Genomic DNA, 57,671 nt, shown 5'->3' with positions numbered 1-57,671 from the left:
CCGGGATTGGCGAGTCCGAGGTCGGCGAGTCCGAGGTCGGCGAGCGAGCCGGCCGCCCACCACCCCGCCCCGGGGGGCGCCGAACCCAGACCCCACCCCGGCCCATCCGGGCGCCCGTGCCCCCCACCCCGACCGCGCCCCACCTCAACACCTCAGCCCCGGTGACCGGCCCCGGTCCCGGCCCCAGCGCAGCCCCCACCGCACCCATCCCACCTCAGGAGCCACGGCCGTGAATCCGCCCCCCGTCCCCGGCACGACCACTCGTTTGTCAGTGGAGGGCCGTAGGGTGGTCAGGCTATGACGAAGCCCTCCCTCCCCGAACTCCTGCATGCCTCCGTCGCCGCGGTGGGCGGTACGGAGCGCCCCGGCCAGGTGACCATGGCCGAAGCCGTCGCCGAGGCGATCGACGACGGATCCCACCTGCTGGTCCAGGCCGGCACCGGCACCGGAAAGTCGCTGGGCTATCTCGTGCCCGCGCTCGCGCACGGAGAACGCGTGGTCGTCGCGACGGCCACGCTGGCCCTCCAGCGCCAGCTCGTGGAGCGCGACCTGCCGCGCACGGTCGACGCGCTGCACCCGCTGCTGCGCCGCCGTCCGGAGTTCGCGATGCTCAAGGGCCGGTCGAACTACCTGTGCCTGCACCGCTTGCACGAGGGCATGCCGCAGGACGAGGAGGACGGGCTCTTCGACCAGTTCGAGGCCGCCGCGCCCACCAGCAAGCTGGGCCAGGACCTGCTCAGGCTGCGGGACTGGGCGGACGAGACCGAGAACGGCGACCGGGACGATCTCACCCCGGGTGTCTCGGACCGCGCCTGGGCTCAGGTGTCGGTGTCGTCCCGGGAGTGCCTGGGCGCGTCGAAGTGTGCCTACGGCGCCGAATGCTTCGCGGAGATGGCGCGCGAGCGCGCCAAGCTCGCCGAGGTCGTCGTCACGAACCACGCCCTGCTGGCCATCGACGCCATCGAGGGCGCCCCGGTGCTGCCGCAGCACGAGGTGCTGATCGTGGACGAGGCGCACGAACTCGTCTCCCGGGTCACGGGCGTCGCCACCGGGGAACTCACGCCCGGCCAGGTCAACCGTGCGGTGCGCCGTGCCGCCAAGCTCGTCAACGAGAAGGCCGCCGACCAGCTGCAGACCGCCGCCGAGGGCTTCGAGCGGATCATGGAGCTGGCGCTGCCCGGCCGCCTCGAGGAGATCCCGGAGGACCTCGCCTACGCCCTGATGGCGCTGCGGGACGCCGCCCGCACGGTGATCTCCGCGATCGGCGCGACGCGCGACAAGTCCGTCCAGGACGAGGACGCGGTCCGCAAGCAGGCACTGGCCTCGGTGGAGTCGGTGCACGACGTGGCGGAGCGCGTCGCCAACGGCTCGGAGTGGGACGTCGTCTGGTACGAACGGCACGACCGCTTCGGCGCGTCCCTCCGCGTCGCCCCCATGTCGGTCTCCGGTCTGCTCAGGGAGAAGCTCTTCACCGACCGGTCCGTCGTCCTCGCCTCGGCGACGCTGAAGCTGGGCGGCGACTTCAACGGCGTCGGGGCCTCGCTCGGACTCGGTCCGGAGGGAGTGGAGGGCGACGACCTGCCCACGTGGAAGGGCATCGACGTCGGCTCGCCCTTCGACTACCCCAAGCAGGGCATTCTGTATGTCGCCAAGCATCTCGCGCGCCCCGCGCGCGACGGTGACCGCGGCGACATGCTCGACGAACTGACCGAGCTGATCCAGGCGGCGGGCGGGCGCACGCTCGGCCTGTTCTCGTCCATGCGGGCCGCCCAGCTCGCCGCGGAGGAGCTGCGCTCCCGGATCCCGGAGTTCCCGATCCTGCTCCAGGGCGAGGAGACGCTGGGCGAACTGATCAAGAATTTCGCGGCCGACCCGAAGACCTGTCTTTTCGGCACGCTCTCGCTGTGGCAGGGCGTCGACGTCCCGGGCTCCAGCTGTCAGCTGGTCGTCATGGACAAGATCCCGTTTCCGCGTCCCGACGATCCGCTGATGAGCGCGCGCCAGAAGGCGGTGGAGGACGCCGGCGGCAACGGCTTCATGGCGGTGGCCGCCACCCACGCGGCGTTGCTCATGGCGCAGGGCGCCGGCCGGCTCGTGCGGGCGTCCGGTGACCGGGGCGTGGTCGCCGTTCTGGACCAGCGTCTGGCCACCGCGCGGTACGGCGGTTATCTCAGGACGTCGCTGCCGGACTTCTGGTACACCACGGACCGTAACCAGGTCCGCAAGTCGCTCGCGGCGATCGACGCGTTGGCGCAGCAGGCGGAAGCCGAGTGATCGAGGGGTGACCCGGACCTGCAGCGGTCCAGGTCACCCCTCGACGGGGGCGGCTCCGCGCCGCCCCGGATACACGCAGGGCCCCGGAACCGGCGCAGGGGTTCCGGGGCCCGGTCAGGGAGCGGGCCGGCCGGCCCGCCCGCGGCCGTCAGACGCGCCGCAGCACGGCGACGACCTTGCCGAGGATGGTCGCGTCGTCGCCGGGGATCGGCTCGTAGGCCGCGTTGTGGGGGAGGAGCCATACATGGCCGTCCTCGCGCTTGAAGCGCTTGACCGTGGCCTCGCCGTCGAGCATGGCGGCCACGATGTCGCCGTTCTCGGCCACCGGCTGGCGGCGCACGGTGACCCAGTCGCCGTCGCAGATGGCGGCCTCGATCATGGAGTCGCCGACGACCTTGAGGACGAACAGTTCGCCGTCACCGACGAGCTGGCGGGGGAGAGGGAAGACGTCCTCGACGGACTCCTCGGCGAGGATCGGGCCACCGGCGGCGATGCGGCCGACCAGCGGGACGTACGACGCGGCGGGCTTGCCGGCGGTGTCCGTGGGCTGCACGGTGACGGCCTGGTCCGATCCCCTGACCTCGTACGCGCGCGGGCGGTGCGGGTCGCGGCGCAGGAAGCCCTTGCGCTCCAGTGCCATCAGCTGGTGGGCGACCGAGGACGTGCTGGACAGGCCGACCGCCTGCCCGATCTCGCGCATCGACGGCGGGTAGCCGCGCCGCTGCACGGAGTCCCTGATGACCTCGATCACCCGGCGCTGCCGGTCGGTGAGCCCGGAGCTGTCCGCCCGGATTCCTGGAGGTCGGCCCGGCAGGGAGCGCTTGTGTCCCTCGGGATTCATGGCTTCGCTCATCGCATGTACCGGCTCGACTCGGCCCTGGGAGCGGTCCTGGGCGGTGATGGTGGCACTGTCTGCGGTGGTGGTCACGTCGGCCCCTCTCGATGGTCTCCCTGCTAGCCAACGGTAGTTGCTTTCGAAAGGTTGCGCCAAACACACGTTCGAGTGAAAAAGTGCGTTTCACCTATCGCGATCAAGTGTCTGGGTGTATGGGTAACGCGACATCCGGCGGGCAAAAGCGCCCATTGTTGTACTCTTCACCGCTGAGGTTGCCCGCCTGGTGGGCTGCCTCCCCAGTCTGCCATCCGGAGCCCTGGAGTCCGGGATCCGGGGTCCTGGCTGCGCGGGAGTGCCGCGCGTCCTCCGTCCGGCGCCCACGGTATCGCCGCGAGTGCCGCGCCGGCGCGGCTCCGCGTCGGCGTGTCCGCGCCGGTCGCCGCCGGCCCCCGGGCCGCCGCTCCGTCACGACACGCGTCTCTGCCTCGATGTATGGGCCAATCCCCACATGTAGTGGTTGGATGGCTACAGCGGCCCACAAGTTGTGGTCCCCCCGGTCGGAGACGGCTCTGCGATCGCCTATGCTTAGGGCTGCTTCGCGGGCTTGTGAGTCCGGCGAGGCTCATGAGTCTGCTGTGAGGAGGGTTGGAGAACATGCACTGCCCCTTCTGCAGGCACCCCGACAGCCGTGTGGTCGACAGCCGTACGACCGACGACGGCACGTCCATCCGCAGGCGCCGCCAGTGTCCTGACTGCTCCCGTCGTTTCACGACCGTGGAGACGTGCTCGCTCATGGTGGTGAAGCGGTCCGGGGTCACCGAGCCGTTCAGTCGCACCAAGGTCATCAACGGTGTGCGCAAGGCGTGCCAGGGACGGCCTGTCACCGAGGACGCACTCGCCCAGCTCGGCCAGCGGGTCGAGGAGGCCGTGCGCGCCACCGGGAGCGCCGAGCTGACCACCCACGACGTGGGTCTGGCCATACTCGGCCCGTTGCAGGAGCTCGACCTCGTCGCCTATCTGCGGTTCGCCTCCGTCTACCGGGCGTTCAACTCGCTCGAGGACTTCGAGGCCGCCATCGCGGAGCTGAGGCGGGTGGAGCCGGACGCCGTGGCGGACGAGGGCGGCACGGGCGCGGGGAGCCAGGAAGACCGTCGCGGGACCGGCGGGGCCACCGAGGTCGCCGTGCCCGCGCGCGCCGCCGACTGACCGGCGGTCCGGAAGGCCGTGCGGAGCCGGGTTCCGGCTTGACGGCGGCGAACGAAGGTTTGTCGCGGGTGATGATCCAGCATGCCCGCGACGCAAGACAGAAACATGTGCCCTCGGGAACAAAAGGGCACTTCAGGGCGTTTTTGCCCGTACAGGGAGGCGGCATGACAGAGACGGCGAGCGGTCCGGCACGGGGTTCCCGATCCAAGGGCACCAAGGCCACCAAGGGACTGCGCATCGAGCGCATCCACACCACCCCTGGCGTGCACCCGTACGACGAGGTGTCGTGGGAGCGCCGTGACGTCGTCATGACCAACTGGCGCGACGGCTCGGTCAATTTCGAGCAGCGTGGCGTCGAGTTCCCCGACTTCTGGTCGGTGAACGCGGTCAACATCGTCACCAGCAAGTACTTCCGGGGTGCTGTCGGCACCCCGCAGCGCGAGACCGGTCTGAGGCAGCTGATCGACCGGATCGTGAAGACGTACCGGAAGGCCGGTGAGGACTACAAGTACTTCGCCTCGCCCGCCGACGCCGAGATCTTCGAGCACGAGCTGGCCTACGCCCTCCTGCACCAGATCTTCAGCTTCAACAGCCCGGTCTGGTTCAACGTCGGCACCGCGCAGCCCCAGCAGGTCTCGGCCTGCTTCATCCTGTCCGTCGACGACTCCATGGAGTCGATCCTCGACTGGTACAAGGAAGAGGGCATGATCTTCAAGGGCGGCTCCGGCGCCGGCCTGAACCTCTCCCGCATCCGCTCCGCCAAGGAGCTGCTCTCCTCCGGCGGCAACGCCTCCGGCCCGGTCTCCTTCATGCGCGGCGCCGACGCCTCCGCCGGCACCATCAAGTCCGGTGGTGCCACCCGCCGCGCCGCCAAGATGGTCGTGCTGGACGTCGACCACCCCGACATCGAGGACTTCGTCGAGACCAAGGTCAAGGAAGAGGAGAAGATCCGCGTCCTGCGTGACGCGGGCTTCGACATGGACCTGGGCGGCGACGACATCGCCTCCGTCCAGTACCAGAACGCCAACAACTCGGTCCGTGTGAACGGCGAGTTCATGAAGGCGGTCGAGGAGGGCGGCAAGTTCGGCCTGCGTGCCCGCATGACCGGTGAGGTCATCGAGGAGGTCGACGCCAAGGCGCTCTTCCGCAAGATCGCCGAGGCCGCCTGGGCCTGCGCCGACCCGGGCATCCAGTACGACGACACCATCAACAACTGGCACACCTGCCCCGAGTCCGGCCGGATCACCGCGTCGAACCCGTGCAGCGAGTACATGCACCTGGACAACACGTCCTGCAACCTCGCCTCGCTGAACCTGATGAAGTTCCTCCAGGACGACGGCAAGGGCAACCAGTCCTTCGAGGCCGAGCGCTTCCAGAAGGTCGTCGAGCTGGTCATCACCGCGATGGACATCTCGATCTGCTTCGCGGACTTCCCGACCCAGAAGATCGGCGAGAACACGCGCGCGTTCCGCCAGCTCGGCATCGGCTACGCCAACCTCGGCGCCCTGCTGATGGCCACCGGCCACGCGTACGACTCCGACGGCGGCCGCACCCTGGCCGGCTCGATCACCTCCCTGATGACGGGTACGGCCTACCGCCGCTCCGCCGAGCTGGCCGCGGTCGTCGGCCCGTACGACGGCTACGCCCGCAACGCCGACGCCCACAAGCGCGTCATGGCGCAGCACTCCGACGCCAACGCCAAGGCCGTCCGTACGGACGACCTGGACTCCCCGGTGTGGGCGGCCGCCACGGAGGCCTGGCAGGACGTGCTGCGCCTCGGCGAGCAGAACGGTTTCCGTAACTCCCAGGCGTCCGTCCTCGCGCCGACCGGCACCATCGGTCTCGCGATGTCCTGCGACACCACCGGTGTCGAGCCCGACCTCGCCCTGGTGAAGTTCAAGAAGCTGGTCGGCGGCGGCTCGATGCAGATCGTCAACGGCACCGTCCCGCAGGCCCTGCGCCGCCTGGGCTACCAGGAGGAGCAGATCGAGGCGATCGTCGCCCACATCGCCGAGAACGGCAACGTGATCGACGCCCCCGGCCTCAAGCACGAGCACTACGAGGTGTTCGACTGCGCCATGGGCGAGCGCGCCATCTCCCCGATGGGCCACGTCCGCATGATGGCCGCGATCCAGCCGTGGATCTCCGGCGCCATCTCCAAGACGGTCAACATGCCGGAGACGGCGACCGTCGAGGAGGTCGAGGAGATCTACTTCGAGGCCTGGAAGCTCGGCGTCAAGGCGCTCGCGATCTACCGCGACAACTGCAAGGTCGGCCAGCCGCTCTCCGCCAAGAAGAAGGAGGACGAGAAGGCCGAGATCACCGAGAAGGCCGAGGAGACGATCCGTACCGCGGTCGAGAAGGTGGTCGAGTACCGCCCGGTCCGCAAGCGCCTCCCGAAGGGCCGTCCCGGCATCACCACGTCCTTCACGGTCGGCGGCGCCGAGGGCTACATGACCGCCAACTCCTACCCCGACGACGGCCTCGGCGAGGTCTTCCTGAAGATGTCCAAGCAGGGCTCCACGCTCGCGGGCATGATGGACGCCTTCTCCATCGCGGTCTCCGTCGGTCTGCAGTACGGCGTGCCGCTGGAGACGTACGTCTCGAAGTTCACCAACATGCGCTTCGAGCCGGCCGGTATGACGGACGACCCGGACGTGCGGATGGCGCAGTCGATCGTCGACTACATCTTCCGCCGCCTGGCGCTGGACTTCCTGCCCTTCGAGACCCGCTCCGCCCTCGGCATCCACTCCGCCGAGGAGCGCCAGCGCCACCTGGAGACCGGCTCGTACGAGTCGGCCGACGACGAGGTCGACGTCGAGGGCCTGGCCCAGTCGGCTCCGCGCGCCCAGGAACTGAAGGCCGTGGCGGCTCCGAAGGCCCAGGCCGAGGTGGTCAAGGCCGTGCCGCAGCAGGCGCACACCAGCGCCGAGCTGGTGGAGATGCAGCTGGGCATCCAGGCCGACGCCCCGCTGTGCTTCTCCTGCGGTACGAAGATGCAGCGGGCCGGTTCCTGCTACATCTGCGAGGGTTGCGGCTCGACCAGCGGCTGCAGCTGATGACACGCCGTTCGTGAAGTAAGGGGCGCCGGCCATGGCCGGCGCCCCTTACCCGTGTGCGGTGAGGAGGTCAGGACCGGTGCGCCCGGCCCATGACCCGGGTGAAGTCCGCCGGGTCGTCCTCGAAGCCGTGCACTCCGGGACGGAGCATCCACGCGCCGGAGTCCTCCCGGACGAACTCGGCGATGGTGGCGGCCGTCGCCCCGAGGACCGAGCCGAAGTCGTCCTCGGCGAGCACGGTGTAGCCCTCACGGACGCGTACGGCGGGATTCAGGACACTGACGAACGTCCGGTGCTCGGGGTGCTGCTGGATGACCACACCCACCACCACGCGCGCGTAGCGGTCGTCGAGGCGGTCCAGTTCGAGGGTCATGACCTCGTCCCAGCCGAAGCCCTTGCCGTCCGTGCTGTCGCGGTTGAGCAGGATCGTGCCGTCCGGCGAGCGGCTGTCGAAATGCACCAGGTAGGCCGGAGCCCCGTACGCATCACTGGATGTGAAGGTCGCGGCGACGATGTCGAGATCGGTCGGCGGCCGTCCCGCGGGACTGGGGTCCCACTTGAGCGCGATCTCGACCTTGCGGATTCCTTTGCTGAAGCCGGTCACCGGGCTTCCCCTTCCCCCTGTCGCGTGCGCGCCCCCAACTCCCCTTCGGCTGAGGTGCCTTGCCCATCGTGCCACGTGCGCGGGGGCGTATGCGCGGGTCCTCTCCGCCGGAGAGTGACCGGCGCCACGCCCGGTGGCCGTACGATGGCGCGGTGCTGGTCAAGTGGATTCGCTGCACTGTTGTGGACCGCCGGGGCTTCGAGCGGGGGCAGCGAAAATGGGCGGGGCTTCCGGGGGAGCCGGGATTTCTGGGACAGGGCGGGGGCTGGAGCCGGCAGCGGCCGGGGGTGGTGCACCTCTTCTCCTTCTGGGACAGCCGTGTCGTCTACGACGCCTTCATGGCCCGTTCCCACGACCGCCTGGCCGCCGCCCAGTCCGGCACGTTCAAGGACGCGCAGGTCAAGCTGTTCGAGTACCGCTTCGACGTGAAGACGGGCTTCGAGCCGCGCTTCAGCGACTCCGATCTGATCCGGGTGGCCCTGTGCCGGGTCCACGAGGAGCGCGTCGAGCACTTCACGCTCATGCAGGAGAAGGTCTGGAACCCCGCGATGGCCGGCTCGCCCGGCATGATCCGCGGCATGTTCGCCGAGGCACCCGAGCAGGAGTTCATGATCCTGTCGATGTGGCGGGCGGCGGCCGAGCACGGCAAGTACCGCACGGAGCGTGTGGAACGCCTCGCCCTGCGGGCCCAGACAGAGGCGGACATCGCGGCCCTCACCGGCGACATCGTGGACCTCGAGCCGTCCTGGACGGTCTGAGGCATCATGGGTCTGACGGGCGAACGCACTGGTCCCGGCCGAAGTACGGCGTGCCCGGGAAGGGGTCCCGGACACGAAATGTATGTGACCTACGCCGTATGAGGCCCGTACGATTGCTCGACTCCCCGCCGTTCGAACTAGGGTTTTGGCATGGCACGACCACGGCGCATCGTCCTTGTCCGGCACGGGGAGTCAACGGGCAACGTCGACGACTCCGTGTACGAACGCGAACCCGACCACGCCCTGGCGCTGACCGAGCGCGGCTGGCGGCAGGCCGAGGAGACCGGCAAACGGCTCCGGGAGGTCTTCGGCCGGGAGAGCGTGAGCGTGTACGTCTCCCCGTACCGCCGCACCCACGAGACGCTCCGCGCCTTCCACCTCGACCCCGACCTCATACGCGTGCGGGAGGAACCCCGGCTGCGCGAGCAGGACTGGGGCAACTGGCAGGACCGCGACGACGTGCGCCTGCAGAAGGCCTACCGCGACGCGTACGGCCACTTCTTCTTCAGGTTCCCGCAGGGCGAGTCCGGCGCCGACGTGTACGACCGGGTGGGCGGCTTCCTGGAGAGCCTGTACCGCAGCTTCGAGGCCCCCGATCACCCTCCGAACGTCCTCCTGGTGACCCACGGGCTCGCGATGCGGCTGTTCTGCATGCGCTGGTTCCACTGGACGGTCGCGGAATTCGAGTCGCTGTCCAATCCCGGGAACGGCGAGATGCGGATGCTCGTTCTGGGGGAGGACGGCAAGTACACACTCGACCGGCCCTTCGAGCGCTGGCGGGAGCCGGTGCGGTACTGGGCCACCGGCTAAAGTGACAGGGCGATGACCGCTGACTCCTCTTCCCTCGGGCGCCTCGAGCGTGCTCTGGCGAGCCTGCGCGGACTGGCCGTGGGGGACGCCCTCGGCTCCCAGTTCTTCGTTCCCGCGAACTACCCCCTGCTGAAGCGCCGCGAGCTGCCCCCGGGCCCCTGGCAGTGGACGGACGACACGGAGATGGCCTGCTCCGTGGTGGCCGTGCTCGCCGCCCACCACCGCGTCGACCAGGACGCCCTCGCCCGCTCCTTCGCCGACCACCACGACGTCGACCGGGGCTACGGGCCCGCGGTCAACCGCCTGCTGCGCCTGGTCCGGGAAGGCGAGGACTGGCGTCGGCTGGCCGCCGGACTCTTCAACGGCCAGGGGTCCTGGGGCAACGGCGCGGCGATGCGCATCGCTCCCCTGGGCGCCTGGTACGCGGACGATCCCGAGCAGGCGACCCACCAGGCGGAGATCTCCGCCTATACGACGCACCAGCACCGCGAGGCCGTGGTCGGGGCCATGGCCGTGGCAGCGGCGGCGGCACTGGCGGGCTCGCCGGCCGGACCGCCCACCCCCGGGGCCCTCTTGGACGGCGTCGTCGCACTCGTACCGAAGAGCGCGGTCGGCCAGGGCCTGCGCCGGGCCCGGGACATGCTCGACTACGGCGACGCGGCCACCGTCGCGGCCGTCCTGGGCTGCGGACGGCGCACGACCGCCCACGACACGGTCCCCTTCGCCCTCTGGTCGGCCGCGCGCGCCCTCGGTGACTACACAGCGGCGTTCTGGACGACCGCCCAGGTCGGCGGGGACGTCGACACGACCTGCGCGATCGTCGGCGGTGTGCTCGCCGCGGGCACGGCGGGAGCACCGCCCGCCGACTGGGTGGGGCACACCGAGGCCCTGCCGGACTGGGCGCCCACGGGGGCCTGACGGCCTCCGCGGCCGCGGGTTCCTGCCCCTGTCCCGGTGTCCCGGGTTCCCGCCCCCGTCCCGGATGGCCGGAAACTCTCCGTGCCCGCCGGGAACGCTCTGTGACCGCCGCTCGTTCGTCAGGTAGCCGCCGTGCACCGCGCCGGTGGCCGGGGATGCAGGCGGGGACTTGGGAGCGAGAGGCGGAGGGGGGTGCGACATGGCGGTCGCGTCGCCGGTGAACCGACCGGCACCGGTGCCGGAGCCGGGGCTTACGCTGTTGGCCGCCCTGTTCCCGGCCCTTGTCGCGGTCGTGTGGGGTGCGCCGACGGCCATGGCGCGGCGGCCGGCCGGACCGCCGCGGGTGCCGTCGGCCGCCCGGCGGCGTTCCGGCCGGCCGCGGCTTCGCGCGGCGCGGCCTGGTTCAGCCCATGTGCGGGCCCGCAGCGCCCGCGAGGGAGTCGAGGTCGCTCTTGCGGACCTTCAGCACCAGCAGGGCGGCGAGGAAGGCGAGTACGCCCATCGCCGCGGCCGGTATGAAAGCGGTGGAGATGCCGTGCGCGAGCACCTCGTGCCCCCAGGGCGCCGGCAACTGGTGCGTCGTGGCGAACTGAGCCTGCTGCTCCGGCGAGGCGTCTGCGAGGAACTTCGGCATCTGCTTCTTCGCCTCGTCGGTGCCGGCCGTTCCGAAGACGGTCGTCAAGATGGAGAGTCCGAGCGAACCACCGACCTGCTGCATGGCGTTGAGCAGGCCGGACGCCGCGCCCGCCTCGTGCGGCGCGACACCGGACACGGCGGTGACGGTGGCCGTCACGAAGGTCAGGCCCATACCGAAGCCGAACACCACCATGGGCCCGAGCACTCCGCCCACGTAGGTGCTGTCGGGCCGGATGAAGGTCTGCCAGGACAGCCCGGCCACCACGAGCGCCGAGCCCGTCATCATGAACGGCTTGGGGCCGAGTACCGGCAGGAAGCGCTGGGACAGGCCCGCACCGACCGCGATCGCGACGGTCACCGGAAGGAAGGCGACTCCGGCCTTGATGGCGCTGTAGCCGAGCACGTTCTGCACGAACAGCACGATGTAGAAGAACATGCCGAACATCGCCGCGGCCAGGCTCAGCATGATCACGTACGTGCCCCAGCGGTTCCGGTCGGCGAACATCCGCAGCGGGGTGATCGGCTCCTTCGCCCGCATCTCGGTGAAGACGAAGGCGAACAGCAGCACCACGGCGGCACCGAAGGAGCCGAGGGTCAGGCCGTCGCGCCAGCCGTCCTCCGCGGCGCGTATGAACCCGTACACCAGCGCGGCCATGCCGACCGTGGAGGTCAGGGCGCCGGTGAGGTCGAAGCGCCCCGGATGACGCCGGGACTCGTTGATGTACAGCGGCGCGAGCGAGGCGATCAGCACACCGAGGGGTACGTTGACGAACAGCACCCACCGCCAGTCGAGCCAGTCGGTGAGCATGCCGCCCGCGAGCAGACCGATCGCGCCACCGCCCGCGGACACGGCGGCGAACACCCCGAAGGCCCGGTTCCGTTCGGGTCCTTCGGGGAAGGTCGTCGTGATCAGCGCCAACGACGTGGGCGACGCGATCGCGCCGCCCACACCCTGCAGGGCGCGTGCGGCGAGCAGCTGCCAGGGCTCCTGGGCCAGGCCGCCCAGCAGCGAGGCGAAGGTGAACAGCAGGATGCCGGCCATGAACACCCGGCGGCGGCCGAGGATGTCACCGGCCCGCGCACCGAGCAGCAGCAGACCGCCGAAGGTGAGCGTGTAGGCGCTGACCACCCAAGTCAGGTCGGTGGTGCTGAACTCGAGGGCGTTCTGGATGTGCGGGAGCGCGATGTTCACAATCGTCGCGTCGAGTACCACCATGAGTTGGCAGGCCGCGATGACGGTGAGTGCGATGCCGGGATGCCCCTCCCGGCGGGCCACGCCCGGATTCTGGTCGTCCTTGAGCAGCTGAGAGGTCGTCACTGTGGGTCCCCCATACAGGCATTAGTGAACGCTTGCGTTCACTGGCGCATCCACGGTAATGAGTCCCCGACAGTGAACGCAAGCGTTCACTTAATGATGCGCCGCATCCCGCGTCCCCCTGTCGCCGCGGCGCGGCGCCACTGGCCCGGAACCCCGCTTCCCTCGCATGCTGGAGAAAACAGATGGTTACCTCGCGCTGGACGGCCGAGCCGGCCCGGCCGGCTTCCCCTCGTCGGCGCGGTGCGGTGCTGGAGCGCGCGATCCTGGATGCGGCTCTGGAGCAGCTGAGCACCGTCGGCTGGAAGGGGCTGACCATGGAAGGCGTCGCGGCCGGCGCCCGGACCGGCAAGGCGGCGGTCTACCGCCGCTGGTCGTCCAAGGAGGATCTGGTCGCCGACGCCCTGGTGTCCGGGCTGCCCCGGGTGGAGCGGGCACCGGACCTCGGGAGCGTCCGCGAGGACCTGCTCACCCTGTGCCGTCAGGTGCGCGGGATCATGTATTCGCGGCCCGGTGTCGCACTGCGCTCGGTCATTCACGAATGCGATCACATGCAGGTGGAGCGCTTCGAGGGAGTGATCCTCGGGAATGTGGTCGAGCCCACCGTCGAACTGCTTCGGCAGGTCATCACCCGTGGAATAGAGCGAGGGGAGGTGCGCTCGGATGCGGCCGACGGATACGTCTTCGATGCCATTCCGGCCATGATGATGTATCGCTCAAAGATGTGCGCGAGCGAATGGGAAGACCGAGATCTCGAAGAGATGGTCGACCGGCTGATGCTCCCGCTGCTGCGGCCCTACGGCGCCTGATCCCGTGCGGCGGCGTCCTCGGTACAGGTCGGGAGACCGGGGTGTCGCGCGGCGATCCCGGCGGCGTACGCTAAGGGCGCCATGCCGTACGAACCACCCACTCACACCGTCGAGCGCTCCCTGCGCGCCACGACCGGAGCGAAGGTCATTGCCGGTGTCGATGAGGTCGGGCGCGGCGCCTGGGCCGGACCCGTCACCGTCTGTGCCGCGATCACCGGACTCCGCCGCCCGCCCGAGGGCCTGACCGACTCCAAGTTGCTGACGGTCAGGCGGCGTACGGAACTGGCCGAGACCCTGCGGTCATGGGTGACGGCCTACGCGCTGGGGCATGCTTCTCCCGAGGAGATCGACCAACTGGGGATGACGGCCGCACTGCGGCTCGCCGCGGTCCGTGCCCTGGAGGTTCTGCCGGTCCGCCCCGACGCCGTGATCCTCGACGGGAAGCACGACTACCTCGGCTCCCCCTGGCAGGTGCGCACGGTGATCAAGGGCGATCGCTCGTGTGTGGCTGTCGCGGCGGCGTCCGTGATCGCCAAGGTTCAGCGCGACAAAATGATGGCCGAACTGGGCATCGACCATGCAGACTTCGGATTCGCGGACAACGCCGGGTATCCGTCGCCCGTGCACAAGACCGCACTGGTGGAGCGGGGGCCCACCCCGCACCACCGTTTGTCGTGGGCGTATCTTGATGCGTTGCCTCAGTGGCGGCACCTCAAGAAGGTCCGCAGCTGGGCGGATGGAAGCGTTCCGGAAATTGAGGGTCAGCTCGGCTTCGATTTCTGACGGTTCCGATCGCACTGATGTGCCCCCCGGCCATCCGCGCCGCACCAACGTTTGATAAATATCAGCTCATGCCTCTCCTTCCCGAGGAGCCTCAGATTCACGAGAGTGCCCAGGGTCCCCGCGTCACTCCGGCCGCCGGCCGTACCACGCCGACCCCTCGCCCCGTACCCGGCCCCCGCCCCGCGGCTCCGTCCCGCCCCGGTCGTCCCGGCCCTCAGCGGCCCACGCCGCCGGTGCAGCGCACACCGCGTGACGGGGCTCCGGCCAAGCCTGGCCCCTCCGGCCCGGCCGTTTCCGCCGCTCCCGCGGCGGGCCCGCAGATCCAGCTGATCCCGGCTTCGGCCGAGGGTGCGCTCGACGCCGCCGATGAGGCGGTGGACCTGCTGCTGGACTCGGGCCGCGCCCCCGGTGACGTGCTCATGATCACCACGGGTGCCCAGCATCCGTGGGCCGAGCACGAGCTGTCCTTCGGCGAAGCGTCCTACTGGGCGCAGCACGACGCAGGTGACGACGTCTTCTACACGGATGCCGCCATCGCCTCCCGCGCCGGGTCCCGGCCGGTGGTCGTCGTGGCCGTCAACGGAGGCCCCGCCTCCGCTGCCGGCGTCGCCCTCCCGCTGGCGCACGCCCGAGCCGGTGCCCTGCTGATCGTCTGCGGTGACCCGCAGCAGATCAACTCGGTGCTGGGCGCCGGGGTCTGAGTCGCGTCCGGCACCTCGGGCGACCGAGGTGCCGAAGAGGCCGCTCCGGCGGAGTCCGCATGGTGCGGCTTTTGGCGTGTCCGGAAGCCGCACCTCGATGGCGCAGGTGGCGGGACGGCTCTCCTGGAGAGCCCGCGGAGCAGCATCGGAGCTGCCTTGCGAGCCTGATCCAGGCCGCCGAGGCGGCCCGAGACCGAGCGGGCGTCCTGCACGCACCTCGTGCACGAGCCGCCTGAACGGCCGTGCACGAGGCCGCCGCACCGGGCACGTCGGCCTGTCTGGCCGGGCGCTCCGGAGTGCCTCATGGATCTGCCGGAACCTGCGGGTGAGCCGGCCTGTGCTCATCGGCGCCGCTCGCCGACTCGGCCGGACCGTCGCACATCCCCCGGTCGTACCGGTCATGCTGCCCGGTCGGCGGCGCCGACCGGCGCGTCGCCCGCGCCGGTCAGCGTGCCGCCGCCCGGCGCAGCACCTCGGATACGGGGCCGCCGGAGCGCGGCACCAGTGGCGGCGCCTCCGCCGTGGCGAACGGCTCCGGTATCGAATGCACGTTGGGCCGACGGCCGCCGCGTCCCTCGCCGAGCACCTGCCAGCCGTCATGCGTCAGCGTGATGTACGCCCCGCAGCGCAGGCCGTGCAGTGTGCAGGCATCGCGCAGACCCCACATCCACGCACCGTCCTCCTCGGTCCACCGGGCATCGCCCTCACGGCAGTAGAGCAGGACAGCCGTGCGCACGGGAGTGCGGCGGCGCAGGTCGTGCGGGATCACCCGGCGCAGCTGGTCCAGCAGCGCGTTGCGCAGCATCCAGCCGTCGGCCGACGCCGAACGGCGCGTGAACGAGGCGCTGGCCCGCAGCCGTTCGTCCGGGTCGAGAACCGCCACGATCGCGGTGAGCGGCTTCGGATGATGGCGGGCGTGCAGCCCGCTGACGACCTCACGGGGGTTGCGCAGCAGCGGGATCTCGGCGGCGGCCCATTCCGCCGGCTCGAGCAGGCGACTGGCGGAAGAGTCGGACGTGGACGTCGACAACGAGGCTGCCGAGGACGAGGCGAATCCGAAGGTCACGTTCCTCCCTTCGGCTACGCGCCCATACTGCGGGCGAGGTCGGATTCGGGGGAGCGCGCACCGCAGCTGAGCCCAACCGGATCACGGACGAGCCGTGCGGGTAGCGGACCTCAATTCTTCCTGTCGAACTTGGATGCGGCAACGAGCAATTGGGGCCACCGACTGTTATCTGGTGGTCCGTGACTTATATCCCTACCCAGTGGATGAGCCGACACGCCTGAGGTGCTCGAACGCGATCCCGATGGGCGCGGCGATCCGCGCTGCGGCCACCCTGGACGACGGCGAGCGCGGGCGGCGACGCCTCGCTCATCCCTGGACGGCGAGGACCAGCGGCAGCACGCCGCGCGCCCCGGCCTTCCGGAGCAGGCGTGCCGCGACCGCCAGGGTCCAGCCCGTCTCCGTGAAATCGTCGACCAGCAGGACCGGACCGCTAGCCTCGGCGAGTGCCGACGCCAGGGCGGGCGACACCGTCAACACCCCGTCGAGGGCCTTCAGTCGCTGCGCGCTGTTGCTGCGCGCCAGCCGCGGTGCGTCCCCGGCGTACTCCACCGAGCCGAGCAGAGGGAGCCTGCCGATCTCGGCGATCCCCTCGCCCAGGGACTGGATCAGTCGCGGTCGGCTGTGCGAGGCCATGGTGACCACGCCGACCGGGCGGGGCGAGGCGTCGGACGCGCCGGAGGCCCAGCCGCCGGGACCGCGCGCCCAGTCGGCCAGTACCTCGACCACGGCCCGCGCCACGTCGTCGGGCACCGCCGCGTCCGGGGTCTGGGGAGCGAGCAGCGGGCGCAGCCGGTTGCCCCAGCCGATGTCCGACAGGCGCCCCAGAGCCCGTCCCGGTGAAGCCTGTTCCCCGGCCGGGATGCGTCCCTTGAGGTCGATGCCGATGGCCGGAAGTCCCGTCGGCCACATGCGACGGGGTTCCACTTCCACCCCGGCGCGGCCCAGATCGCTCCGCGCCGCGTCCAGTGCCGCACCGGACAGGTGCGAGGTGAAGCGCGGTTCGGCGCAGTTGTCGCAGCGGCCGCAGGGTTTGGCGCCCTCGTCGTCCAGCTGGCGCTGCAGGAACTCCATCCGGCACTCGGCGGTACTCGCGTACTCGCGCATCGCCTGCTGCTCGGCCGCGCGCTGCCGGGCCACCCATGCGTAGCGCTCGCTGTCGTACGACCACGGCTGCCCCGTCGCGATCCAGCCGCCCTTGACCCGGCGCACCGCGCCGTCCACGTCGAGGACCTTCAGCATCGTCTCCAGGCGTGAGCGGCGCAGCTCGACCAGCGGCTCCAGGGCGGGCAGCGACAGGGGGCCGTCAGCCCGGGCGAGGACGTCCAGAGTGCGCCGGACCAGATCCTCGGAAGGGAAGGCCAGCGAGGCGAAGTACTCCCAGATCGCCTCGTCCTCCTTGCCGGGCAGCAGCAGTACCTCGGCGTGGGCGACGCCGCGGCCGGCCCTGCCGACCTGCTGGTAGTAGGCGATGGGGGAGGAGGGCGAGCCGAGATGGACCACGAAACCGAGGTCAGGCTTGTCGAAGCCCATGCCGAGCGCGGAGGTGGCGACCAGTGCCTTGACACGGTTGGCGAGCAGGTCGTCCTCGGCCTGCTGCCGTTCCGCGTTCTCCGTCTTGCCCGTGTACGAGGCGACGGCGTGCCCGCGCTGCCGAAGGAAGGCGGTGACCTCCTCGGCGGCGGCGACCGTGAGCGTGTAGATGATGCCGGAGCCCGGCAGGTCGTCGAGATGGTCGGCGAGCCAGGCCATCCGGTGCGCGGCGTCCGGGAGCCGCAGCACACCGAGGCTCAGACTCTCCCGGTCCAGTGGTCCGCGGAGCACCAGGGCGTCGGACGCGCCGCCCGTGCCGAGCTGCTCGGCGACGTCCGCCGTCACCCGCGCGTTGGCCGTGGCGGTGGTGGCCAGCACCGGGACACCGGGCGGGAGATCGCCGAGCATGGTGCGCAGCCGCCGGTAGTCGGGCCGGAAGTCGTGGCCCCAGTCGGAGATGCAGTGGGCCTCGTCCACGACCAGCAGGCCGGTGGCTGCGGACAGCTTGGGCAGGACCTGGTCACGGAAGTCGGGGTTGTTCAGCCGCTCGGGCGAGACGAGCAGCACGTCCACGTCGCCCGACGCGATCTCGGCCTGGACGGACTCCCACTCCTCGGTGTTGGCGGAGTTGATGGTCCGGGCATGGATCCCGGCGCGGGCCGCGGCGTCGACCTGGTTCCGCATGAGCGCGAGCAGCGGCGAGACGATCACCGTGGGACCACTTCCCGCGGCCCGCAGCAGTGAGGTCGCCACGAAGTACACAGCGGACTTGCCCCATCCCGTGCGCTGCACGATCAGGGCCCGGCGCCGCTCGGCGACCAGTGCCTCGATCGCCCGCCACTGGTCCTCGCGCAGCCGGGCGGTGCCTGTGGCATCCCCGACGAGCCGGGCGAGGACGGCGTCGGCCTGTGCGCGGAGGTCCGCGTTGCTCGTGTGCTCCATGGCTCCATACAACAGGACGGGACCGACAACCGGGCGGGCCCGGGGCAGAGCTGTGGACAACGGGAACGGCCTTGTCGTGTCCCTGATCCGACTTGTCCACAGGCTCAAGCGGAACATCAAGATCCGCGAGATCGTCGGCGCATGACGAATCACAGCGACACCACCGGACCCTTCGAAAGCGACGGCATCTCGGGGCAGGAGCCGTACACCGGACCGACCGAACACGCCGCACAGGTCACTCTGCGCACCCCGGCCGAACTGGCCGACGCCCTGCCCTACCTGCTCGGGTACCGCCCGGAGGACAGCATGGTGCTGGTCGCACTGAACGACCGCGAGGGCCGGGGCAGGTTCGGCGGCCGGGCCCGGCTCGGCATCCCCGCGAACGAGGAGGACTGGGAGGCCGCGGCCCGGCAACTGGTCCGCGGACTTGTGACCGGCAGCGAGCGGCGCGGCGCACGGCCCGAGCGGATGGTGGCCTATGTCTGCCAGGAACCCGCGCCGGGGCAGTCCGGCCAGGACGTCAAACGACGCCTGGAGCCGCTTGCCCAGCTGATGCGCACGGAGTGCGGCACCCTCGACGTGCCGGTCATCGAGGCCCTGTGCATCTCGGACGGCCGCTTCTGGTCCTACTGCTGCCCGGTCAAGGAGTGCTGCCCCGAGGACGGCTCACCGATGGGGCTGCCCGGCACCTCCGTGCTCGCCGCCGCGGCCACCTACGCCGGGATCCAGGTGCGCGGCACGCTGAGGGAGCTGCGCGCCAGGCTGCAGCCCTGGGAGACCTCGGCCGCGCTGGAACAGGAGGTTTCCTTGGACGCGGCAGGCATGAGCCTGGTGCCCCGGATCCTGGACGAGACGGGCCGGCACGAGGTGGCGGAGGAGACCGTCGCCCTCGCCGAGCGGATCATCCGCCGCTTCGCCGAGGCGGCCCCGGCCTCCGGCACACACCCGGCGGACGTACGCGACGACGGCCTCCTCGGCGCCGACGAGGCGGCCACCCTGATCCTCGGGCTCCAAGACCGCACGACCCGCGACAGGGCCGCCGCCTGGATGGAGGGGGACGAGGCAGGTCCCGCGCTCCGCCTCTGGCGTGCCCTGGCCCGCCGTTGCGTCGGACCCTATGGCGAGCACGCCGCCGCACCACTGACCCTGGCGGGCTGGGTCGCCTGGTCCATGGGCGATGAGCTGGAGGCGCGCGAGGCGCTGGCCATGGCGCTGGGCGCGGATCCCGACTACCTCTTCGCCCGCCTGCTGCACCAGGCCTGCAATGAGGGACTCGACCCCGAGGCGGTGCGCCGCTGTCTGCGCGCGGAGCGCGACCGACGCCCGCCTGCGGACACCGTGGAGCAGCCATCGCGGCGGACCGCGGAGGAAGCGGAGGGAGGGGAGGAAGTCGTCCCGGCACCTCGGACCGCTCTCGCCGAGCCCACGCCGACCGAGCCCACGCCGACCGGGCCCCCGGCGCCGGGAGCCGTCGCCCAGGCGGACGATCGCGGTGGTGAGCCCGGCGCCCAGGCGGACGGCCGGTGTACCGAGTCCGGTGCTCGGACGGACGACCGCGGTGCGGAGCCCGGCGCCGGGACGGGCGCGCGGCGGCGACGCCGTGCACGAGCTGCGGATGGCGACAACACCCGTCACACAGCCCGGGAGAGGGGGACGCGGCGGAGGCCGGCCGACTCCCGGCCCCGAACGTCCGCGGCTGAGGCCGGCCGGCCCGGCACCCCCGGCGCGAGCGCCGCCCGCTCGCGTGCGGCGGCGGGCCAGGCTGACACGACGACAGGTGGTGCCGCGTCGGGCAGCGGGCCATCCCGGCCGGAGGTGGACGGATGAGCAGCACCCGGTGCGACCCGGGGCAGGCATCGGTCTCCGCCGGTTCCGGTGGCGTGCCAGGGGCAGCGCATGAGAACCGGTGGCCGCGGTGTGCGGTGACCGGGCGACGGGGGCGGCCGTTCCTTCCCGCTCAGTCGGCTCCGTACCGGCACCTCGGTCCGGTGGTGTGCGCGGACCCCGGCCGGCCGGTCACGTCGCCCTCCGCCGGCTTCCCCGAGGCGAGCCGTGACCCGGACGAGTCCCCTTCCGTTCACCTGAGTGGCGGAACGCCTGGACGGGCCCTGCCGCCGAACCGCCCCTGTCCTCCGTGGCGACCCAGTGGCCGCCCAGCGCGCCCGAGGCGCACCGAGCGCGGAAGAAGCCACCACATGCACCAGCAGCCGACCCCGCCCGCCGCCCCCTGCGAGCGTCCGTCCCGGGACAGGCGCGAGCCGTTCCCGGCGGACGGCACGGGCCTCCGCTCGCCGGAGGCCACTGGCCCTGCGCACCAGCCGCCCGCCGACTCACGACCTCCTTCACCGGCGGTCCAGGACAGCCCCACGTCCTCCGTCCCCACCCGCCCCGGCCGACCCGCGACGGCCCCGGCGCAGCGCACGCCCCCGGGCAGCCGCCCGGCGCCGGAGCTGCCGACCACCCGGCAGCGCACGCCCCCCGGCAGCCGCCCGGCGCCGGAGCTGCCCACCACGCACACCGCGCTGATCTGCGTGGCCCTGCCCGGCCTCGTCATCTCCGGCGAACCGGGCCAGCTGACCGGCCGGGGACTCGACGGGTTCTACCGAGGCGGCAGACGGCTGCTCTCCCGCTGCCAGGTGCGTGTGGCGGGCCGCGAACCGCTGCCGGTGCAGGCCAGGATGACCGGAGCCGCCAGCGCCCGCTTCGTGGGGACGCTGCGCGCGTCCCCGGCGGCCGGCCCCGACCCCGATGTCGTCGTGGAGCGAACACGCCATGCCGACGGAACCGAAAGGATCACTCTCCGCAACGCGGCCTTTCGCCCGCTGCGCCTGCCCGTCGAGGTCGCCCTCGGTACCGACCTGGCGGACCTCGGCGCCATCGCCGCAGGTACCTCGGGCCCCGAACTCCCGGCCAGCGTCCATGACGCGGGCCTGCGCTGGGCCACGGCCGACGCCGCCGCCTGCGTCACCGCGGACCCGCCGCCCTCCGACGCCCTGGCCTCCGCCGGGCTGCTGCGCTGGGAAGTGGAACTGCCACCGGGCGGGACGGCGGCCCTGGAGCTGAGGGTGCGTCCCGCGGGGGCGGGTCCGCTCAGGGCCGCGGGGCATGCCGGTACCGGTCCCTTCGCCGCCGCGACAGCGGCCGGCGACGACCCCCGGGTGGCCCCGCTGCTGCACTCGGCCGTCGCCGACCTCCAGGCACTGCTCCTGCGTGACCCCGCACACCCGGCCGACACCTACCTGGCGGCGGGCGCCCCCTGGCGCTGCGGAATGGCCCCGGCCGAGGCCCTCGCCGCCGCCCGTATGACGCTGCCGCTGGGCACGCGGCTCGCCGCGGGCACCTTGCGTGCCCTGGCCCGCACCCAGCTCCCCGGCCCGGGCCCCAGAGCCGGCCTGATCCCCGGCCCGCGACGCGACGCCGGCCCGCACCTCCCGCCGAGCTGCACAGGAACGGAGGCCACGCTGCTCTTCCCCGTCCTGCTGGCCGAGGCCCGCCGCTGGGGGCTGCCCGACCAGGAGACCCGGGAACTGCTGCCCGCGGCCGAGCGCTGCCTGACCTGGCTGCGGACGACCGTCGGGGACGACACCTACCTCCCCGACCCGCACCCCGCGGGGCCGGCGCGCTGCGAGACCCAGGCTCACGCCCATCGCGCCGCCCTGCTGGGTGCCGATCTCCTCGACGCCTACGACAGGCCGGGCGCCGAAGAACTGCGCGAGTGGGCGCAGAGACTGCGGACGGCCTTCCACGCGGGCTTCTGGGTGGAGGACCGCGGTGGCGGACGCCCGGCCGCCGCGCTGACGCCGGACGGCCGGCCCGTGCCCCATCTGACCGCCGCCGCCGTCCACCTCCTCGACACCGGCCTGCTCGGTGCGGGCCGGTTCGCCCCGGGCCTGCTCGACAAGGTGCACACGGAACACCTGGCCCGGCTGCTCGGCACCCCCGCCATGGACGCGGGCTGGGGACTGCGCGGCCTCGGCACCAAGGAAGCGGGACACAACCCGTTCGGGCACCGGACCGGAGCCGTGCGCGTCCAGGAGACCGCCCTGGCGGTCGCCGGACTCACAGCGGCCGGCTACGAGAAGGAAGCCACCGGTCTGCTGCGCGGCTTGCTGGCGGCGGCGGAGCACTTCGGTCACCGCCTCCCCGAGATGTACGCCGGCGAACAGCGCTCGGCCGGCGGCGCCCCCCTCCCGCACCCCGCGGCCTGCCGCCCGGCCGCCACCGCCGCGGCCTCCGTGGTGCTGCTGCTCACCGCCCTCGCCGGCATCCGCCCCGACGCCCCGGCCCGCACGGTCACCCTGCGCCCCGTGCGGAGCGCCCCGCTCGGCGAACTCGTCCTCAGCGGACTGCGTGTCGCGGGCACCCCCTTCGCCGTGCGGATCAGCCGACTGGGACTCGCCATGGTGGAAGAAGCGGCGGACGGCCTGCAACTGGGCGCGTGACCCCCACAGGAGTCGGGTGACCTCGTACGACACGATCGGAGCGATGCACGGAGAGGAGGCTCAGCGGTCGATACCGGAATGAAGCGGAACCACCCTCGATGCGACCGGCGAAGGGAGTGTTTATCGTCAGGCAGACGACTATGATCGCCGCATGCCCTACGACCCGTCAGCGTTTCCGCCCTTTGCCGTCACCGTGGACCTGGTCGTGCTGACCGTGCGTCGGCATGCCCTGTGCGCGCTTGCGGTACGCAGGGGGGAGTCTCCGTTCCAGGGGCGCTGGGCGCTGCCCGGAGGCTTCGTACGGGCCGACGAGGACCTGACCCAGGCGGCGGCGCGCGAGCTGGCCGAGGAGACCGGGCTGTGCGCCCATGACCCCTCGGCCCCGGCCCAGGACAACGGAGCCCACCTGGAGCAGCTCGCCACCTACGGTGACCCCGAGCGGGACCCGCGTATGCGCGTGGTCAGCGTCGCGCATCTCGCGCTCGCGCCCGATCTGCCCGCACCGCGCGCCGGCGGTGACGCGAGCAACGCGCGCTGGGCCCCGGTCGAGGAACTCCTTCAGCAGGGCGGCCACGGCCGCGACGGCGAAACCGTGGCACCGCTCGCCTTCGACCACGCCCAGATCCTCGCCGACGGGGTGGAACGCGCCCGCTCCAAGATCGAGTACTCGTCACTCGCCACCGCCTTCTGCCCGCCCGAATTCACCGTCGGCGAGCTGCGCCGGGTGTACGAGGCGGTGTGGGGCGTGGCGCTCGACCCGCGGAACTTCCACCGCAAGGTCACCGGCACGCCCGGGTTCCTCGTGCCCACCGGCGGGACGACCACACGCCAGGGCGGCAGGCCGGCCCAGCTCTTCAGGGCCGGTGGCGCCACCCTGCTCAACCCGCCGATGCTGCGCCCCGAGGTGTGAGAAACGGGGTGCCGGCCCCGCCGCCCGAACGGTACGCCGGTCGCCCGTTCCGACCGCCGGCGTCCATCGAACGGCGGACAATATCGGGGATTACACCACGCGGCACCGTCGCGCAAGTCGCCTTATACCCGAAAAACCGGACATCTCGCGCTATCTTGCTGCAGGTGATCGAGGCCTTCGGACTGACCAGCAATCCCCGCAAGGCGCATCCGCCCGCCGTCGACGACATTTCCTTCGAAGCGAGTCCCGGACATGTCACCGCGCTCCTCGGCGGCGCCGGCGCGGGCAAGACGACGGCGCTCAAACTGATGCTTGAGCTGCAACAGGGGCGCGGAATCACCTACTTCAAGGGCCGGCCCCTGCACCGGATCCCCCATCCGGCGCGGGAAGTCGGCGTACTCCTCGGCGATGTGCCGGGCCATCCGGCCCGCTCCGTCCGCGGCCAGCTGCGCATGCTCTGTGCGGCGTCGGGAGTTCCCGCGCGGCGCGCGGACGAGGTCCTCGAAGTGGTGGGTCTCGTCAGCCTTCGCGAGGAGCGCCTCGGCACGCTCTCGCGCGGCATGGATCGCAGACTCGGCCTGGCCTGCGCCCTGCTGTCCGACCCGCACACACTGGTCCTGGACGAACCCACCGACGGCCTCTCCGCCCGGGAGGCCCAGTGGCTGCACGGCATGTTGCGAGCCCACGCCGACCAAGGCGGCACGGTGCTCTTCACCACGGCCGAACCCAAGGAGGCCGCGCGCACCGCGGACCGGGTCGTCACCCTCGACGGCGGCAGACTCGTCGCCGATCAGGAGGCCAGGGCTTTCGCCCGCACCCGGCTGCGCCCGCGCGTGGCCGTCCGGAGCCCCCATGCCGCACGACTCGCGGCCCTGCTCAGCAAGGACGCTCGCACGACCCGCCGCTCCGTCGAGGTCGTACGCGAAGGCGGCAACCGCCTCTCGGTGTACGGCACCACGACCGCCGACGTCGGCGAGATCGCGTTCCGCAACGGCATCCTCGTTCATCAACTGGCCGATGAAGTGGGCGACATGGGGCCGGGTGCCGGTACCGGCGGCGACGACGCGGCACACTCCGCCGAGCCCCGGCACACCGCATCGGACGCACCACCGGCGGAGCGGGAGAGCCCGCGGGAGCGCCGACCGGCGGACCGGGACCCGGCGGCGACCGCAGTCCCGTACGGCGACCGGGAGCAGACCATGGCCGGCCGCACCCGGGCAGGGTACGAACCCGCGGTGTCCGGTCGCGCGGCACACGATCCGGGCGCCTTCTCCTCGCGGGGACCCGCCCCGGGCACGCCGGACGGCTCGCCCGGGGACCCGGACCGAGCCGCGGACGAGTTGCCGACGGAGCGCGAACGCCCCGCCACCGGGGAGCCGCAGGAGCCGGCCGGTGTCCCGGCGGCGGAGCCGCGCACCGCGAGGCCGACGCCGGCATCGGGCCCCGCCGCGTCCGACCCGGCAGCGGCCGAGCGTCGTACGACAGCCCCCGACCGGTTCGTACCGGAGTCCGGCACCCCGGCACCGGGGCGCGCGTCCGGCGACACCACGGCCACCCGGCACCCGTCGGGACGGCGCGAGCACACCTCGGCCGACTCGCCGGCGCCGGAGGCGGAGCGCGCCGCGGCCCGCCTCGCAACCACCGGCGAAGGGCGATCGGCCTCCGCGCCCTCGGCACCGGAGCGGCTGTGGGGTGCCGGCCGTGAGCGCCCCGAACCCGGTCGCCCCCTTGACCAGGAGCCGGTGCCGGACCGCCCGGTGACCGTCTCCGACGAGCCTCCCCTCAGCGCGTCGCCGGCCGACCAGGCGTCCTCGGCGGACGATCCGGCGCACGGCGGCACTCCGTCCGACCGAAAGCCCGACCGAAAGTCCGACCGGAAGAGCGCGGCCGGTGACGACGCCCACGAGGCGCGAGTCCGATCCTCCGGCGGCCGGTCCGCCGAACCGGCGGCCGGTCCGGACGCCCGTCCCGGCGGGGGCGGGGCGGCCTCCGAGGCGCGCACCGGCGGTTCGGGCACCTCCACGGCGACCATCGCCGGACCCCGCACCCTGCTCCCCGGAGCCAGGAATCCCGGCGCCCGGCAGGCGCAGGCCGACCGCGCGGCCCGCCCCGGCAGTGCCCGTCCTTCCGCTGTCTCTTCCCCCCTCCCGCCTCCCATCTCCGTCCGCTCCGCCCGGAGCCCCCTGCGCCCTCTCCGCTACGAGATCCGGCGTGCCGCCGGCATCGGCACCGGCTTCCTCGTCTGCGGTGCCGCGCTGGTGGTGTCCGCGCTCACCGCCGTACTCCTCGCGCGGATCGGCCACACCCCGCAGGACCGGCTGTTCGCGGCATGGCCGCGCGAACTGCCGCTGCCGCCCGCGGCACTCGCGGCGGGGCTGCTCGGTGCCCTGGCCTTCGGGGACGAGTTCCGTCACCCCGCCCTGGCGGCGGACCGCGGCACCGTCCCCCGCCGGCTGGGGCTGCTCACCGCGAAACTGCTCGTCTCCGGGGCCACCGCGGTGCTGCTCGCCTTCCTCACCGTGGGCTGTGACGCCGAAGCGCTCTACGTCGTCTACGGACGAGAGCTCACGGAAGTTCCCGGGGACTGGCTTTCGCTGACCGCGAGTTGGTTCGGGCTCGTCGTCGGCTGCGCCTGGGCCGGTGTGCTGGCGGCCGGAGTGTTCCGGTCCACGACGGCCGGGCTGGCCGCGGTCCTCGCCGTGCCCGTGGTGGTCGTCCCGCTCGTGCACAAGGCGCTGCAGGGCCCTGCCGTGCGGCTGGCGGCCGACTTCCCGGTGCGGATGCGGGAGGTCTACCTGCTGCAGTGGCCCTTCGGAGGGGAGCGGTACCTCCTCGCCGCGGCGCGGGTCGTCGCCCAACCCGTCGGCGGCGCACTGGCGTTGTCACTCGCGGCACTGCTCTGCGCGTATCTGCTCACGGCGCTGCGAACGAGGTGCCGATGACCCCTGTCCGTACTTTTCGCGCCCTGCTGTGCGCACAACTCCCCGCAGAAAGCCCATTTCTTTCCGATAAGGCGTCAATTGCGACGGGGTGAGCGATCACCCTTTCGTGTGCTTTTCACCAAAGACCTCAAGGGAGTTGGAGACGACGCCGACAAAGGATCCGTGAGTACCCTTGCGCACACCATGATGACCGCCGCCCGCTCCGCAGACTCAGGTCTGGTCGGCCCGGGCGAACTCGACCGCTACCCCTTCGCCGAGGCCCCGGTGGCCGACCGCGTCGGCACGCCCACCTGGGACGGCGGGGACCCCGACCTGGGCCGTGTCGGCCGGCGGGCCGCGGGCAGCCGCGGCCGCGGACTGCACGGCCAACTCGTTCAGCAGCTGGGACAGATGATCGTCTCCGGCGACCTGGGCGCGGACCGCCCGCTGGTGCCGGAGGAGATCGGCCAGCGTTTCGAGGTCTCCCGCACCGTCGTCCGCGAGTCCCTCCGGGTCCTGGAGGCCAAGGGCCTGGTCAGTGCCCGCCCGAACGTCGGGACGCGGGTGCGTCCCGTCAGTGACTGGAACCTGCTCGACCCGGACATCATCGAATGGCGGGCCTTCGGGCCGCAGCGGGACGACCAGCGCCGGGAGCTCAGCGAGCTGCGCTGGACGATCGAGCCGCTCGCCGCCCGTCTCGCGGCCGGCCACGGGCGCGAGGAGGTGCAGCAGCGCCTCTGTGACATGGTCGAGATCATGAGCCACGCCATGGCCCAGGGCGACGCGCTCACCTACTCGCGCGCCGACACCGAGTTCCACGCGCTGCTCATCCAGATCGCCGCCAACCGCATGCTGGAGCACCTCTCCGGCATCGTCTCGGCGGCCCTCCAGGTCTCCGGCGGCCCGGTCACCGGCTGCGACCGGCCGAACGAGGCGTCCCTCGCGCAGCACGCGCGGATCGTCGACGCGCTCGGCACCGGCGACGGCTCGGCGGCGGAGGCGGCCATGCGCCAGCTGCTCACGGTCCACCCCGAGGTGGAGCGTGTGGTGCCCGCCCCGCGCGAGCACTGACCCCGCGAGGGACACAGTGCGGTCGCCAGTGTGGGGCGCCCTAGGGGCGCTCGTGGCCGCGCCGGGCCAGGGCGCCGGCCCTCGCCGGACCCCGCCGGACCTTCTGGAATCCGGCGGGGTCCGGCGGTGCCGCGGGCCGCTCTGGTGTGCGGGTGACCAGGTTTGAGGCCGACGATGATCTCATCTGCACATGTCTGACCGCTTTTGACCAGTTACGGGGTGTGACTCGGGCCACGCAGATTGGGCGTAACGCTCTTGGAGACAGCGCGATGACCTAAGAGGTGACAGCCGCGAAGGGAATACGGACGCCGTCATAGGCGCTGTGGAACTTCCCGGCCTCCGCCCGCGCCGTCGGCCCATCCCCAGGCCGGTGGTCGGCTCCTGTCCGCAGTGGACGGTGCCGGAAGCCGTTTTCCAACGTTCCGAGAGGTTGTTCGTGTCGGCCAGCACATCCCGTACGCTCCCGCCGGAGATCGCCGAGTCCGTCTCTGTCATGGCGCTCATTGAGCGGGGAAAGGCTGAGGGGCAGATCGCCGGCGACGATGTGCGTCGGGCCTTCGAAGCTGACCAGATTCCGGCCACTCAGTGGAAGAACGTACTGCGCAGCCTCAACCAGATTCTTGAGGAAGAGGGTGTGACGCTGATGGTCAGTGCCGCAGAGCCCAAGCGCACCCGCAAGAGCGTCGCAGCGAAGAGTCCGGCGAAGCGCACCGCCACCAAGTCGGTCGCGGCGAAGACGGTGACCACCAGGAAGGCCACCGCCACCACGGCCGCCCCTGCCGCGCCCACCGCTCCGGCCGCGGCTGATTCCGCCGAGGAAGCCGCATCCGCCAAGAAGGCCGCGGCGAAGAAGACGACCGCGAAGAAGACGGTCGCCAAGAAGACCGTCGCGAAGAAGGCGGTCGCCAAGAAGACCGCCGCCAAGAAGGACGACGTCGAGATCCTCGAGGACGAGGTCCTCGAGGAGACCAAGGTCGCCGACGAGCCGGAGGGCGCCGAGAGCGCCGGCTTCGTCCTCTCCGACGAGGACGAGGACGACGCGCCCGCGCAGCAGGTCGCCGCCGCCGGTGCCACCGCAGACCCGGTCAAGGACTACCTCAAGCAGATCGGCAAGGTCCCGCTGCTCAACGCCGAGCAGGAGGTCGAGCTCGCCAAGCGCATCGAGGCCGGTCTGTTCGCCGAGGACAAGCTGGCCAACGCCGACAAGCTGGCCCCCAAGCTCAAGCGCGAGCTGGAGATCATCGCCGAGGACGGCCGCCGCGCCAAGAACCACCTTCTGGAGGCCAACCTCCGTCTGGTGGTCTCCCTGGCCAAGCGCTACACCGGCCGCGGCATGCTCTTCCTGGACCTCATCCAGGAGGGCAACCTCGGTCTGATCCGCGCGGTCGAGAAGTTCGACTACACCAAGGGCTACAAGTTCTCCACGTACGCCACCTGGTGGATCCGTCAGGCGATCACCCGCGCCATGGCCGACCAGGCCCGCACCATCCGTATCCCGGTGCACATGGTCGAGGTCATCAACAAGCTCGCGCGCGTGCAGCGCCAGATGCTCCAGGACCTGGGCCGCGAGCCCACCCCGGAGGAGCTGGCCAAGGAACTCGACATGACCCCCGAGAAGGTCATCGAGGTCCAGAAGTACGGCCGTGAGCCCATCTCGCTCCACACCCCGCTGGGTGAAGACGGCGACAGCGAGTTCGGTGACCTCATCGAGGACTCCGAGGCCGTCGTTCCCGCCGACGCGGTCAGCTTCACGCTTCTGCAGGAGCAGCTGCATTCGGTTCTGGACACCCTGTCCGAGCGCGAGGCCGGCGTCGTCTCCATGCGTTTCGGTCTCACCGACGGTCAGCCGAAGACCCTCGACGAGATCGGCAAGGTGTACGGCGTGACGCGTGAGCGCATCCGCCAGATCGAGTCCAAGACCATGTCGAAGCTGCGCCACCCGTCGCGTTCGCAGGTGCTGCGCGACTACCTCGACTAGGTCGCCCTCGTACGACGGCGAAGGCCCGGTTCCCCTCGCGGGGGCCGGGCCTTCGTGCTGCGCGCTTGCGTCGCGTGACTGACTCTGGGTTTTCCAGCAGGACCCCAGAGTGAGGAGCTTGCATGCGCCGTACCGTTGCCCGGGCACTGATCCGGCCGTTGGCCCTGGCGGCCACCATGACTGCGATACCCCTGGTGAGCGCGGCACCCGTGGCCGCCGACAGTGTGGTCGTCGGAGGGTTTCCGATCGACGTTTCCGAGGCGCCCTGGACGGTCGCACTGGCCAGCCGTGACCGGTTCGGAGGTACTCGGGCGGGCCAGTTCTGCGGCGCCGTGGCCATCGGGCGCAGCGCGGTGCTCACCGCCGCACACTGTCTGACCGAGGACGTCCTCGGGGCGCCCCCGGACCGAGTACCCGATCTCAAGGTCATCGCGGGCCGCACGGACCTGCTGTCGACGAAGGGCCAGGAGATCGCCGTACGCGAGGTCCGCACCAATCCGGAGTGGGAGATGGAGACCAACTCCGGCGACTTCGCGGTGGTCACACTCGCGGAACAGCTGCCGAAGAGCACGGTCGTCACCATGGCCCGCGAGGGCGATCCGGCCTATGCGCCGGGCACGGAGGCCCTGGTGTCCGGATGGGGCGACGTGACCGGCGGGGGCGCCTACGCACGCCGACTACACGCCGCACGCCTGCATGTACTGTCCGACGACCGGTGTGCCCGTGCCTACCCCGGTGGCCCCGACGGCACCTACGAGGCCGACACGATGCTCTGCGCCGGTGAGGTGGCCGGAGGTCCCGACGGCTGCCAGGGGGACAGTGGCGGCCCCCTGGTGGCCGGGGGGCGGCTGATCGGCCTTGTGTCGTGGGGAAGCGGCTGCGGACGGCCGGGGCTGCCCGGCGTCTATACGCGCGTCTCCGCGGTCGTACGCGCCCTGGAGGCGGCCACAGAGGCCAAGAAGACGGCCTGACGGGCTCCTGTGCGCGCGTGCGCGGCCAACGAGCACGGGCGGCCCCTCCTGGTGGGGAGGGGCCGCCCGTGCACCGGCCTGTGCCGGGGCTGGCTCGTCGTGGGTGCGAGAATCAGCGCTCTTCTTCGGAAGCGGTGCCCGGGATGGACGTCAGCCGTTCCGTCTCGTCCTGTATCTCAGCGGCGATCTTCTTGAGTTCCGGCTCGAACTTGCGACCGTGGTGGGCGCAGAAGAGCAGTTCGCCGCCGCTGAGCAGCACGACGCGCAGGTATGCCTGGGCGCCGCAGCGGTCGCAGCGATCGGCGGCCGTCAGTGGGCTCGCGGGGGTCAGAACAGTAGTCACGTCGCCTCTTCTCTAGCTCGACGAGCTGTCGTACCAGGGTCAACATCCAACCAGCCCGAAAACGTTCCCGCTCGTGGCATTTCCTCGAAAAAATCTTTCCGGGGCGGCTGTTTGCTGCCGGTTGGCGGCGAATGTGCCGTATTGCGTCTCTTGTGTGCGTACGGGTTCGCGCTGTTGCTGTCTCGGTCCTCCCGGCCGGGTTGCCGGTTGTTCATGAGGACGTGCCCGGAGCCTAAATGGTTCATGCCCCGAAGGGAACGTGATATGTACTTCACTCCATCGAGGGATCGAACACGCATGCGAACCTGGACTAGTGTGAGATGCCGACGAGGGTGGCGTTACACCGGCCCTACCTGGGCTCGGTACCCTCTGAGCGGCGACCGAAGCCGCCCCCTTACCCAAAAGGGGGCCACCTGAAATTCAGCGAGGAGCGAACCGCGTGACCGCCGATACGTCCGTGCCGTCCACAGCGCTGCTGGCAGGAGCAGACCGGGACGGTTCCAACTACACCGCGCGGCACCTGCTCGTCCTTGAGGGCCTGGAGGCCGTGCGCAAGCGCCCGGGCATGTACATCGGCTCGACCGACAGCCGCGGTCTGATGCACTGCCTGTGGGAGATCATCGACAACTCGGTGGACGAGGCCCTCGGCGGCTACTGCGACCACATCGACGTGATCCTCCACGACGAAGGCTCCGTGGAAGTGCGCGACAACGGTCGCGGCATCCCCGTCGACGTGGAACCGAAGACCGGCCTGTCCGGCGTCGAGGTCGTCATGACCAAGCTGCACGCCGGCGGCAAGTTCGGTGGCGGCTCCTACGCCGCGTCCGGCGGTCTGCACGGAGTGGGTGCCTCCGTGGTCAACGCGCTCTCCGGCCGTCTCGACATCGAGGTGGACCGCGGCGGCCACACCCACGCCATCAGCTTCCGGCGCGGCGTGCCGGGCGCCTTCCAGGGCGAGGGCCCGAACGCGAAGTTCGAGGCCAGGAGCGGCCTGGTCAAGGCCAAGAAGATCCCCAAGACCCGCAGCGGCACGCGCACGCGGTACTGGGCCGACCGGCAGATCTTCCTCAAGGACGCCAAGCTCTCCCTGGACAATCTGCACCAGCGGGCCCGGCAGACCGCCTTCCTGGTGCCGGGCCTGACGATCGTCGTCCGCGACGAGTTCGGGCTCGGCGAGGGCGGCAGCAAGGGCGAGGAGTCCTTCCGCTTCGACGGCGGCATCAGCGAGTTCTGCGAGTACCTGGCGAGCGACAAGCCGGTCTGCGACGTCCTCCGCTTCACCGGCCACGGCACCTTCAAGGAGACCGTCCCGGTTCTGGACGATCACGGCCAGATGACCCCCACCGAGGTCAAGCGCGAGCTGGCCGTGGATGTGGCGATGCGCTGGGGCACGGGCTACGACACCACCCTGAGGTCCTTCGTCAACATCATCGCCACTCCCAAGGGCGGCACCCATGTGTCGGGCTTCGAACAGGCCGTCGTCCAGACGATGAACGACGTGCTGCGCGCCAAGAAGATGCTGCGTGTGGCCGAGGACAACATCGTCAAGGACGACGCCCTGGAGGGGCTGACCGCCGTCGTCACGGTGCGTCTGGCCGAGCCGCAGTTCGAGGGGCAGACCAAGGAGGTCCTCGGTACCTCGGCGGCCCGCCGCATCGTGAACAACGTGATCTCCAACGAGCTGAAGGCGTTCCTGACCGCCACCAAGCGGGACGCCGCCGCCCAGGCCCGCGTCGTCCTGGAGAAGGCGGTCGCCGCCGCCCGCACGCGTGTGGCGGCCCGCCAGCACAAGGACGCCCAGCGGCGGAAGACCGCTCTGGAGTCCTCCTCGCTGCCGGCCAAGCTCGCCGACTGCCGCAGCGACGACGTCGACCGCAGCGAGCTGTTCATCGTCGAGGGCGACTCCGCGCTCGGCACGGCGAAGCTGGCCCGGAACTCAGAGTTCCAGGCGCTGCTGCCGATCCGGGGCAAGATCCTCAACGTGCAGCGGTCGTCGGTGACCGACATGCTCAAGAACGCCGAGTGCGGCGCGATCATCCAGGTCATAGGAGCGGGCTCGGGCCGCACCTTCGACATCGATCAGGCCCGGTACGGCAAGATCATCATGATGACCGACGCCGATGTGGACGGCTCCCACATCCGCTGCCTGCTGCTCACGCTGTTCCAGCGCTATATGCGGCCGATGGTCGAGGCCGGCCGAGTCTTCGCCGCCGTCCCGCCGCTGCACCGCATCGAGCTGATCCAGCCGAAGAAGGGGCAGGAGAAGTACGTCTACACGTACACGGACCGGGAACTGCGCGACAAGCTCATGGAGTTCAAGAGCAAGGGCATCCGGCACAAGGAATCCATCCAGCGCTACAAGGGTCTGGGTGAGATGGACGCCGACCAGCTGGCCGAGACCACGATGGACCCGCGCCACCGCACCCTGCGCCGCATCAACCTCTCCGACCTGGAGGCCGCGGAACAGGTCTTCGACCTGCTGATGGGCAACGACGTGGCGCCCCGCAAGGAGTTCATCTCCAGCTCTGCGGCGACGCTGGACCGGTCCCGTATCGACGCGTAGCCGCCGCGCTCGGCACCGGCCGCGGGTGGCGCCGGGCTCCGGCTTCGGGCGGCGCCGGGCTCCGGCTTCGGGCGGCTGCTGCAAGGCGGGCGTCGCCGGAGACCGGTGTCGGATGGCGGAGGTGCGGTCGGCTGCGGAGGCGGGGGTGGTGGCGGAGCCGGGGGGCGGTGTTGACGGGGGCGCGGGAAGGCGCCCCCGTGCCCGTCGGTGCTCCGACGGCGGTGGTGGTACGCCGGGTCTCCTGCCGGGTGCGGAGGTCAGGTGGCGTGCCCGCCGATCCGGACGCTCTCTCCCTCCCCCACGGGTGACCTCGCACGGGCTCTCCACCCGAGGGTGGAGGAGGGCCGCTCGGAGGATCCACCCTTGATCCACCCCGGCTCCGATCCGCTGGCCTGCGGATTTCCGTAGCTTCGAAGGCGTCGGCAGCGCTCGCTCCCGGCACCACCTTCTCGCTCACGGAGGCTCCGATGTCCGGGCTCGTCAACGCGCTGGTGATCGTGGCCGTGGTCGCCATAGTGATCGCGCGGCAGTTCCGCGCTCGCGCGATCAACACGGATCGGCGCTGGTGGCTGCTGCCGGTGATCCTGGCCGTCGTCGCCCTGCGCGAGCCCGGCGTTCTCGACGCCCACCACCGTGCCGAATCCGGTGCGCTGCTGGCGGTCGAGCTGCTCATCGGCCTGGCCACCGGCGTCGGCTGGGGATGGACCACGCGCATCTGGACGGCTCCGGACGGCGTCCTGTGGACCAAGAGCACCAAGGCGAGCATCGCCGTCTGGGGCGTGGGCATAGCGTTGCGAGCCGGCGTGTTCGCCCTCGGCGCCGCGCTCGGCCTGCACCAGGACAGTTCCGCGCTGATGCTCGGCCTCGCCGGCACCCTGCTCGTCCGCGGCGGGATCCTGGTCTGGCGGGCCCAGTCCCTCGGAGCCCCGAGCGGCCCCGCCCGGGCGTACGGTGACGACAAGTGGTCGGCCTGGAAGGAGCGCGCGTGACAGAGAACGTCTGGACACGCTGGCCGTCACGCGAAGCGCTCGGTCTCGCGGGCATCACCCGGCCCCGGCGACTGCTCACCTGGGCTGTTCGGTTGGTCGTGCTGGCCGTGCTTCTGTGGGCTGCCTTCAACCAGCGGCACGTCACCGTCTGGGGCGCCCTGGCCGTAGCGGCGGGAATCGCCCTCGCGGCTGTGGTCACCTGGGCCTTCGTCCGGACCACCTATGCGCACCGACTGGTGCCCTCCATCGCGCTCATGGGTGTCCTGCTGGGGATCGCGCTCGGTGCCGAGGCCACGGGATTCAGAGGGCCGGCCCTCGTGATCTGGTGCGGCTGCGGAATCAGCGCGCTGGAGCGGCTGCCGCTCGGGGCCGCCGTCCCCGTCGCGACGGCGGCGCTGGCCTCGTACTCCGCGTTCACCACCGACGTCTGGCTGACCACGGCCGCCACCGTGGCCGGTATGGCCCTCGCCGGGTACGTCCTGCGGCTGGACGCGGAAGCCAGGGGCAATGCGCAGCGGCTGCTCGCCCAGGAGCGTGCCGCCCGCGCGGCCGAGGCCGAGTCGGCGGCGCTGGCCGAGCGGGCCCGCATCGCCCGGGAGATCCACGACGTGCTGGCCCACAGCCTCTCGGCGCAGCTCGTGCACCTGGAGGCGGCCCGCCTGCTGATCGAGAACGGGGCGGATCGCGAGCGGATCCTGGAGCGGGTGGTGGCCGCCCGGGGGATGGCCCGTGACGGCCTTTCCGAGACGCGTCAGGCGCTGTCCGCGCTGCGGGGTGAGCTGACCCCGCTGGAGGACTTCCTGAGCGAACTCGTCAGCGCGGCCGACGGCGCAGAGGTCACCGTCACAGGTGAACGCAAGCCCCTGCCGGCCGAAGCGTCCCAGGCGGTACGGCGTGTCGCACAGGAGGCGCTGACGAACGTCCGCAAGCACGCCCAGGGCGCCCGAGTGGATGTCCGCCTGGACTACAGCGACCACGAAGTGACGCTGAACGTACGGGACTCGGGCGGACGTCCGGGCGAACTCACCGCGGCCGGAGCCGGGTACGGTCTGCTGGGCATGCGCGAGCGCGCCGAACTGCTGGGCGGTTCGCTGGCCGCGGGACCGGACGAGGAGGGGTTCGTGGTGACGCTGAAGGTGCCCGTATGACGGAGCCGGAAGGAGAGAGGAAGCCCGCACGGGTGGTCGTGGCCGACGACCAGACCGTCGTCCGCGAGGGCATCGTCATGCTCCTCGGCCTGTTGCCCGGTGTGGAGGTGGTCGGGGCGGCGGGAGACGGGGAAGAGGCGGTGCGGCTGGTCGGTGAACTCGCACCGGACGTGGTCCTGATGGACCTCAGGATGCCCCGCTGCGACGGCGTGGAGGCCACCCGGCGGATCCGGAGCCAGTACCCCGGCACCCAGGTCGTGGTGCTCACCACCTACGCGGACGACGAATCACTGTTCCCCGCGCTGCGGGCCGGCGCCCGGGGGTATCTGACCAAGGACGCGGGCGGTGACGAGATCGTACGTGCCGTGCACAGTGTGCTGTCGGGGGACGCGGGACTGTCGCCGAGTGTCCAGCGCCGCCTGCTGGAGCGGCTGTCGCGGCCGGAGCCCGAGCAGGCACCTGCGGTGGGCGAGGCGCCCGACGGGCTGACCGCCCGGGAGACCGAGGTGCTGGGGCTGATCGCCGAGGGGCTCACGAACCAGGAGATCGCCCGCCGGCTGCATGTGTCGACCGCGACCGTGAAGACCCATATCAACAACCTCTTCGCCAAGGCGGGCCTCAAGGACCGGGCGCAGGCTGTGCGGTACGCCTACAGCAAGGGACTGGTGCGGCCGCCTTCCCGGTGAGTCACCTGATGGAGTGAAGAGCCGGAGGAAGAAGAGTCAGGGATCTTCCCGGTCTGTCCATCCTTGGGCATGCAGTCAAGCAACGATCGTTCCCACGGAGCCGGGGACGGTCCCGAGAGTGCGGCCGGGAACCATAAGGGCCGCGGCGAGCCCTCCCGCGACGTGACGTACGAGGATCCCTGGTACGACGCGCTGGCCTCGGGGTGGGGCGAACTCGACGGGACCGGCATGCCGGCGCCGGCCGTGCCGCCCGCACGCGGCGAGTCCGGGGCGGCGGCAGCGCGCACCCGTGACGTGTACCTGGAGGTGCAGCGCAGTCAGGCGTTCCAGGAGGTGCGCGGCAGGTACCGGCGGTTCGTGGTGCCGGGGGTCGCGGCCTTTCTCGTCTGGTACGTGGGATACGTGGTCGCCGCGACGACGGCGCCCGGACTCATGGCCCGGCCCGTGGCGGGAGCGGTGAACGTGGCGATGCTCGCGGGGCTCGGGCAGTTCCTCACCACGTTTCTGCTCACCTGGGCGTACGCCCGGCATGCGCGGTTGCGCCGGGACCGGGCCGCGCTGGAGCTGCGCTGGGACACCCAGGAAATGGCCCGCGGGGCGCAGAGGGGTGCCCTGTGACCGGTGACCATCAGGCTCTGGCACTGCTGTTGTTCAGCGGATTCGTGGCGGTCACCCTCGGGATCACGACCTGGGTGAGCCGCAGGCGGCACGGTTCGGCGGAGGAGTTCTACGTCGGGGGCCGGCTGTTCTCCCCGATGGAGAATGGTTTTGCCATCGCGGGCGACTACATGTCGGCCGCCTCCTTCCTCGGGATCAGCGGACTCATCGCGCTGTACGGATACGACGGGCTGCTGTACGGGGTGGGCTTCCTCGTGGCGTGGCTGGTCGTGCTGTTCCTCGTCGCCGAACTGGTGCGCAACTGCGGACGGTTCACCCTGGCGGACGTGGTGGCCGCGCGGATGAGGGAGCGGCCGGTACGGATCGCCGCGGGGACTTCCTCGGTCGTGGTGTCCGTGCTGTATCTGGTCGCGCAGATGGTCGGCGCGGGCAGCCTGGTGGCGCTGCTGCTGGGAAGGACGAGCGGTGCCGCCCAGGTCTGGGCGGTGATCGGCGTAGGCGCGCTCATGGTGATCTATGTGTCGCTGGGAGGGATGCGGGCCACCACCTGGATCCAGATCGTGAAGGCGGTCCTGCTGCTCGGCGGGACGGTCGTGCTGACCGTGCTCGTCCTGCTGCGCTTCCACGGCGACGTCGACCGGCTGCTGCTCACTGCCGCGGAGCGCAGCGGACAGGGGAGGGCGTTTCTGGCGCCCGGGCTGAGATACGGCGGCGACTGGACCGCCCGGCTCGACTTCATCAGCCTGGGGCTCGCGCTCGTACTGGGCACGGCCGGCCTGCCGCACATCCTGTCCCGCTTCTACACCGTGCCGACCGCGCGGGCCGCCCGCCGTTCCGTGGTGTGGTCCATCGGTCTGATCGGCAGCTTCTACCTGATGACGATCGTCCTCGGCTTCGGAGCGGCGGCAGTGGTCGGGACACAGGCCGTACGGGCGTCCAACGCGGCCGGGAACACGGCGGTGCCCCTCCTCGCCCTCGATCTGGGCGGCGGCGCGGGCTCCACCGGCGGCACGGTGCTGTTCGCCGTGGTCGCCGCCGTCGCCTTCGCCACGATCCTCGCGGTCGTCGCGGGCATCACCCTGGCCTCCTCGGCCTCGGTGGCCCACGACCTGTACGCGTCGCTGCGCCGGCCGCACGCCAAGGCCCGCAGCGAGGTGGCCGTGGCGCGATGGGCGGCGGTCGGCGTCGGCGTCGTGGCGATCGCGCTCGGACTGCTGGCCCGCGATCTCAACGTCGCCTTCCTCGTCGGCCTCGCCTTCGCGGTCGCCGCGTCGGCGAACCTGCCGGTCCTGCTCTACTCGCTGTTCTGGCGCGGCTTCACCACGCGGGGCGCGGTGTGGGCGGTGTACGGCGGACTGCTCCCGGCGATCGGGCTCGTGCTGCTGTCCCCGGTGGTCTCCGGCAGCCCGGACTCACTGTTCCCGGGCGTCGACTTCCAGTACTTCCCGTTGGAGAACCCGGGCATCATCTCCATCCCGCTCGGCTTCCTCGCCGGCTGGCTGGGCACGGTCACCTCGGACGAGGCGGCGGACGAGGCCAAGTACGCCGAGACCGAGGTGCGTTCGCTGACGGGCGCCGGAGCGGCGTAACCGGGTACCGGGGGCATCACGGCGCCGGCCCAGGCGTAGCGGTGTTCGGGGAGGCCGGTGCCGCCGTACATCAGGGCGAGGCTCGGGCGGCCCACCTGTTTCAGGTGGCGGAGGTAGTGCTGGGCGGGCCGTACCCGTCGTCAAGTCTGTACATGCAGACGGCCTGGGTTGACGGGTAGAAGGACACCGTCCAGCTCAAGACGTTCAACCCCGACATCAAGAACGCGATGATCGACTTGAGCAGTACATGCGCCACCGAGATCGTCAAGGTGGTCAAGTGACCGCTCCATGCAACCGGTTCAGGCGCGGGTGGACCACACATAGCGGTGTTCCGGGCGGCCCGCGTCACCGTACTTGAGGGTCAGCCGGGCCCGGCCGGTGCGCTCCAGGAGCCTCAGATACCGCTGGGCGGTCTGCCGGCTCACCCCCGTCCGCTCGGCTATCTCCTGGGCGGACAGCGGGCGTTCGGCGTTCAGCAGCGCCTGGCGCACCAGTTCGGCGGTGGTGGGGGAGTGCCCCTTGGGGAGGCCGGGCTCCGACGGGGCGGACAGGGCGCCGAAGATGCGGTCCACCTCCGCCTGCTCGGCCTCGCCGCCGCCGTCCAGGGTGCGTCGCAGCTCGGCGTACGCCTCCAGCTTGGCCCGCAGACCGGCGAAGGCGAACGGCTTCACCAGGTACTGCAACGCCCCCTGCCGCATGGCCGCCTGGACGGTCGACACGTCCCGCGCCGCCGTCACCATGATCACGTCGGTCTGGTGGCCGCGCCGGCGCATCTCCTGGACGACAGCGAGACCCGTCTCGTCGGGCAGGTAGTGGTCCAGCAGGACGAGATCGAGCCGGGGGAGGGTCTCCACCAGGTGCAGCGCGTCGGCCGCGCTGTGTGCCTCGCCGGCGACATGGAAACCGGGCACCTTCTCCACGTAGGCCGCGTTCACCCGGGCCACCCGGGTGTCGTCGTCCACGACCAGCACCTCGATCATCACGCCTCCTCGTCGGCGGTGGCGGGGACGTCCGCCGTCTGCGTGGCGGCCTCCGCCGCACCGGTGAGCGCCGGCTGGAGCGCCGGCCCGGTCAGCGCCTCGGGCAGGACCACGGTGAACTCCGCACCGCCGCCGGCCGCGGCGTCCACGGCCGCGCTTCCGCCCTGCCGCTCGGCGAGGCGGCGCACCAGGGAGAGCCCGATGCCCCGCTTGCCGTGCGGGGGCGGCTTCTTGGTCGACCACCCCTCGGTGAAGATCAACTCCTGCTGCTCGGCCGGGATTCCGGGGCCCGTGTCGCGCACCCGGAGGACGACCGTACGGCCCTGCGTGCGCAGCTCGACCTCCACGCGCGCGTGCGGTGTGCCCGCGACCGCGTCCAGGGCGTTGTCCACGAGGTTGCCCACGATCGTGACAAGCCCCCGGGGATCGATCAGCCGGTCCGGGAGCCGGGTGTGCTCCGACACCCTCAGGGCGACCCCGCGCTCCGCGGCCACGGTCGCCTTGCCGACCAGCAGCGCGGCCAGCAGCGGGTCCTGGATCTTCTCCGTGACCTGCTCGGCGGTGGCCCTGTGGTCTCCGACCACCTCGCCGACGAACTCGACGGCGTCGTCGTACATGTCCAGCTCCAGCAGCCCCAGCAGGGTGTGCATACGGTTGGCGTGCTCGTGGTCCTGGGCGCGCAGGGCGTCGATCAGCCCGCGGGTGGAATCGAGTTCGCGCCCCAGCTGCTCCAGCTCGGTGCGGTCGCGCAGGGTGGCCACGGCGCCGCCGTCGCCGGTGGGCATGCGGTTGGCGACCAGGACCCGCTGCCCGCGCACGGTGAGCAGATCGGTGCCGGTCACCCGGCCGGCCAGCACGTCGGTCGTACGGCCCGCGCCGAGCGCCTCGTCCGGGGTCCGCCCGACGGCCTCGTCGCCGATGCCCAGCAGGCGCCGCGCCTCGTCGTTGAGCAGGCGGACCCGGCCGCCCCGGTCGAGGGCGACCACGCCCTCGCGGATGCCGTGCAGCATCGCCTCGCGCTCCGCCAGCAGGGCCGAGATGTCGGAGAAGGCCAGGTCGCGGGTCTGCCGCTGGACCCGGCGCGAGATCAGCCAGGCGGCCAGCGCGCCCACCGCGAGGGCACCGCCCGCGTACGCGAACAGCCCCGGGATCGCGCTGATGAGCCGTGCCCGCACGCTGTCGTAGGCGATGCCGACGGAGACCGCGCCCACGACGCGGTGGTCGGCGTCGTACAGCGGCACCTTGCCGCGTGCCGAGCGGCCCAGGGTGCCGTTGTCGATCTCCATGACCTTCTGGCCGGCCAGGGCGCCGCTGGGGTCGGTGGAGACGTGGCGGCCGATCTCGGAGGCCGTGGGGTGCGACCAGCGCACCCGGTCCCGGTTCAGCACGACGATGTACTCGGCGTGGGTGGCCCGCCGGATCCGCTCGGCCTCCTGCTGCACCGGCCCGTTCCTGGTCGGCGGGGTGGTCAGGACGCCCTCGGCGATCTGCGGGTCCTGGGCCGCGGTCTCGGCGATGGCCAGTGCGCGGCGCATCGCCTCCTGGTCCAGCTGCTTGCTCAGAGGCGCCAGGAAGAGCCCGGTCGCGAGCACCGCGACTCCCGCGGCGATCGCCACCTGCATCAGCAGCATCTGGGAGAACATCCGCCGTGGCAGACCCAGGCGCAGCCGGCGTGCGGGGGGAGTGGGGCTCATATCCACGACGGTACGTGGGGTCGCCGGAAGCACCCCAGCGGGTGTGGTGTGGATCTCTTGATCAATTCTTGATCCGGTGATCAAGTGTTGACACTGGGGGTGCGCGCTAGCACGCCAGCGCCTCCGGCCTCAGCTCGCGCACCTCGACCACGTCCATGCGCGCGGGCGCACCGAGCACCGCCGCGCCACAGCTCTCCGCACGCGGCGGCAGTGACGTCCCCTGCGCCACGGTGACCCGCCAGCGGCGGCCGTCGGCGTGCGCGACGGTGACCCGCCAGCGGGGAGCCGCGCCGTCGGTCCGTACGACGCCGAGCACACCCGCCCGGTACTCGCCCGCCACCGAGCGGACGGCGAGCTCGGCCGCCTGGCCGGGCCGTTCCCACGCGGAACACCCGCGGCACCCCTCGACGACCACACGGCCCTCCTGGACACCGTGCAGGGCCTCTTTGATGGTGTGCGCCTCGGCCCGGCCGTAGGCGTAGCCGTACGGCAGCACGAGCACCGTGGGCGAGAAGCGATGTCCACCCAGATGGGTGACCTCCCAGACACCGCGCACCCCCGAGGCGGCCAGCTCAGCGGCGAGGGGGCGCCCCAGGAGGGCGCAGCAGCGGTCGCGCTTGCCGTTGGTGCACACCAGCGCCAGCGGGTCGTCCTGATGGGGCTGTCCGTCGAGCGCGGCGTCGAAGGAACGATGATCCCCCGCGCCGAGGCCGGCGAAGTCGAGGTCGAGCAGCCGCCGCGGATCACGGGTGGCGGCAGAGCGCAGCCACACGCGCCCCGGGACGGTGTGCGCGGCGAACACCTGCCGGATCGGGGGCGTACCGGGGTCGGCGTGGCGCCCGGGGCGGCGGATGAGCGCGACCCGCACGCCCGTTCCGTCGGCGGCGGCCTCCAGCGCCCGGCCCAGCACGGGGTCCAGGTGACTGGACGTGAGGGCCTTGACGCCCCAGGGACCGGGCTGTTCCAGCAGCAGCCACGTCGTCGCCGTGGCAGCCGTACCGGAAACCGGCTCGTCGAGGCTCCGGGAGACGGTCGCACACCTACTCACAGAGGTGAGCCTAACCTGACTCTGCGCGCGGGACTTCCGGCCGGGTCCTCGCTCTACTCCGGGAGGGGCTGGGGCGGGCGCGGACCGACGTAGTGACCGCTGGGACGCATGCGCAGCGGGCGCTCGCCGTACTCCTCCAGGGCGTGCGCGATCCAGCCCGCCGTCCGGGCGACCGCGAAGATCGTCTCACCGGCGGTGGCCGGCATGCCGCTGGAGGCGGTGAAGACCGCCAGGGCCAGGTCCACGTTGGCGTGCAGCGGGGTGTGCCGGGCGGTCGTGGCCACGATGTCGCGGGCCGCGAGCAGCGCGGACTCCGCACGCGGGACCTGCTCCAGGAGCTCGAACAGCACCCGCGCGCGCGGGTCCTCGCCCGTGTACAGCCGGTGGCCGAGGCCGGGCACCCGGCGGCCCGCGCGCAGCTCCTCGGCGATCACCGGGACCGCCGTGCCCTGGTCGAGTACGTCCAGGAGCATCCGGTGCGCCAGGCCGCTGGCCGCCCCGTGCAGCGGGCCCTCCAGCACGCCGAGACCGGCCGAGACGGCGGCGTACGCGTGCGCCCGGGCCGAGGCGGCGACCCGGACCGCGAGCGTGGACGCGGCCAGGTCGTGGTCGGCCAGCAGGGCCAGTGCCGTGTTCAGGACGCGCAGGGAGGCCTCGTCGGCCGGGCGGCCGGTCAGCCGGCCCCACAGGCGGTGGGCCAGCGGGCCCTCGTCCCGGTGTGCGAACCGGGCCGGGGGCAGCGCGGTGACGAGGGTGGGGATGAGGATGCGCGCCGTGTTCAGCACGGCCTCCTCCGACAGGTCGTAGCGCAGCGGGTCCTCGGCCGCCGCCGCGACCGCCGCCACCCGTAGCCGGTCGAGCGGGGAGGCGTGCTCGGACAGGGCGTCCACCGCGCGGCGGGCGACCGCGACGGTGGCCTCGGGCGCCGCGAACGTCACCCCCGGGGTCAGCCGGCCCGTCCACAGCCACTCCGCGACCTCCTCGTAGGAGTGGCGGCCGGCCAGGTCGACGGCGTCCACGCCCCGGAAGAAGTACCGGTCCTGCTCGATCAGCGTGATCCGGGTGCGGACGGAGAGGTCGCCGCCGGAGCCCGGACTCCCGGCCGCCTCGCGCCGGTTGCGGCGCGCGAGCGCCTCCACCTCCTTGCTCTCGAAGGTGCTGGACCGGCCGCCGGGTTCGCGTCTGCTGCTGAGCAGGCCGCGGCTCACGTACGCGTAGACCGTCTCGGGCTTCACGCCGAGCAGTTCGGCGGTCTCCTTGGTGGTCAGCCGAGGCCCGGGGCGGTGCGGAGCGGTGTCGTGATCGCGCATGGGCCCACCGTAGCGGCCTCTGCACATGTTGATGGTTATACATTGATCGGATCAACATTGACAGGAATTGAGTCAAGCATGGACAGTCGGATCAAGTCCAGGGAGGTAAACCATGACTGTCAACAGGACCGCCACCCCGCTCATCGAGGCCCCCCGCGGCCTCGCGGGCGTCGTCGTCACCGACACCGAAGTCGGTGACGTCCGGGGCAGGGAGGGCTTCTACCACTACCGGCAGTACTCGGCCGTCGACCTCGCGCGCACCCGGAGCTTCGAGGACGTCTGGCACCTCCTGGTCCACGGCACACTCCCGGACGCCCGGCGCGGCGCCGCCTTCGCCGCAGAGACCGCCGCGCTGCGGCGCCTGCCCGAGGACGTCCGCGCGGCCCTGCCCGCGATCGCCGGGGCCGGCCGCCGGTCCGGGCCGCTGGCCGGACTGCGCACGGCGCTGTCCCTGCTCGGCGCCACGCAGGGCTTCCGACCGGTGTACGACATCGACGCGGACCAGCGGCGTGCCGACACCGTGGCCGCCTGCGCGGCCGTACCCACCCTGCTCACCGCGCTGTACCGCCTCGGCCGGGGCCTCGACCCGGTCGAGCCGCGCGAGGACCTCTCCTGCGCGGCCAACTACCTGTACATGTTGACCGGTTCGGAGCCGGATCCGCGCCGGGCCCGTGCGGTCGAGCAATACCTGATCTCCACCATTGACCACGGATTCAATGCGTCAACGTTCACCGCACGTGTCATCGCCTCCACGGGCGCCGACGCGGCGGCCTGCCTCACCGGCGCCGTCGGTGCCCTGTCCGGGCCGCTGCACGGAGGCGCTCCCAGCCGGGCCCTGGACACGCTCGACGCGATCGGCACGCCCGACCGGATCGACGCCTGGATACGCGAGCGGGTGCTCGCCGGCGACCGGATCATGGGCTTCGGACACGCCGTCTACCGCACGGAGGACCCGCGTTCGCGGATGCTGCGGGACATCGCGCTCGGCTTCGGCGGCCCCCGGGTGCATTTCGCCGTGGAGGTCGAGCGCCGGGTGGAGGCCATCCTGGCCGAGCTGAAACCCGGTCGCGAACTCCACACGAACGTCGAGTTCTACGCCGGCCTGGTCATGGAACTGTGCGGCCTGCCCCGGGAGATGTTCACCCCCACCTTCGCGGCGGCACGGGTGGTGGGCTGGAGCGCCAACATCCTGGAACAGGCCTCCGACTCCAAGATCATCCGCCCGGTGGCGCGGTACGTGGGCCCGCGGCCGCCGGTTCCGGTACCGGCACGGCCCTGACTGTCCTGACGGTCCTAGCGGTCCTGCCAGCCCTAGCGGTCCTGCCGGCCCTAGCGGTGCTGCCGGCCCCGACGGCGGCCCCACCGGTCCTGACGGACGCGGCACCTCCCCCTGCCGGCACGGGCCGCCGCCGAACCCGGTGCCCCCCGCCTGGGCGCCCCGCTCTCTTATCCTGGTCAGCCAGTCGGTCCACGGAAGAGAGGGCGCCCGGTGGGCACCAGCCGTACCCCGCAGCAGATCCCCGTCGTCGTACTCGCCGGATTCCTCGGGTCCGGGAAGACCACGCTCCTCAACCACCTGCTGCACCGCAGCGGAGGCAGCCGGATCGGAGCGATCGTCAACGACTTCGGGGCCATCGAGATCGACGCGATGGCCGTCGCGGGTGCCCTCGGCGACTCGACCGTCTCGCTCGGCAACGGCTGCCTGTGCTGTGCCGTCGACGCCGGTGAACTCGACCACTACCTGGAACGGCTCGCCGCGCCCGCCGCGGGCATCGATGTGATCGTCATCGAGGCCAGCGGGCTGGCGGAGCCGCAGGAACTCGTCCGCATGGTGCTCGCCAGCGAGCATCCGGGCATCGTCTACGGCGGTCTCGTCGAGGTCGTCGACGCCGCCGAGTTCGATGCCACGCGCGCGAAGCATCCCGAGATCGACCGGCACCTCGCCCTCGCCGACCTGGTCGTCGTAAACAAGCTCGACCGCGCCGACGACGCCGGCCGGGCCCTGGAACTCGTCCGTTCGCTCACCGACCGCGCCGCCGTCGTCCCGGCCACCTACGGCCGGATCGACCCCGAGTTCCTCTTCGACTGCCGGCCCAGCGAGGAGCGCATCGGACAGCTCTCCTTCGACGACCTGCACGACCACACTCACGACGAGCACACCGAGGACGCGCCCGGCCACGACGGACCCCACGGCGACGGACCCCACGGCGACGGACCCCGCCACGACGGTCGCGGCCACGCCACGCATCTGCACACCGGCTACGACAGCCTGTCCTTCACCTCCGACGAGCCCCTGGAGCCCCGTCGGCTCATGCGGTTCCTGGACAGCAGGCCCGAGGGCCTGTACCGGATCAAGGGGTACGTCGGCTTCGGGCCCTACGATCCGCGCAACCGCTATGCCGTGCACGCCGTAGGCCGGTTCCTGCGCTTCTATCCGGAGCCCTGGGCGCCCGGCGAGGACCGGCTCACCCAGCTCGTGCTCATCGGATCCGGTATCGACGCGGACGCCCTCGGCAAGGAGCTGGAGGCGTGCAGGAACGACGCCCCGCACGCCGACGAGCACGGCATGTGGGGCGTCCTGCGCTACGTGGCGAGTCCGGACGCAGCGGAAGCGGACCGCGAGGAGCCGCCCGTCCGGGAGCCGTACGTCTAGAACACCGGCCCCGCCACCACGCCCACCGTCTTCGGCAGCGAGGTGCCCGAGCCGTCCCGGCGCGGGTCGGTCTCCGGCAGCTCCGCCGGGGTGCCGTTCTTCTGTGCCGCGCGCGCGGGAAGCGGACCCGCCCAGCCCAGCGACAGGCAGTCCTCGCCCTTCAGGAACCGCTGGCAGCGCACGCCGCCGGTGGCCCGGCCCTTGCGCGGGTACTGGTCGAAGGGGGTGAGCTTGGCCGTCGTCTGCACCGAGTCGTCCAGCGTGCCGCGCGAGCCCGCCACCGTGAACACCACCGCGTCGGCGGCCGGGTCGACCGCCGTGAAGGAGATCACCTTCGCGCCCTCGGTGAGCTTGATGCCCGCCATACCGCCCGCCGGACGGCCCTGCGGGCGCACGATGGAGGCCTGGAAGCGCAGCAGCTGCGCGTCGTCGGTGATGAACACCAGGTCCTCCTCGCCGGTACGCAGCTCCACCGCGCCGACGATCCGGTCGCCCTCCTTGAGCGTGATGACCTCCAACTCGTCCTTGTTGGACGGATAGTCGGGCACCACGCGCTTGACGACCCCCTGCTCCGTGCCGAGCGCGAGACCCGGCGAGGACTCGTCGAGCGTGGTCAGGCAGACCAGCGTCTCGCCGTCCTCCAGGGAGACGAACTCCGCCAGCGGGGCTCCTCCGGAGAGGTTCGGCACCGTCGTCGGCTCGGGCAGCTGCGGCAGGTCGACCACGTTGATCCGCAGCAGCCGTCCCGCCGAGGTCACCGCGCCGATCACCCCGCGCGCGGTGGTCTGCACCGCCGAGACGATGACGTCGTGCTTGACGCGCTTGGCGCCCGCCGCCGGGAACGGCTCGTCGGTCGCCGTACGGGCCAGCAGCCCCGTCGAGGACAGCAGCACCCGGCACGGGTCGTCGGCCACCTGCAGCGGCACCGTGGCGGCCGGGGCGCCCCCGGACTCCAGCAGCACCGTGCGCCGGTCGGTGCCGAACTTCTTCGCCACGGCGGCAAGTTCGGCCGAGACCAGCTTGCGCAGCTCCGCGTCCGACTCCAGGATCCGGGTCAGTTCCTCGATCTCGGCGGAGAGCCTGTCCTTCTCCGCCTCCAGCTCGATCCGGTCGAACTTGGTGAGCCGGCGCAGCGGCGTGTCGAGGATGTACTGCGTCTGCACGTCGCTGAGCGAGAAGCGCTCCATCAGGCGCTGCTTGGCCTGCGCGGAGTTCTCGCTGGACCGGATGATCCGGATGACCTCGTCGATGTCGACCAGTGCGGTCAGCAGACCCTCGACCAGGTGCAGCCGGTCGCGCCGCTTGCTGCGGCGGAACTCGCTGCGGCGCCGGACCACCTCGAAGCGGTGGTCCAGGTAGACCTCCAGCAGCTCCTTCAGGCCCAGGGTGAGCGGCTGGCCGTCGACCAGGGCGACGTTGTTGATGCCGAAGGTCTCCTCCATCGGAGTCAGCTTGTACAGCTGCTCCAGGATCGCCTCCGGCACGAAACCGTTCTTGATCTCGATGACCAGGCGCAGGCCGTGCTCGCGGTCGGTGAGGTCCTTGACGTCGGCGATGCCCTGGACCTTCTTCGCGTTGACCAGGTCCTTGATCTTCGCGATGACCTTCTCGGGGCCGACCGTGAACGGCAGTTCGGTGACCACCAGGCCCTTGCGGCGGGCCGTGACGGTGTCGACCGTGACCGTCGCGCGCATCTTGAAGGTGCCGCGCCCCGTCGCGTACGCGTCCCGGATGCCGTCGAGGCCGACGACCCGGCCGCCGGTGGGCAGGTCCGGGCCCGGGACGTGCTTCATCAGCGTGTCCAGGTCCGCGGTCGGGTACCGGATCAGATGGCGGGCGGCGGAGATGATCTCGCGCAGGTTGTGCGGCGGCATGTTCGTCGCCATGCCGACCGCGATGCCCGAGGCGCCGTTGACCAGCAGGTTCGGGAAGGCGGCCGGCAGAGCCACCGGCTCCTGCTCCTGGCCGTCGTAGTTCGGCGCGAAGTCGACGGTGTCCTCGTCGATCGACTCGGTCATCAGGCTCGTCGCCTCGGCCATCCGGCACTCGGTGTACCGCATGGCGGCCGGCGGGTCGTCGTTGCCCAGCGAGCCGAAGTTGCCGTGGCCGTCGACCAGCGGCACGCGCATGGAGAAGGGCTGCGCCATACGCACCAGGGCGTCGTAGATCGACGCGTCGCCGTGCGGGTGCAGCTTGCCCATGACCTCGCCGACGACCCGGGCGCACTTCACGTAGGCGCGGTCCGGGCGCACGCCCATCTCGTTCATCTGGTAGACGATCCGGCGGTGCACCGGCTTGAGGCCGTCGCGGGCGTCCGGCAGGGCACGCGAGTAGATGACCGAGTACGCGTACTCAAGGTAGGAGCCACGCATCTCGTCCACGACGTCGATGTCGAGGATTCTCTCCTCGAACGAATCGTCGGGCGGCGGGGTCTTCGTGCTGCGGCGGGCCATCGCTGCCTGGCTCCTTGCTGAAGCGTGGGACGGATCTGACGCGGACCATTGTGGACCTACGCACTGACAACCCGTGCCACGACCCGGTCCCGGCGACCCGGCGGGCGCCGGGGAGCCGGCCCGCCCCGGTGCGCGCGAGCCGGCCGGGAGGGGGCCCGACGCAGGCTACGCGATCCGCTGTGGGCGTACGCCCCGCGGGAACTCCGCCGAGGCCCCGCACGCTTTGCATACAGTGGCAGGAACGGCAGGAAAACCGCGGTTCGTACAACCGACTCCGCTCGTGAAGGGACGTACATGCCCATGGGTCACACGACCACGGCCGAGGCAGGCTCCGGGGGCCTGACAGCGACCGAGCACCGGCTGGCCAACGGTCTGCGCGTGGTGCTCTCCGAGGACCACCTGACCCCGGTGGCGGCGGTCTGCCTCTGGTACGACGTCGGTTCCCGCCACGAAGTCAAGGGGCGTACCGGCCTTGCTCACCTTTTCGAGCACCTGATGTTCCAGGGCTCCGGGCAGGTCAAGGGCAACGGTCACTTCGAGCTCGTGCAGGGCGCCGGCGGCTCGCTGAACGGCACCACCAGCTTCGAGCGCACCAACTACTTCGAGACCATGCCCGCCCACCAGCTGGAGCTCGCCCTCTGGCTGGAAGCCGACCGCATGGGCTCGCTGCTGGCCGCCCTGGACGATGAGTCCATGGAGAACCAGCGGGACGTCGTCAAGAACGAACGCCGCCAGCGCTACGACAACGTGCCCTACGGCACCGCCTTCGAGAAGCTGACCGCGCTCTCCTACCCGGAGGGCCACCCGTACCACCACACGCCGATCGGCTCGATGGCGGACCTGGACGCGGCTACCCTGGAGGACGCCCGCCGGTTCTTCCGCACCTACTACGCGCCGAACAACGCGGTGCTCTCCGTGGTCGGCGACATCGACCCCGAGCAGACCCTCGCCTGGATCGAGAAGTACTTCGGTTCGATCTCCGCCCACGACGGCAAGCCCGCCCCCCGCGACGGCTCCCTGCCGGACACGATCGGCGAGCAGAAGCGCGAGGTCGTCGAGGAGGAGGTCCCGGCGCGCGCCCTGATGGCCGCCTACCGGCTCCCGCACGACGGCACGCGCGCGTGCGACGCGGCCGACCTCGCCCTGACCGTCCTCGGCGGCGGCGAGTCCTCCCGCCTGTACAACCGGCTGGTGCGCCGCGACCGTACGGCCGTGGCGGCCGGCTTCGGCCTGCTGCGCCTGGCCGGCGCCCCCTCCATGGGCTGGCTCGACGTGAAGACCTCCGGTGACGTCGAGGTGCCGGTCATCGAGACCGCCATCGACGAGGAGCTGGCCCGGTTCGCCGCGGAGGGCCCCACGCCCGAGGAGATGGAGCGCGCCCAGGCCCAGCTGGAGCGCGAGTGGCTGGACCGGCTCGGCACGGTCGCCGGCCGCGCCGACGAACTGTGCCGCTACGCCGTCCTGTTCGGCGACCCGCAGCTCGCCCTGACGGCCGTCAAGCGCGTCCTTGAGGTCACCCCGGAGGAGGTCCAGGAGGTCGCCAAGGCCCGGCTGCGGCCCGACAACCGCGCGGTCCTCGTCTACGAGCCGAAGTCCCCGGAGACCGTCGAGGACGCCGGGGTCCCCGAGGACCCGGAGCAGGAAGCGACCGTAGAGGCCGGCAACGAGAACGAGGAGACGGCCAAGTGACCGAGCTCGCCACCATGGAGTTCCACCCCCAGCCGCAGCCGGGCGAGGCCAGGCCCTGGGCGTTCCCGGCCCCCGAGCGCGGCACGCTGGACAACGGCCTGACCGTGCTGCGCTGCCACCGCCCCGGCCAGCAGGTCGTCGCGGTCGAGGTGCTGCTCGACGCGCCCCTGGACGCCGAGCCGACCGGCCTCGACGGCGTCGCCACGATCATGGCGCGAGCCTTCTCGGAGGGCACCGACCGGCACTCCGCCGAGGAGTTCGCCGCCGAGCTCGAGCGCGCGGGCGCCACCTTCGACGCGCACGCCGACCACCCCGGCGTCCGGATCGGCCTGGAGGTCCCGGCCTCCCGCCTCGCCAAGGGGCTCGGCCTGCTCGCCGACGCCCTGCGCGCTCCCGCCTTCGCCGAGAGCGAGGTCGAGCGCCTGGTCCGCAACCGCCTGGACGAGATCCCGCACGAGCTGGCCAACCCCTCCCGCCGGGCCGCCAAGGAACTGTCCAGGGAGCTGTTCCCGGCGGCCTCGCGCATGTCCCGCCCGCGCCAGGGCACCGAGGAGACGGTCGAGAAGATCGACGCCGCGGCCGTCCGCGCCTTCTACGACCGCCATGTGCGGCCCGCGACGGCCACCGCGGTCGTCGTCGGCGACCTGACCGGCATCGATCTGGACGAGCTGCTCGGCGAGACCCTGGGCGCCTGGACCGGCACCCCGGGCGAGCCCCGGCCGGTGCCGCCGGTGACCGCCGACGACCGCGGGCGCGTGATCATCGTGGACCGGCCCGGTGCCGTCCAGACGCAGCTGCTCATCGGCCGGGTCGGCCCCGACCGGCACGACCGGGTGTGGCCCGCCCAGGTGCTCGGCACGTACTGCCTCGGCGGCACGCTGACCTCGCGCCTCGACCGCGTCCTGCGCGAGGAGAAGGGCTACACGTACGGCGTGCGGGCCTTCGGGCAGGTCCTGCGGGCGGCACCGGAGGGCACGGGCGCGGCGATGCTCGCCATCAGCGGCTCCGTGGACACGCCGAACACCGGCCCGGCACTGGACGACCTGTGGAAGGTGCTGCGCACCGTCGCGGAGGAGGGTCTGACCGACGCCGAGCGGGACGTCGCCGTGCAGAACCTCGTCGGTGTGGCGCCGCTGAAGTACGAGACCGCGGCGGCCGTCGCGGGCACGCTGGCCGACCAGGTCGAGCAGCACCTGCCGGACGACTTCCAGGCCACGATGTACCAGCGGCTGGCCGCCACGGGCACGGTGGAGGCCACCGCCGCCGTCGTGAACGCCTTCCCGGTGGACCGTCTGGTGACCGTCCTCGTCGGCGACGCGTCCCAGATCAAGGAGCCGGTGGCGGCGCTCGGCATCGGCGAAGTCACCGTCGTCACCGCGGAGTAGCGGCCGGCGCCGCGCGGCAGCCGCGCGGCAGCACGCGCGCGTGTGGGCCCTCACGACCTACGGGTCGTGAGGGCCCACACTGTTCCACTCTCTTCCTCAGATGCCCGTTTTGGGCCGGAGGTTGCCCGTCTGCCCTGTGGGATGCGCTACAAAAGACCGGATTCGTTTGAGGATTGAAAGCGGGCCGCCGTAGCGTCATGCGGGCTGTTCGTCAGGCAGTACGCCGCGTCCGCGGCACCGGACAGTCATCGCCGAGTCCCCGTACGGCGCGAGCCAGGGGAGCCGGGGACCCACGTCCCCTGGGGTGAATCGGGCGCCGCGCGACCGCGGGGGGCCCGTAGGAGACCTTCCTGCTCCGAACCCGTCAGCTAACCCGGTAGGCGAGAAGGAAGGAAAGGACCAGCCACTTCATGGCGTTCATGTGCGCCACCGGGAAGCACCGCAAGCCCGGACGGGTCAAGCGGACCACGGCCCAGGCGGCCGGCATCGCGGCCCTCACCACCACCGGTGTCATCGGCACCCTCGCCGCCTCCCCGGCGCTCGCCGCCGAGACCTCCCCCGAGCAGACGGGCCTGACCCCCGTCCTCACCGCGACCGAGGGCGTCGCCGAGCAGATCGACGCGCAGGCCGCCGCCCAGCAGCAGGCCGCCGAGCAGAAGGCGGCCGAGGCGGCCGCCGCGAAGGAAGCCGCCCAGCGCGCCCAGGAGGTGCGCGAGGCCAAGGCCCGCGCCGCCCGCGAGGCCGAGCGCAAGCGGCTCAACGCCTTCGTCGCCCCGATCGCGCACTCCTACGTCTCCACGGGCTACCAGGCGAGCAGCTCCCTGTGGTCCTCCGGCTCGCACACCGGCATCGACTTCCACGCGGCCAGCGGCACCTCCGTCCACGCGGTCGGCGCCGGCACGGTCGTCTCCACGGGCTGGGGCGGCGCGTACGGCAACCAGATCGTGATCCGGATGGCCGACGGCATGTACACCCAGTACGGGCACCTGTCGTCCATCGGCGTCACGGTGGGCCAGAAGATCCTCCCGGGCCAGCAGATCGGCCTCTCCGGCGCCACCGGCAACGTCACCGGCCCGCACCTCCACTTCGAGGCGCGGACGACCCCGGACTACGGCTCGGACATCGATCCGGTCGCCTACCTCCGCAAGCACGGCGTGAACATCTGACGCCACCCCAGCACCGTCCGAAGCCCCGGCTCACCGAGCCGGGGCTTTCGCCGTTTTTCACGCCGCGCCGCAGGTCCGCTGTCCAAAAATATATCCATGGATTACGGCCCGCCGTCGGAAATTCCGGCTCATTGGAATAGAGTCACGGGACACGCGTCCATCGTCGGCGTTTCACGGGGATTAAGGCGGAGGTCGGTCATGCGTATTCCGGCGCACTCGGTGTGCACCGCTGTCCGGGACGACATCATCGCCGGTGTCTACGAACGCGGCAGCCGCCTCACCGAGGAAGTCCTGGCCCGCCGCTACGGTGTCTCGCGCGTCCCCGTGCGCGAGGCGCTGCGCACCCTGGAGGCCGAGGGCTTCGTGGTGACGCGCCGGCACGCGGGCGCGTGCGTGGCCGAGCCGGCCGAGCACGAGGCTGCCGACCTGCTGGACATGCGGATGCTGCTGGAACCGCTGGGCGCCGCCCGGGCCGCCCAGCGGCGCACCGAGGCCCATCTGAAGGTGCTGCGCGGCCTGGTCAGGCTGGGCCAGGAGCGGGCCCGGCGCGGCAACAGCGACGATCTGCGCTCGCTGGGCGGCTGGTTCCACGAGACGCTCGCCCAGGCTTCCGGCAGCCCCTCGCTGACCTCGATGCTCACCCAGCTGCGGCACAAGATCGCCTGGATGTACGCGGTGGAGGCACCGCTGAGCCCGGTGGAGTCCTGGGTGGAGCACGGTGCGATCGTGGACGCGGTGGCGCGCGGGGACGGCGAGCGCGCGCGGGCGCTGACGGCGCTGCACACCGAGCGCGCGACGGGCGCGCACCGGCTGCGCTTTTCCGGCGCTGCGGAGCGTGTGAGGACTTCGCAACATGCCGTAAACATTTCGAGCCCGCGCCATTAACACGGACGCCGTATACAAAGAAGAGTAATTCGGGGGCGGAGTCATTTCTGCTGCCCGAATTCGGTTGTACCCGGAATTGGGTCGCGCGGCGGGTGCACGGCCGGCGCGGAACGGCTGTGACGCAGGGTTCTGGATTCCGGTGGACCGAGCCGGCGCGCACGGCCACCGGCGCGCGCACGGCCCTCGCGTACGCGGCCACCGGCGCACACCCGGCCCTGGCGCACAGGACCACTGACAGGCACGCCCGTCGGCGCATACCGCGAAGCCGCGCCGCCCTTGCGGGCGAACGCGGCTCCGGCGTGCTGTGCGGTGATCGCTCAGTCAGTCTCAGACATACGCAGACGTACGCAGGTGTACGCGGACGTACTCAGACGTGCTCAGACGGTCTCGGGCAGCTCTTCCAGGCCCTCGGCGACCAGCTTGGCCAGACGGTCGAGGGCGACGTCCGCGCCCTCGGCGTCGGAGGCGAGGACGATCTCCTCGCCACCCTGGGCGCCCAGGCCCAGGACGGCGAGCATGGAGCCCGCGTTGACGGGGTTGCCGTCAGCCTTGGCGATGGTCACCGGGACGCCTGTGGCCGTGGCGGCTCGGACGAAGATGGAGGCGGGGCGGGCGTGGAGACCCTCGGCCCAGCCGACGTTGACGCGGCGCTCAGCCATGTGTTGCTGCCCTTCAGTGCTCAGGGTTGTCTAGACCAGTTTCCCACATCGTGGGGCATGCCCGGAGAGGGCCCTCGTCCCGCTCCGGTGTGAGGTCGGACCGCGGCCTCGGTCCGGCTCTCCGTCCCCCACAGACTGCCTCGCGCCGTTGTCGTACGCGAGCCGTACTCTGGGGCCCATGCAGACCTCGGCGGACCGGCAGGACCGGCACCACTACCCCGCCCACTGGGAGGCGGACGTGGTGCTGCGCGACGGCGGCACCGCACGCGTCAGGCCCATCACCGCCGATGACGCCGACCGCCTGGTCAGCTTCTACGAGCAGGTCTCGGACGAGTCGAAGTACTACCGCTTCTTCGCGCCGTACCCACGGCTCTCCGCCAAGGACGTCCACCGCTTCACCCACCACGACTTCGTGGACCGGGTCGGACTCGCGGCCACCATCGGCGGCGAGTTCATCGCCACCGTACGCTATGACCGCATCGGCGCCGACGGCCTGCCCGCCTCCGCGCCCGCCGACGAGGCCGAGGTCGCCTTCCTGGTGCAGGACGCCCATCAGGGCCGCGGGGTCGCCTCCGCCCTGCTGGAGCACATCGCGGCCGTCGCGCGCGAGCGGGGCATCCGCCGCTTCGCCGCCGAGGTGCTGCCCGCCAACAACAAGATGATCAAGGTGTTCACGGACGCCGGCTACACCCAGCAGCGCAGCTTCGAGGACGGCGTCGTCCGCCTGGAGTTCGACCTCGAACCCACCGACCGCTCCGTCGCCGTCCAGCACGCGCGCGAGCAGCGCGCCGAGGCCCGCTCGGTCCGGCGCCTCCTCGCGCCCGGCTCCGTCGCGGTCGTGGGCGTCGGCCGCGCCCCCGGCGGGGTGGGCCGCAGCGTCCTCGGCAACATCCGCGACGCCGGTTACACCGGCCCGCTGCACGCCGTGAACAAGGCATTCCCTGAGGACCTCAAGGAGGTCGACGGGGTGCCCGCGCACCGCTCGGTGCGGGACATCGACGGGCACGTCGACCTCGCCGTCGTCGCCGTACCGGCCGCGCACGTGCCCGCCGTGGTCGCCGAGTGCGGCGAGCACGGCGTCCAGGGGCTGGTCGTGCTCTCCGCGGGCTACGCCGAGAGCGGGCCGGAGGGGCGCGTGCGGCAGCGCGCCCTGGTGCAGGCCGCGCGCGCGTACGGCATGCGGATCATCGGCCCGAACGCCTTCGGTGTCATCAACACCGCCCCGGACGTCCGGCTGAACGCCTCCCTCGCCCCCGAGCCGCCCCGCGCCGGCCGCATCGGCCTGTTCGCCCAGTCCGGCGCCATCGGTATCGCCCTGCTGTCCCGGCTGCACCGGCGCGGGGGAGGCGTGACCGGTGTCACCGGCGTCTCCACCTTCGTCTCCGCCGGCAACCGCGCCGACGTCTCCGGCAACGACGTCCTGCAGTACTGGTACGACGACCCCGAGACCGACGTCGTCCTCATGTACCTGGAGTCCATCGGCAACCCCCGCAAGTTCACCCGGCTCGCCCGGCGGACGGCGGCGGCGAAGCCGCTGGTGGTGGTGCAGGGGACCGGCACGGCACCGCAGGGGCACGCGGTCCGCGCCACCCGGCTGCCGTACGCGACGGTCTCCGCGCTGCTCCGGCAGGCCGGCGTGATCCGGGTCGACACGATCACCGAGCTGGTCGACGCGGGGCTGCTGCTCGCGCGGCAGCCCCTGCCCGCGGGGCCGCGCGTGGCCATCCTCGGCAACTCCGAGTCGCTGGGCGTGCTGACGTACGACCGCTGTGTCGCCGAGGGGCTGCGGCCGGCGCGGCCGGTGGACCTGACGACCGGGGCGCGCGCCGAGGACTTCCACCGGGCGCTGTCGGCCGCGCTCGCGGACGACACGTGCGACTCGGTCGTGGTCACCGCCATTCCCGCGATCGGCGAGGCGTCGCCGGGGGACGCCGAGCTGGCGGAGGCGCTGCGCTCGGCCGCGGCCTCGGTTCCGGACAAGCCGGTCCTGGTGGTGCACGTGGAACTCGGGGGCCTCGCGGAGGCGCTGTCGGCCGCGACGAGCACCGCCCCGCGGGCCGCCGGGGACGCGCCCGGCACCGCGGCGGCGGCGGGGGCGGAGGCGGGCGGTTCCGCCGTCCTCGCGGCCCCTCCCGAGGACTCCCGGCTCATCCCCGCCTACCCCGCAGCCGAACGCGCCGTCCGCGCGCTCTCCGAAGCCGTGAAGTACGCGCAGTGGCGGCGGGAGGCGGCCGACCCCGGGAAGGTGCCGGAGTACGACGACATCGACGAGAAGGGCGCGGCCCGGCTGATCGCGGGGCTGCTGGAGCGCGGGGCGGGGCTCACCCTCTCCGCCGCCGAGACCTGCGACCTGCTCGGCACGTACGGCATCCGCGTCCGCCGGGCGGTCCCCGCGCCCACCGCGGAAGCCGCCGCCGAGGCCGCCCGCGCCCTCGGCTACCCGGTGGCCCTCAAAGCCACCGCCCCGCACCTCAGGCACCGCGCCGACCTCGGCGGTGTCCGCCTCGACGTGGCGGACGAGGAGCAACTGCTGCGGTCGTACACCGAGTTGACCGAGCTGTTCGGACCGCCGGAGGAACTGCGGCCGGTGGTGCAGGCGATGGCGCCCAGGGGGGTCGACACCGTCGTCCGCGCGGTGATCGACCCGGCGGCCGGGGCCGTGCTCTCCTTCGGCCTCGCCGGTGCCGCCTCACAGCTCCTCGGAGACACCGTCCACCGGCTGATCCCCGTCACCGACCGGGACGCCACCTCGCTGGTGCGCTCGATCCGCACCGCACCGCTGCTGTTCGGCTGGCGCGGTTCCACACCGGTGGACACCCCCGCGCTGGAGAGGCTGCTGCTGCGGGTGTCCCGGCTGGTCGACGACCACCCGGAGGTGGTCGCGGTCACCCTGGAGCCGGTCGTCGTCGCCCCGCACGGCGTGAGCGTCCTCGGCGCCACCGTGCGGCTCGCGCCCCCGCCCGCCCGCGACGACCTGGGCCCGCGCACGATGCCGGCCTACTGACCGGGGGAGGGGGCGGCATGGAGATCGCCGGGCGGCGGCTGCCGGCAGCCCGAGGACGGCACCACCCCACGGCCCGGCCGGCCGCCGGTCCGAGAGCGGCTACGGCCTCACACCGAGCAACGCGAGCCCCCTCCGCGGTCCCGCGCATGCGTCCCGGCCTCCGAGCCGTATCCCTCCGCGGTCCCGCGCATGCGTCCCGGCCTCCGAGCCGTATCCCTCCGCGGTCCCGCGCATGCGTCCCGGCCTCCGAGCCGTATCCCTCCGCGGTCC

42 protein-coding genes and 1 riboswitch are annotated in these 57,671 nt (G+C 71.9%); of the genes, 29 read left to right on the top strand and 13 right to left on the bottom strand.

The features are described 5' to 3' along the window. Window positions 1-297 precede the first annotated feature (297 nt). Window positions 298-2,274 carry an ATP-dependent DNA helicase gene (locus ACF073_RS32535; RefSeq protein ID WP_392075027.1) on the top strand — a complete coding sequence of 659 codons (1,977 nt, stop codon included), beginning with the start codon at window positions 298-300 and terminating at the stop codon, window positions 2,272-2,274. Window positions 2,275-2,422: 148 nt separating this feature from the next. Here the strand turns inward: ACF073_RS32535 and lexA are convergent, their stop codons facing one another. Then, on the bottom strand, window positions 2,423-3,202 hold the full coding sequence (lexA, locus tag ACF073_RS32530; protein WP_392075026.1) for a transcriptional repressor LexA: 780 nt from the start codon (window positions 3,200-3,202) through the stop codon (window positions 2,423-2,425). 561 nt (window positions 3,203-3,763) lie between these two features. On the opposite strand from lexA, the gene nrdR reads away from it, so the two are divergent. Next, complete coding sequence (gene nrdR / locus ACF073_RS32525) at window positions 3,764-4,315, top strand: transcriptional regulator NrdR (protein WP_392075025.1); 552 nt, start codon at window positions 3,764-3,766, stop codon at window positions 4,313-4,315. Between the two features lie 164 nt (window positions 4,316-4,479). After that, the gene (locus ACF073_RS32520; protein WP_392075024.1) at window positions 4,480-7,374 is read left to right on the top strand and encodes a vitamin B12-dependent ribonucleotide reductase; all 2,895 of its coding nucleotides are present in this window, start codon (window positions 4,480-4,482) and stop codon (window positions 7,372-7,374) included. A gap of 70 nt (window positions 7,375-7,444) precedes the next feature. Here ACF073_RS32520 and ACF073_RS32515 read toward each other — a convergent pair whose 3' ends face one another. After that, window positions 7,445-7,978, bottom strand: coding sequence for a TerD family protein (locus tag ACF073_RS32515; protein WP_392075023.1), 534 nt, complete (start codon window positions 7,976-7,978; stop codon window positions 7,445-7,447). A gap of 152 nt (window positions 7,979-8,130) precedes the next feature. Between ACF073_RS32515 and ACF073_RS32510 the strand changes: the two genes are divergently transcribed. From ACF073_RS32510 to ACF073_RS32500, 3 genes are all read left to right on the top strand, one after another. Further along, window positions 8,131-8,736 (top strand): YdbC family protein, encoded by a 606-nt coding sequence (locus ACF073_RS32510; RefSeq protein WP_392075022.1) that lies wholly within the window; start codon window positions 8,131-8,133, stop codon window positions 8,734-8,736. A 150-nt stretch (window positions 8,737-8,886) separates the two neighbouring features. Then, window positions 8,887-9,546: a histidine phosphatase family protein gene (locus ACF073_RS32505; RefSeq protein WP_392075021.1), complete on the top strand. Its 660-nt coding sequence runs from the start codon at window positions 8,887-8,889 to the stop codon at window positions 9,544-9,546. A gap of 12 nt (window positions 9,547-9,558) precedes the next feature. Beyond that, window positions 9,559-10,464: an ADP-ribosylglycohydrolase family protein gene (locus ACF073_RS32500; protein WP_392075020.1), complete on the top strand. Its 906-nt coding sequence runs from the start codon at window positions 9,559-9,561 to the stop codon at window positions 10,462-10,464. Between the two features lie 403 nt (window positions 10,465-10,867). On the opposite strand, the gene ACF073_RS32495 is transcribed toward ACF073_RS32500, so the two are convergent. Continuing rightward, a complete protein-coding gene (locus tag ACF073_RS32495) occupies window positions 10,868-12,418 on the bottom strand; it encodes an MFS transporter (RefSeq protein WP_392075019.1) in 1,551 nt (516 codons plus the stop codon). 182 nt (window positions 12,419-12,600) lie between these two features. Between ACF073_RS32495 and ACF073_RS32490 the strand changes: the two genes are divergently transcribed. From ACF073_RS32490 to ACF073_RS32480, 3 genes are all read left to right on the top strand, one after another. Then, on the top strand, window positions 12,601-13,224 hold the full coding sequence (locus ACF073_RS32490; RefSeq protein WP_392075018.1) for a TetR/AcrR family transcriptional regulator: 624 nt from the start codon (window positions 12,601-12,603) through the stop codon (window positions 13,222-13,224). An 81-nt stretch (window positions 13,225-13,305) separates the two neighbouring features. Then, on the top strand, window positions 13,306-14,007 hold the full coding sequence (locus ACF073_RS32485) for a ribonuclease HII (RefSeq protein WP_392075017.1): 702 nt from the start codon (window positions 13,306-13,308) through the stop codon (window positions 14,005-14,007). A 68-nt stretch (window positions 14,008-14,075) separates the two neighbouring features. Then, window positions 14,076-14,708 carry a hypothetical protein gene (locus tag ACF073_RS32480; RefSeq protein ID WP_392075016.1) on the top strand — a complete coding sequence of 211 codons (633 nt, stop codon included), beginning with the start codon at window positions 14,076-14,078 and terminating at the stop codon, window positions 14,706-14,708. 445 nt (window positions 14,709-15,153) lie between these two features. On the opposite strand, the gene ACF073_RS32475 is transcribed toward ACF073_RS32480, so the two are convergent. Next, window positions 15,154-15,774 carry a hypothetical protein gene (locus ACF073_RS32475; protein WP_392075015.1) on the bottom strand — a complete coding sequence of 207 codons (621 nt, stop codon included), beginning with the start codon at window positions 15,772-15,774 and terminating at the stop codon, window positions 15,154-15,156. Window positions 15,775-16,080: 306 nt separating this feature from the next. After that, window positions 16,081-18,246: a RecQ family ATP-dependent DNA helicase gene (locus tag ACF073_RS32470; RefSeq protein ID WP_392075014.1), complete on the bottom strand. Its 2,166-nt coding sequence runs from the start codon at window positions 18,244-18,246 to the stop codon at window positions 16,081-16,083. Between the two features lie 141 nt (window positions 18,247-18,387). Here ACF073_RS32470 and ACF073_RS32465 point away from each other — a divergent pair, with 141 nt between their 5' ends. The 7 genes from ACF073_RS32465 (at window position 18,388) to ACF073_RS32435 (ending at window position 30,539) form a co-directional block, all read left to right on the top strand. Next, window positions 18,388-20,073, top strand: a complete 1,686-nt coding sequence (locus ACF073_RS32465) for a DUF4192 domain-containing protein (RefSeq protein WP_392075013.1) — start codon at window positions 18,388-18,390, stop codon at window positions 20,071-20,073. A gap of 368 nt (window positions 20,074-20,441) precedes the next feature. Next, window positions 20,442-22,688 (top strand): glycogen debranching N-terminal domain-containing protein, encoded by a 2,247-nt coding sequence (locus tag ACF073_RS32460; RefSeq protein ID WP_392075012.1) that lies wholly within the window; start codon window positions 20,442-20,444, stop codon window positions 22,686-22,688. A gap of 151 nt (window positions 22,689-22,839) precedes the next feature. Continuing rightward, window positions 22,840-23,598, top strand: coding sequence for an NUDIX domain-containing protein (locus ACF073_RS32455; protein ID WP_392075011.1), 759 nt, complete (start codon window positions 22,840-22,842; stop codon window positions 23,596-23,598). Between the two features lie 164 nt (window positions 23,599-23,762). Continuing rightward, window positions 23,763-26,540: an ATP-binding cassette domain-containing protein gene (locus ACF073_RS32450; RefSeq protein ID WP_392075010.1), complete on the top strand. Its 2,778-nt coding sequence runs from the start codon at window positions 23,763-23,765 to the stop codon at window positions 26,538-26,540. Window positions 26,541-26,702: 162 nt separating this feature from the next. Beyond that, complete coding sequence (locus tag ACF073_RS32445) at window positions 26,703-27,590, top strand: FadR/GntR family transcriptional regulator (RefSeq protein WP_392075009.1); 888 nt, start codon at window positions 26,703-26,705, stop codon at window positions 27,588-27,590. Between the two features lie 436 nt (window positions 27,591-28,026). Then, the gene (locus tag ACF073_RS32440; RefSeq protein WP_392075008.1) at window positions 28,027-29,568 is read left to right on the top strand and encodes an RNA polymerase sigma factor; all 1,542 of its coding nucleotides are present in this window, start codon (window positions 28,027-28,029) and stop codon (window positions 29,566-29,568) included. 122 nt (window positions 29,569-29,690) lie between these two features. Further along, a complete protein-coding gene (locus tag ACF073_RS32435; RefSeq protein WP_392075007.1) occupies window positions 29,691-30,539 on the top strand; it encodes a S1 family peptidase in 849 nt (282 codons plus the stop codon). Window positions 30,540-30,651: 112 nt separating this feature from the next. Here the strand turns inward: ACF073_RS32435 and ACF073_RS32430 are convergent, their stop codons facing one another. Beyond that, on the bottom strand, window positions 30,652-30,882 hold the full coding sequence (locus tag ACF073_RS32430; protein WP_199583870.1) for a hypothetical protein: 231 nt from the start codon (window positions 30,880-30,882) through the stop codon (window positions 30,652-30,654). 439 nt (window positions 30,883-31,321) lie between these two features. On the opposite strand from ACF073_RS32430, the gene ACF073_RS32425 reads away from it, so the two are divergent. From ACF073_RS32425 to ACF073_RS32400, 6 genes are all read left to right on the top strand, one after another. Then, window positions 31,322-33,445: a type IIA DNA topoisomerase subunit B gene (locus tag ACF073_RS32425; RefSeq protein ID WP_392075006.1), complete on the top strand. Its 2,124-nt coding sequence runs from the start codon at window positions 31,322-31,324 to the stop codon at window positions 33,443-33,445. 467 nt (window positions 33,446-33,912) lie between these two features. Then, a complete protein-coding gene (locus ACF073_RS32420) occupies window positions 33,913-34,434 on the top strand; it encodes a DUF1453 domain-containing protein (RefSeq protein ID WP_392075005.1) in 522 nt (173 codons plus the stop codon). After that, window positions 34,431-35,582 carry a sensor histidine kinase gene (locus ACF073_RS32415; RefSeq protein WP_392075004.1) on the top strand — a complete coding sequence of 384 codons (1,152 nt, stop codon included), beginning with the start codon at window positions 34,431-34,433 and terminating at the stop codon, window positions 35,580-35,582. Before ACF073_RS32420 ends, ACF073_RS32415 begins: the two co-directional genes overlap by 4 nt. After that, window positions 35,579-36,268, top strand: a complete 690-nt coding sequence (locus ACF073_RS32410; protein WP_392075003.1) for a response regulator — start codon at window positions 35,579-35,581, stop codon at window positions 36,266-36,268. Before ACF073_RS32415 ends, ACF073_RS32410 begins: the two co-directional genes overlap by 4 nt. 69 nt (window positions 36,269-36,337) lie before the next feature. Further along, window positions 36,338-36,886 carry a DUF485 domain-containing protein gene (locus tag ACF073_RS32405; RefSeq protein WP_392075002.1) on the top strand — a complete coding sequence of 183 codons (549 nt, stop codon included), beginning with the start codon at window positions 36,338-36,340 and terminating at the stop codon, window positions 36,884-36,886. Beyond that, window positions 36,883-38,475, top strand: coding sequence for a cation acetate symporter (locus ACF073_RS32400; protein ID WP_392075001.1), 1,593 nt, complete (start codon window positions 36,883-36,885; stop codon window positions 38,473-38,475). The genes ACF073_RS32405 and ACF073_RS32400 overlap by 4 nt, the downstream gene beginning before the upstream one ends. 100 nt (window positions 38,476-38,575) lie before the next feature. Here the strand turns inward: ACF073_RS32400 and ACF073_RS32395 are convergent, their stop codons facing one another. The 5 genes from ACF073_RS32395 to ACF073_RS32375 all read right to left on the bottom strand — a co-directional run bounded on the left by ACF073_RS32395 (window position 38,576) and on the right by ACF073_RS32375 (window position 43,507). Then, the gene (locus ACF073_RS32395; protein WP_392075000.1) at window positions 38,576-38,752 is read right to left on the bottom strand and encodes a hypothetical protein; all 177 of its coding nucleotides are present in this window, start codon (window positions 38,750-38,752) and stop codon (window positions 38,576-38,578) included. 22 nt (window positions 38,753-38,774) lie between these two features. Further along, window positions 38,775-39,455, bottom strand: coding sequence for a response regulator (locus tag ACF073_RS32390; RefSeq protein WP_392074999.1), 681 nt, complete (start codon window positions 39,453-39,455; stop codon window positions 38,775-38,777). Next, the gene (locus tag ACF073_RS32385) at window positions 39,455-41,149 is read right to left on the bottom strand and encodes an ATP-binding protein (protein ID WP_392074998.1); all 1,695 of its coding nucleotides are present in this window, start codon (window positions 41,147-41,149) and stop codon (window positions 39,455-39,457) included. Before ACF073_RS32385 ends, ACF073_RS32390 begins: the two co-directional genes overlap by 1 nt. A 106-nt stretch (window positions 41,150-41,255) precedes the next feature. Next, the gene (locus ACF073_RS32380; RefSeq protein WP_392074997.1) at window positions 41,256-42,197 is read right to left on the bottom strand and encodes a sucrase ferredoxin; all 942 of its coding nucleotides are present in this window, start codon (window positions 42,195-42,197) and stop codon (window positions 41,256-41,258) included. A 53-nt stretch (window positions 42,198-42,250) separates the two neighbouring features. Next, window positions 42,251-43,507, bottom strand: coding sequence for a citrate synthase (locus ACF073_RS32375; protein WP_392074996.1), 1,257 nt, complete (start codon window positions 43,505-43,507; stop codon window positions 42,251-42,253). 112 nt (window positions 43,508-43,619) lie between these two features. On the opposite strand from ACF073_RS32375, the gene ACF073_RS32370 reads away from it, so the two are divergent. Both ACF073_RS32370 and ACF073_RS32365 read left to right on the top strand, forming a co-directional pair. After that, complete coding sequence (locus ACF073_RS32370; RefSeq protein WP_392074995.1) at window positions 43,620-44,786, top strand: citrate synthase/methylcitrate synthase; 1,167 nt, start codon at window positions 43,620-43,622, stop codon at window positions 44,784-44,786. 210 nt (window positions 44,787-44,996) lie between these two features. Beyond that, window positions 44,997-46,160 carry a CobW family GTP-binding protein gene (locus ACF073_RS32365; protein ID WP_392074994.1) on the top strand — a complete coding sequence of 388 codons (1,164 nt, stop codon included), beginning with the start codon at window positions 44,997-44,999 and terminating at the stop codon, window positions 46,158-46,160. On the opposite strand, the gene ACF073_RS32360 is transcribed toward ACF073_RS32365, so the two are convergent. Next, on the bottom strand, window positions 46,157-48,613 hold the full coding sequence (locus ACF073_RS32360; RefSeq protein WP_392074993.1) for a DNA topoisomerase (ATP-hydrolyzing) subunit A: 2,457 nt from the start codon (window positions 48,611-48,613) through the stop codon (window positions 46,157-46,159). The two genes, ACF073_RS32365 and ACF073_RS32360, sit on opposite strands and share 4 nt — an antisense overlap. A gap of 294 nt (window positions 48,614-48,907) precedes the next feature. Here ACF073_RS32360 and ACF073_RS32355 point away from each other — a divergent pair, with 294 nt between their 5' ends. From ACF073_RS32355 to ACF073_RS32340, 4 genes are all read left to right on the top strand, one after another. Continuing rightward, a complete protein-coding gene (locus ACF073_RS32355) occupies window positions 48,908-50,302 on the top strand; it encodes a M16 family metallopeptidase (RefSeq protein ID WP_392074992.1) in 1,395 nt (464 codons plus the stop codon). Beyond that, window positions 50,299-51,687 (top strand): M16 family metallopeptidase, encoded by a 1,389-nt coding sequence (locus ACF073_RS32350; RefSeq protein WP_392074991.1) that lies wholly within the window; start codon window positions 50,299-50,301, stop codon window positions 51,685-51,687. The genes ACF073_RS32355 and ACF073_RS32350 overlap by 4 nt, the downstream gene beginning before the upstream one ends. A gap of 239 nt (window positions 51,688-51,926) precedes the next feature. Continuing rightward, window positions 51,927-52,084, top strand: a riboswitch (cyclic di-AMP (ydaO/yuaA leader). Window positions 52,085-52,097: 13 nt separating this feature from the next. After that, complete coding sequence (locus ACF073_RS32345) at window positions 52,098-52,853, top strand: M23 family metallopeptidase (RefSeq protein WP_392074990.1); 756 nt, start codon at window positions 52,098-52,100, stop codon at window positions 52,851-52,853. A gap of 198 nt (window positions 52,854-53,051) precedes the next feature. Then, window positions 53,052-53,738 carry a GntR family transcriptional regulator gene (locus tag ACF073_RS32340; RefSeq protein WP_392074989.1) on the top strand — a complete coding sequence of 229 codons (687 nt, stop codon included), beginning with the start codon at window positions 53,052-53,054 and terminating at the stop codon, window positions 53,736-53,738. Between the two features lie 377 nt (window positions 53,739-54,115). Here ACF073_RS32340 and ACF073_RS32335 read toward each other — a convergent pair whose 3' ends face one another. Then, window positions 54,116-54,397, bottom strand: a complete 282-nt coding sequence (locus tag ACF073_RS32335; RefSeq protein ID WP_392074988.1) for an HPr family phosphocarrier protein — start codon at window positions 54,395-54,397, stop codon at window positions 54,116-54,118. A gap of 178 nt (window positions 54,398-54,575) precedes the next feature. On the opposite strand from ACF073_RS32335, the gene ACF073_RS32330 reads away from it, so the two are divergent. Next, window positions 54,576-57,401, top strand: coding sequence for a GNAT family N-acetyltransferase (locus ACF073_RS32330; RefSeq protein ID WP_392074987.1), 2,826 nt, complete (start codon window positions 54,576-54,578; stop codon window positions 57,399-57,401). The last annotated feature ends 270 nt before the right edge of the window (window positions 57,402-57,671 follow it).

This window comes from Streptomyces sp. NPDC015171 (genome assembly GCF_043079545.1).
Lineage (GTDB): Bacteria > Actinomycetota > Actinomycetes > Streptomycetales > Streptomycetaceae > Streptomyces.
This window is presented reverse-complemented; position numbering and strand designations above follow the sequence as displayed.

What these genes read in the sequence shown, in the direction of transcription:
- ACF073_RS32535 (WP_392075027.1), top strand. Translation starts at nt 298, where the DNA reads ATGACGAAGCCCTCCCTCCCCGAACTCCTGCATGCCTCCGTCGCCGCG.
- nrdR (WP_392075025.1), top strand. Translation starts at nt 3,764, where the DNA reads ATGCACTGCCCCTTCTGCAGGCACCCCGACAGCCGTGTGGTCGACAGC.
- ACF073_RS32520 (WP_392075024.1), top strand. Translation starts at nt 4,480, where the DNA reads ATGACAGAGACGGCGAGCGGTCCGGCACGGGGTTCCCGATCCAAGGGC.
- ACF073_RS32505 (WP_392075021.1), top strand. Translation starts at nt 8,887, where the DNA reads ATGGCACGACCACGGCGCATCGTCCTTGTCCGGCACGGGGAGTCAACG.
- ACF073_RS32500 (WP_392075020.1), top strand. Translation starts at nt 9,559, where the DNA reads ATGACCGCTGACTCCTCTTCCCTCGGGCGCCTCGAGCGTGCTCTGGCG.
- ACF073_RS32490 (WP_392075018.1), top strand. Translation starts at nt 12,601, where the DNA reads ATGGTTACCTCGCGCTGGACGGCCGAGCCGGCCCGGCCGGCTTCCCCT.
- ACF073_RS32485 (WP_392075017.1), top strand. Translation starts at nt 13,306, where the DNA reads ATGCCGTACGAACCACCCACTCACACCGTCGAGCGCTCCCTGCGCGCC.
- ACF073_RS32480 (WP_392075016.1), top strand. Translation starts at nt 14,076, where the DNA reads ATGCCTCTCCTTCCCGAGGAGCCTCAGATTCACGAGAGTGCCCAGGGT.
- ACF073_RS32470 (WP_392075014.1), bottom strand. Translation starts at nt 18,246, where the DNA reads ATGGAGCACACGAGCAACGCGGACCTCCGCGCACAGGCCGACGCCGTC.
- ACF073_RS32465 (WP_392075013.1), top strand. Translation starts at nt 18,388, where the DNA reads ATGACGAATCACAGCGACACCACCGGACCCTTCGAAAGCGACGGCATC.
- ACF073_RS32460 (WP_392075012.1), top strand. Translation starts at nt 20,442, where the DNA reads ATGCACCAGCAGCCGACCCCGCCCGCCGCCCCCTGCGAGCGTCCGTCC.
- ACF073_RS32455 (WP_392075011.1), top strand. Translation starts at nt 22,840, where the DNA reads ATGCCCTACGACCCGTCAGCGTTTCCGCCCTTTGCCGTCACCGTGGAC.
- ACF073_RS32435 (WP_392075007.1), top strand. Translation starts at nt 29,691, where the DNA reads ATGCGCCGTACCGTTGCCCGGGCACTGATCCGGCCGTTGGCCCTGGCG.
- ACF073_RS32420 (WP_392075005.1), top strand. Translation starts at nt 33,913, where the DNA reads ATGTCCGGGCTCGTCAACGCGCTGGTGATCGTGGCCGTGGTCGCCATA.
- ACF073_RS32410 (WP_392075003.1), top strand. Translation starts at nt 35,579, where the DNA reads ATGACGGAGCCGGAAGGAGAGAGGAAGCCCGCACGGGTGGTCGTGGCC.
- ACF073_RS32405 (WP_392075002.1), top strand. Translation starts at nt 36,338, where the DNA reads ATGCAGTCAAGCAACGATCGTTCCCACGGAGCCGGGGACGGTCCCGAG.
- ACF073_RS32390 (WP_392074999.1), bottom strand. Translation starts at nt 39,455, where the DNA reads ATGATCGAGGTGCTGGTCGTGGACGACGACACCCGGGTGGCCCGGGTG.
- ACF073_RS32385 (WP_392074998.1), bottom strand. Translation starts at nt 41,149, where the DNA reads ATGAGCCCCACTCCCCCCGCACGCCGGCTGCGCCTGGGTCTGCCACGG.
- ACF073_RS32375 (WP_392074996.1), bottom strand. Translation starts at nt 43,507, where the DNA reads ATGCGCGATCACGACACCGCTCCGCACCGCCCCGGGCCTCGGCTGACC.
- ACF073_RS32370 (WP_392074995.1), top strand. Translation starts at nt 43,620, where the DNA reads ATGACTGTCAACAGGACCGCCACCCCGCTCATCGAGGCCCCCCGCGGC.
- ACF073_RS32360 (WP_392074993.1), bottom strand. Translation starts at nt 48,613, where the DNA reads ATGGCCCGCCGCAGCACGAAGACCCCGCCGCCCGACGATTCGTTCGAG.
- ACF073_RS32355 (WP_392074992.1), top strand. Translation starts at nt 48,908, where the DNA reads ATGCCCATGGGTCACACGACCACGGCCGAGGCAGGCTCCGGGGGCCTG.
- ACF073_RS32345 (WP_392074990.1), top strand. Translation starts at nt 52,098, where the DNA reads ATGGCGTTCATGTGCGCCACCGGGAAGCACCGCAAGCCCGGACGGGTC.
- ACF073_RS32340 (WP_392074989.1), top strand. Translation starts at nt 53,052, where the DNA reads ATGCGTATTCCGGCGCACTCGGTGTGCACCGCTGTCCGGGACGACATC.
- ACF073_RS32335 (WP_392074988.1), bottom strand. Translation starts at nt 54,397, where the DNA reads ATGGCTGAGCGCCGCGTCAACGTCGGCTGGGCCGAGGGTCTCCACGCC.
- ACF073_RS32330 (WP_392074987.1), top strand. Translation starts at nt 54,576, where the DNA reads ATGCAGACCTCGGCGGACCGGCAGGACCGGCACCACTACCCCGCCCAC.